The 52,353-nt window shown below is 67.3% G+C and carries 50 protein-coding genes and 1 pseudogene; 34 read left to right on the forward strand and 17 right to left on the reverse strand.

Going from position 1 to position 52,353, the window contains the following annotated elements; all coding sequences use genetic code 11:
- Positions 1-293 precede the first annotated feature (293 nt).
- Genes VFP86_11220 through VFP86_11235 form a run of 4 tightly spaced genes read right to left on the reverse strand, consistent with a single transcriptional unit; the run spans position 294 to position 3,839 of the window.
- Positions 294-1,133, reverse strand: a complete 840-nt coding sequence (locus tag VFP86_11220) for a mechanosensitive ion channel family protein (GenBank protein HET9000209.1) — start codon at positions 1,131-1,133, stop codon at positions 294-296.
- A gap of 2 nt (positions 1,134-1,135) precedes the next feature.
- Positions 1,136-2,173 (reverse strand): glucosyl-3-phosphoglycerate synthase, encoded by a 1,038-nt coding sequence (locus tag VFP86_11225; GenBank protein HET9000210.1) that lies wholly within the window; start codon positions 2,171-2,173, stop codon positions 1,136-1,138.
- Complete coding sequence (locus VFP86_11230; protein HET9000211.1) at positions 2,170-3,447, reverse strand: glycosyltransferase family 4 protein; 1,278 nt, start codon at positions 3,445-3,447, stop codon at positions 2,170-2,172. Before VFP86_11230 ends, VFP86_11225 begins: the two co-directional genes overlap by 4 nt.
- Positions 3,444-3,839 carry a hypothetical protein gene (locus tag VFP86_11235; protein ID HET9000212.1) on the reverse strand — a complete coding sequence of 132 codons (396 nt, stop codon included), beginning with the start codon at positions 3,837-3,839 and terminating at the stop codon, positions 3,444-3,446. Before VFP86_11235 ends, VFP86_11230 begins: the two co-directional genes overlap by 4 nt.
- A 120-nt stretch (positions 3,840-3,959) precedes the next feature.
- Here VFP86_11235 and VFP86_11240 point away from each other — a divergent pair, with 120 nt between their 5' ends.
- From VFP86_11240 to ugpC, 4 genes are all read left to right on the forward strand, one after another.
- The gene (locus VFP86_11240) at positions 3,960-5,018 is read left to right on the forward strand and encodes a bifunctional phosphoglucose/phosphomannose isomerase (GenBank protein ID HET9000213.1); all 1,059 of its coding nucleotides are present in this window, start codon (positions 3,960-3,962) and stop codon (positions 5,016-5,018) included.
- Between the two features lie 323 nt (positions 5,019-5,341).
- Positions 5,342-7,030, forward strand: coding sequence for an HD domain-containing phosphohydrolase (locus VFP86_11245; protein ID HET9000214.1), 1,689 nt, complete (start codon positions 5,342-5,344; stop codon positions 7,028-7,030).
- Positions 7,027-8,142 (forward strand): sensor domain-containing diguanylate cyclase, encoded by a 1,116-nt coding sequence (locus VFP86_11250; GenBank protein ID HET9000215.1) that lies wholly within the window; start codon positions 7,027-7,029, stop codon positions 8,140-8,142. The genes VFP86_11245 and VFP86_11250 overlap by 4 nt, the downstream gene beginning before the upstream one ends.
- A 142-nt stretch (positions 8,143-8,284) precedes the next feature.
- Positions 8,285-9,385 carry a sn-glycerol-3-phosphate ABC transporter ATP-binding protein UgpC gene (gene ugpC / locus VFP86_11255; GenBank protein ID HET9000216.1) on the forward strand — a complete coding sequence of 367 codons (1,101 nt, stop codon included), beginning with the start codon at positions 8,285-8,287 and terminating at the stop codon, positions 9,383-9,385.
- Between the two features lie 990 nt (positions 9,386-10,375).
- Here ugpC and VFP86_11260 read toward each other — a convergent pair.
- Positions 10,376-11,239: an SPFH domain-containing protein gene (locus VFP86_11260; protein HET9000217.1), complete on the reverse strand. Its 864-nt coding sequence runs from the start codon at positions 11,237-11,239 to the stop codon at positions 10,376-10,378.
- A 171-nt stretch (positions 11,240-11,410) separates the two neighbouring features.
- Between VFP86_11260 and VFP86_11265 the strand changes: the two genes are divergently transcribed.
- Both VFP86_11265 and VFP86_11270 read left to right on the forward strand, forming a co-directional pair.
- Complete coding sequence (locus VFP86_11265; protein ID HET9000218.1) at positions 11,411-12,604, forward strand: Xaa-Pro peptidase family protein; 1,194 nt, start codon at positions 11,411-11,413, stop codon at positions 12,602-12,604.
- Positions 12,605-12,614: 10 nt separating this feature from the next.
- Complete coding sequence (locus VFP86_11270; GenBank protein ID HET9000219.1) at positions 12,615-13,625, forward strand: ROK family protein; 1,011 nt, start codon at positions 12,615-12,617, stop codon at positions 13,623-13,625.
- A gap of 2 nt (positions 13,626-13,627) precedes the next feature.
- Here VFP86_11270 and VFP86_11275 read toward each other — a convergent pair whose 3' ends face one another.
- The 7 genes from VFP86_11275 to VFP86_11305 form a co-directional block, all read right to left on the reverse strand.
- Positions 13,628-14,515, reverse strand: a complete 888-nt coding sequence (locus VFP86_11275) for an ABC transporter permease (GenBank protein HET9000220.1) — start codon at positions 14,513-14,515, stop codon at positions 13,628-13,630.
- Positions 14,512-15,438, reverse strand: a complete 927-nt coding sequence (locus tag VFP86_11280) for an ABC transporter permease (protein HET9000221.1) — start codon at positions 15,436-15,438, stop codon at positions 14,512-14,514. The genes VFP86_11275 and VFP86_11280 overlap by 4 nt, the downstream gene beginning before the upstream one ends.
- A 6-nt stretch (positions 15,439-15,444) precedes the next feature.
- On the reverse strand, positions 15,445-17,001 hold the full coding sequence (locus VFP86_11285) for an ABC transporter substrate-binding protein (protein HET9000222.1): 1,557 nt from the start codon (positions 16,999-17,001) through the stop codon (positions 15,445-15,447).
- Positions 17,002-17,074: 73 nt separating this feature from the next.
- On the reverse strand, positions 17,075-17,758 hold the full coding sequence (pcp, locus tag VFP86_11290; GenBank protein ID HET9000223.1) for a pyroglutamyl-peptidase I: 684 nt from the start codon (positions 17,756-17,758) through the stop codon (positions 17,075-17,077).
- Between the two features lie 64 nt (positions 17,759-17,822).
- Positions 17,823-18,746 (reverse strand): DNA-3-methyladenine glycosylase, encoded by a 924-nt coding sequence (locus VFP86_11295; GenBank protein ID HET9000224.1) that lies wholly within the window; start codon positions 18,744-18,746, stop codon positions 17,823-17,825.
- Between the two features lie 9 nt (positions 18,747-18,755).
- Entirely contained in the window at positions 18,756-19,457 is a 702-nt protein-coding gene (locus VFP86_11300; GenBank protein HET9000225.1) for a metalloregulator ArsR/SmtB family transcription factor, read from the reverse strand.
- A 71-nt stretch (positions 19,458-19,528) separates the two neighbouring features.
- Entirely contained in the window at positions 19,529-20,026 is a 498-nt protein-coding gene (locus VFP86_11305) for an Lrp/AsnC family transcriptional regulator (GenBank protein ID HET9000226.1), read from the reverse strand.
- A gap of 63 nt (positions 20,027-20,089) precedes the next feature.
- Here VFP86_11305 and VFP86_11310 point away from each other — a divergent pair, with 63 nt between their 5' ends.
- Positions 20,090-20,989 carry an EamA family transporter gene (locus VFP86_11310; protein HET9000227.1) on the forward strand — a complete coding sequence of 300 codons (900 nt, stop codon included), beginning with the start codon at positions 20,090-20,092 and terminating at the stop codon, positions 20,987-20,989.
- Between the two features lie 64 nt (positions 20,990-21,053).
- Here VFP86_11310 and accC read toward each other — a convergent pair whose 3' ends face one another.
- The gene (gene accC, locus VFP86_11315) at positions 21,054-22,409 is read right to left on the reverse strand and encodes an acetyl-CoA carboxylase biotin carboxylase subunit (protein ID HET9000228.1); all 1,356 of its coding nucleotides are present in this window, start codon (positions 22,407-22,409) and stop codon (positions 21,054-21,056) included.
- A 197-nt stretch (positions 22,410-22,606) separates the two neighbouring features.
- Between accC and VFP86_11320 the strand changes: the two genes are divergently transcribed.
- Entirely contained in the window at positions 22,607-23,185 is a 579-nt protein-coding gene (locus tag VFP86_11320) for a hypothetical protein (GenBank protein ID HET9000229.1), read from the forward strand.
- Positions 23,186-23,191: 6 nt separating this feature from the next.
- On the opposite strand, the gene accB is transcribed toward VFP86_11320, so the two are convergent.
- Genes accB through accD form a run of 3 tightly spaced genes read right to left on the reverse strand, consistent with a single transcriptional unit; the run spans position 23,192 to position 25,710 of the window.
- The gene (gene accB / locus VFP86_11325) at positions 23,192-23,629 is read right to left on the reverse strand and encodes an acetyl-CoA carboxylase biotin carboxyl carrier protein (GenBank protein ID HET9000230.1); all 438 of its coding nucleotides are present in this window, start codon (positions 23,627-23,629) and stop codon (positions 23,192-23,194) included.
- A 55-nt stretch (positions 23,630-23,684) separates the two neighbouring features.
- Positions 23,685-24,731: an acetyl-CoA carboxylase carboxyltransferase subunit alpha gene (locus VFP86_11330; protein HET9000231.1), complete on the reverse strand. Its 1,047-nt coding sequence runs from the start codon at positions 24,729-24,731 to the stop codon at positions 23,685-23,687.
- Positions 24,715-25,710 (reverse strand): acetyl-CoA carboxylase, carboxyltransferase subunit beta, encoded by a 996-nt coding sequence (gene accD, locus VFP86_11335; protein ID HET9000232.1) that lies wholly within the window; start codon positions 25,708-25,710, stop codon positions 24,715-24,717. The genes VFP86_11330 and accD overlap by 17 nt, the downstream gene beginning before the upstream one ends.
- A 143-nt stretch (positions 25,711-25,853) precedes the next feature.
- Here accD and VFP86_11340 point away from each other — a divergent pair, with 143 nt between their 5' ends.
- The 25 genes and pseudogenes from VFP86_11340 to tatC all read left to right on the forward strand — a co-directional run bounded on the left by VFP86_11340 (position 25,854) and on the right by tatC (position 50,098).
- Positions 25,854-27,029 (forward strand): trypsin-like peptidase domain-containing protein, encoded by a 1,176-nt coding sequence (locus VFP86_11340; GenBank protein ID HET9000233.1) that lies wholly within the window; start codon positions 25,854-25,856, stop codon positions 27,027-27,029.
- 14 nt (positions 27,030-27,043) lie between these two features.
- Complete coding sequence (gene glpX / locus VFP86_11345) at positions 27,044-28,012, forward strand: class II fructose-bisphosphatase (GenBank protein ID HET9000234.1); 969 nt, start codon at positions 27,044-27,046, stop codon at positions 28,010-28,012.
- A 2-nt stretch (positions 28,013-28,014) separates the two neighbouring features.
- A complete protein-coding gene (argS, locus tag VFP86_11350) occupies positions 28,015-29,688 on the forward strand; it encodes an arginine--tRNA ligase (GenBank protein ID HET9000235.1) in 1,674 nt (557 codons plus the stop codon).
- A gap of 429 nt (positions 29,689-30,117) precedes the next feature.
- Positions 30,118-31,365: an S-layer homology domain-containing protein gene (locus VFP86_11355; GenBank protein HET9000236.1), complete on the forward strand. Its 1,248-nt coding sequence runs from the start codon at positions 30,118-30,120 to the stop codon at positions 31,363-31,365.
- A gap of 24 nt (positions 31,366-31,389) precedes the next feature.
- Positions 31,390-32,649: a transcription termination factor Rho gene (gene rho, locus VFP86_11360; protein ID HET9000237.1), complete on the forward strand. Its 1,260-nt coding sequence runs from the start codon at positions 31,390-31,392 to the stop codon at positions 32,647-32,649.
- A 250-nt stretch (positions 32,650-32,899) separates the two neighbouring features.
- A complete protein-coding gene (locus VFP86_11365; GenBank protein ID HET9000238.1) occupies positions 32,900-34,198 on the forward strand; it encodes a M23 family metallopeptidase in 1,299 nt (432 codons plus the stop codon).
- Between the two features lie 146 nt (positions 34,199-34,344).
- A complete protein-coding gene (gene rpmE, locus VFP86_11370; protein ID HET9000239.1) occupies positions 34,345-34,548 on the forward strand; it encodes a 50S ribosomal protein L31 in 204 nt (67 codons plus the stop codon).
- A gap of 143 nt (positions 34,549-34,691) precedes the next feature.
- Positions 34,692-35,771 carry a peptide chain release factor 1 gene (gene prfA / locus VFP86_11375; protein HET9000240.1) on the forward strand — a complete coding sequence of 360 codons (1,080 nt, stop codon included), beginning with the start codon at positions 34,692-34,694 and terminating at the stop codon, positions 35,769-35,771.
- On the forward strand, positions 35,768-36,703 hold the full coding sequence (prmC, locus tag VFP86_11380) for a peptide chain release factor N(5)-glutamine methyltransferase (protein HET9000241.1): 936 nt from the start codon (positions 35,768-35,770) through the stop codon (positions 36,701-36,703). The genes prfA and prmC overlap by 4 nt, the downstream gene beginning before the upstream one ends.
- Positions 36,700-37,341, forward strand: a complete 642-nt coding sequence (locus VFP86_11385) for an L-threonylcarbamoyladenylate synthase (protein HET9000242.1) — start codon at positions 36,700-36,702, stop codon at positions 37,339-37,341. The genes prmC and VFP86_11385 overlap by 4 nt, the downstream gene beginning before the upstream one ends.
- A 58-nt stretch (positions 37,342-37,399) precedes the next feature.
- Positions 37,400-38,656, forward strand: a complete 1,257-nt coding sequence (gene glyA / locus VFP86_11390) for a serine hydroxymethyltransferase (protein ID HET9000243.1) — start codon at positions 37,400-37,402, stop codon at positions 38,654-38,656.
- Positions 38,657-39,286 (forward strand): uracil phosphoribosyltransferase, encoded by a 630-nt coding sequence (gene upp, locus VFP86_11395; GenBank protein ID HET9000244.1) that lies wholly within the window; start codon positions 38,657-38,659, stop codon positions 39,284-39,286.
- A gap of 6 nt (positions 39,287-39,292) precedes the next feature.
- Entirely contained in the window at positions 39,293-39,760 is a 468-nt protein-coding gene (locus VFP86_11400; protein ID HET9000245.1) for a cytidine/deoxycytidylate deaminase family protein, read from the forward strand.
- A gap of 134 nt (positions 39,761-39,894) precedes the next feature.
- Positions 39,895-40,644, forward strand: a complete 750-nt coding sequence (locus VFP86_11405) for a 50S ribosomal protein L25 (GenBank protein HET9000246.1) — start codon at positions 39,895-39,897, stop codon at positions 40,642-40,644.
- Between the two features lie 80 nt (positions 40,645-40,724).
- A complete protein-coding gene (gene pth / locus VFP86_11410) occupies positions 40,725-41,315 on the forward strand; it encodes an aminoacyl-tRNA hydrolase (GenBank protein ID HET9000247.1) in 591 nt (196 codons plus the stop codon).
- Positions 41,312-42,010 carry an SAM-dependent methyltransferase gene (locus VFP86_11415; GenBank protein HET9000248.1) on the forward strand — a complete coding sequence of 233 codons (699 nt, stop codon included), beginning with the start codon at positions 41,312-41,314 and terminating at the stop codon, positions 42,008-42,010. Before pth ends, VFP86_11415 begins: the two co-directional genes overlap by 4 nt.
- Positions 42,003-43,592, forward strand: coding sequence for an APC family permease (locus tag VFP86_11420; protein ID HET9000249.1), 1,590 nt, complete (start codon positions 42,003-42,005; stop codon positions 43,590-43,592). Before VFP86_11415 ends, VFP86_11420 begins: the two co-directional genes overlap by 8 nt.
- The gene (locus tag VFP86_11425) at positions 43,585-43,791 is read left to right on the forward strand and encodes a hypothetical protein (GenBank protein ID HET9000250.1); all 207 of its coding nucleotides are present in this window, start codon (positions 43,585-43,587) and stop codon (positions 43,789-43,791) included. Before VFP86_11420 ends, VFP86_11425 begins: the two co-directional genes overlap by 8 nt.
- Complete coding sequence (locus tag VFP86_11430; protein ID HET9000251.1) at positions 43,788-44,462, forward strand: universal stress protein; 675 nt, start codon at positions 43,788-43,790, stop codon at positions 44,460-44,462. Before VFP86_11425 ends, VFP86_11430 begins: the two co-directional genes overlap by 4 nt.
- Before the next feature lie 66 nt (positions 44,463-44,528).
- Positions 44,529-44,879: pseudogene (locus tag VFP86_11435) on the forward strand (TrkA family potassium uptake protein).
- A gap of 126 nt (positions 44,880-45,005) precedes the next feature.
- Positions 45,006-45,680 carry a TrkA family potassium uptake protein gene (locus VFP86_11440; protein HET9000252.1) on the forward strand — a complete coding sequence of 225 codons (675 nt, stop codon included), beginning with the start codon at positions 45,006-45,008 and terminating at the stop codon, positions 45,678-45,680.
- Positions 45,681-45,774: 94 nt separating this feature from the next.
- Positions 45,775-46,434, forward strand: coding sequence for a sigma-70 family RNA polymerase sigma factor (locus VFP86_11445; GenBank protein HET9000253.1), 660 nt, complete (start codon positions 45,775-45,777; stop codon positions 46,432-46,434).
- A complete protein-coding gene (locus tag VFP86_11450) occupies positions 46,431-46,925 on the forward strand; it encodes a zf-HC2 domain-containing protein (GenBank protein ID HET9000254.1) in 495 nt (164 codons plus the stop codon). The genes VFP86_11445 and VFP86_11450 overlap by 4 nt, the downstream gene beginning before the upstream one ends.
- Before the next feature lies 1 nt (position 46,926).
- The gene (locus VFP86_11455) at positions 46,927-49,359 is read left to right on the forward strand and encodes a MucB/RseB C-terminal domain-containing protein (GenBank protein ID HET9000255.1); all 2,433 of its coding nucleotides are present in this window, start codon (positions 46,927-46,929) and stop codon (positions 49,357-49,359) included.
- 1 nt (position 49,360) lies between these two features.
- On the forward strand, positions 49,361-50,098 hold the full coding sequence (tatC, locus tag VFP86_11460) for a twin-arginine translocase subunit TatC (GenBank protein ID HET9000256.1): 738 nt from the start codon (positions 49,361-49,363) through the stop codon (positions 50,096-50,098).
- A gap of 16 nt (positions 50,099-50,114) precedes the next feature.
- Here tatC and VFP86_11465 read toward each other — a convergent pair whose 3' ends face one another.
- Positions 50,115-51,605, reverse strand: coding sequence for an APC family permease (locus tag VFP86_11465; GenBank protein HET9000257.1), 1,491 nt, complete (start codon positions 51,603-51,605; stop codon positions 50,115-50,117).
- Positions 51,606-51,999: 394 nt separating this feature from the next.
- On the opposite strand from VFP86_11465, the gene VFP86_11470 reads away from it, so the two are divergent.
- A partial coding sequence (locus VFP86_11470) for an FAD-dependent oxidoreductase (GenBank protein HET9000258.1) occupies positions 52,000-52,353 on the forward strand: 354 nt, incomplete at its 3' end.

Below are 52,353 nucleotides of genomic sequence, written 5' to 3' on the forward strand. Positions count from 1 at the left end.
GCGAGCTGTCCCAGGATCCGCAACAGCGGCAGGTAGGACTGGACCGACGCTTCCGCCAGCCAGTCGCTGCCAAACGGCCATCGGCCGTGGTTCAAGACAAACGGAAGGTGCGAGTGTAGGGTGAAGATCAAATTCCCAACAGGTTGAGCCATGGCATCCCTGGGTGCTCGACACGGGTCGGCGGGAGGACTGTGCGGGCGCCGCCTGAATTGATTCTACACCTAATTGTACCGTAAAATGCTACCCGCTTTTCACACATTCCGGCCGGCGTGCCGCGCGGTCGGCGAACGGCGCTACGCTGTCGGCGGGACGGTCGTGGGGATCGCCACGCCGGGGGTGATGTCGCGGTGCGCCAACGCCTCCAGTACGCGCTGCCGGAGCTCGGACGATACCGTCCACTGATCGCCGGGGAGCACCAGCACCGAGCACTGCACGACGGCGCCGGCATCGCGAAGCTCAATGATGCCGTCGACCTTCGCTTCGGCCTGCCGGTCCGCCAGATGGGCGCTGGACCAGGTGCGCGCTGCGTCGCCGACGGCCTCGAGCGCCGCCCCCACGCTTGCGTCGTAGGGGATCAAGACCTGGACGATCGCACGCGCGTAATCCCGGCTCAGGTTGCCGATCTTCACGATCGAGCCGTTCGGGACGCTGACCAGTTCCCCGGAGAACTTGCGGATCTGCATGACCCGCAGCGTGATGCGCTCGACGACGCCCGCGTCGCTGTCGACCCGGACGAAATCCCCGATTTGGACGATGCCTTCGGTCAGGAGGAAGATGCCCGCCAGGAGATCCCGGATGATCTGCTGGGCGCCGAAGCCGAGCGCGACCCCCAGCACCGTAGCGCTGGCCAGCACCGGTGTGACGTTGATGTGCACCGCGCTGAGCATGAGGATGATGGCCGTGAAGACGATCGTGTAGCGGAGCAGGCTCTCCACGATGGGGGTCATGCGTCCGGCGGGATGTCCGGTACGCCAGGCCGCCGTTCGCCGGACAAGGCTCAGCGAGACCCGGAGCGCCACCCAGGCGCCGAGCGCGATGAGCACGATCCAGAGGCCTGCCTCGATCGCGCGGGCGATCCGGTCGGGATCGTTCAGGTCCTGAACGACCCGGCGGAGGGGTTCGAGCGGATCCATCCCTAGCCGTCTCCCGCCGCCGCGCCGGCCACAGCAGCGAGGCCCCGCCCCCGGCGATATGCCGGGATCGTGATCATCGGCGGCCGCTCGTACTCCTGTACCTCGCGAGCTTCGAGGGACACGCCGTCATCTGCGCTGATCAGCGTCATCGCCCGGTTCATCTGCTCGGCGATCGGCGCCCGGGCGGCTTCCCCCACCCGGGTCATCACCACCTGGGCGATCGCGAATGCCATGACCGAGAGCGAGGGGAGGTCCCGGTTCCGGTGCACCCGGGAGCCCAGGTTGACCTGGCCGATCCGGTCGAGCCCGAACCGCGATAGGACATCGATGAGGAGTCCGATCTCGACCCCGTAGCCCGTGAAGAACGGCAGCCGCTCGAGGACCTCGCGGCGTCCCGCATATTCGCCCGACAGCGGCTGGATCAGTCCGGACAGTTCCGGGAAGAACAGGTTGAGGAGCGGCCGCGCCGTCAGTTCCGTGACGCGGCCGCCTCCGGACTCGGACTGCCGGTCGCCCACCTGGATCGGCCGCCGGTAGTATCCCTTGACGTACGCCAGGTGCGGCTGGCGCAGCAGCGGCCCCAGGAGACCGTAGACGAACTTGGGGTGGATGTTGCGGATGTCGGTGTCCACCCAGGCGATCAGGTCGCCGCGGAGGACGTGCAGGCTCTTCCACAGCGCCTCGCCTTTCCCCACGTAGCTGCCCTGGTCCGGGAGGATCTCGGCGTGGTGGTACGTAGGGATCCCGAGGCGCCGGGCCAGCGCGGCGGTCGCGTCCTCGGACCCGCCGTCGACTACGACGATCTCGTCGAGGAGCGGCACCTCCTCCATGAGGGTCCGCCGGAGGATCTCGATCTCCCGTCCGATCGTCGCTTCTTCGTTGAGGGCGGGCAGGCCGAGGCTGATCGTTACCCCCTGGGCGCGTTTGAGGGCGAGAAGCGCATCCCGATCGCTGAACTCCTGGGCGTCAAACGTATTGCGGGCGAACCAGCGGTCCACCACGACGGACGACCACATCCGGCCCGGCACCGGATCGCTCACGATCCGACGGCGGCGGCCGCGCGGGAGAGGAGCGGAACGATCTGCTCGCGCATGATGACGCTCCACCGGTAGGACGCGAGCACGCGCCGGCGGAGGCGATACCCGCGCTCTTCCATTAAGGTATCAATGATCGCGGCGGCGACGCGCGCCGGGGGATCCCCGAGGTCGAATGTGTGGATCGCATCGTCCCCTACGGCCCGCAGCGCCGCCAGGTCGGTCGTAAACGCCGGCAGGCGCGCGAGGCCCGCCTCCAGGAGCGGGAGCCCGAAGCCTTCGTCTCGGCTGGGGAGGAGGAGGGCATCGGCCAGCATGTAGAGATCCGCCATCGTCCGATCGGAGAGCACAAGCGGCCGTCCCCGGGGGCCGCGGAGGTCTGTGCAGAACACGACGTGTTCTTCGAGTCCCAGCCGGCGGCGCAGGGCGCGCAGTTCCTGGAGGTAGCTCCGGTTTCGAGGGTTGTGGGCGCCGAGAGGACCGGTCACCAGCAGCCGCACCGTTAGTTCGCGCCGCACTATCTCGGATGCGACGGCGAGCGCGTATTCGATCTGTTTGCGCCGCGTGATCCGGGCGGGGAGGAGCAGGACGATTTGATGGTCCCACAACCGGAGGGTGTCGGCGAGCCATCGTCCGACCCCGGTGAGGCGGAGAAACACCGCGGGGTCGATGCCGTTCGGGATGACTGCGACCGCGGGCCCCGCGAGCCCGAGAGCGGCGCAGAGCGCCTGCTGGCGCGCGCGTGAGACGGCGACGTAGGTCCCGCCGCGCACTCTGGTCCGGAGCAGGTCCCACGGGGCCCCCGGATGGAGATGCGGGCCATATAGGGGATTCGTCCAGGCGAGATCGTGGCACCACACCACGATCCGCGGGGAGCTCTTCCGCGCGGCGATCTGGTGCAGCGCCGCCGTCAGGGCGAGGTTCTTGTGCAGCGTCAAGACGTTGTGCGCGACGCACACGTCGATCCCGGCCAGCGCGCGTTCCAGATCCTCTCCGATCCGCGCGGTGAGGGCGGGGAAGGCGGCGGTGATCCTTCCCGCCTCGAGATCGCGGGCCACCGCCAAGACCCGCGGGTGGCGGGAGTCAAGGAGGGGAAGTCGATGGAGGCGCACGCCTGCCCCGAGAGATTCTCCGCGACCGGTCAGGACGCTCACGTCGAACCCCTCGAGCGCGAGCTGGCGGGCGTGTCGGGCGAGCACGGTCTCGACCCCTCCGACGACGGGCGGGGTGGTGTAATGGAGCAGCGCGACACGGGGGCGGCGCGATTCAGACTCGGTCATCGGCGGATCCTCCGCACCGGGGGCGCGGCCGGAGCGCCACTACTCCTGCGACCCCTGCGGGCTGACTGCCATCGGGTCAGACGGCGGATGTACCGGGCCACGGCTTCGGCGTCATAAGGCGGCAACGTCCCCACCCGCCAGTTGATTTCTCGCACCAGCTCAGTGCCGGTCATCTCGGGAAGCGGTCCTGAGGGGTCTTCCATAGGGATCCTGCGGTCTCGGCGCTCGCTGCGGAGACGCTCCATCATCTCAAGCACCTGGATCTTCGCCGGGCGCGGCAGCAGATACGCGGCGGTCTTGATATACTCCCGGTGCGTCAGCAGGGCTCGGATGTTGATCGCCGACTTCCGTCCTGGCCGGTGTTGCTCGGCCGGCGGCCGCTCTCCGCTCATCCCTGCTTCTCCCGGATGGGTGTGAAACGCGTGTGGTCCTTCGGGCCCGCGGAGAGCTCTCCCTGCGCACATCCACCGTCCCGGGCGGGGGGAACGCGCCCCTCCGGCGAATCCTCAGGTATGTCCGTCCTGGACGATCCGAAACGGGCGCGCACCTGCGATCCGTCCGGAATGCTCGGCGTCGCGCTCGGCCTGCCCCGGCAGGTCCGTGAAGGTTGGGCCCTGGGCCGGGCAGCGCAGGTGCTCCCCCTGTCCGCGGCCCCCGAGCATCTCGTCATCTGCGGCATGGGCGGGTCCGCGATCGGCGGAGACCTTCTGTCGGGGTACCTCGCGTCCGCGTGTCCCATCCCGATCGCCGTGGTGCGGGGGTACGAGGTCCCCAAGTTTGTCGGCCCTCGCTCCGTCGTGATCGCGGCGTCTTATTCGGGGGCCACCGAAGAGACGCTGTCGGCCGTGGCCCAGGCCGAGCGCGCAGGTGCGACGGTGTTCGCGGTCACGTCGGGGGGACAGTTGGCCCAGACCGCCAAGCACGCGGCGGTCATGGTACCGGCCGGCCTGGCCCCGCGTGCCGCACTCGGTTACCTGATGTTCTCGGCGCTGGCCGTCCTCGAACGGTGGGAGTTGACCGGGCCGTGCGCGAAGGGCGTGGAGGAGGCGGCGGGTGTGCTCGAAGGGATCGCGGCGGAGTGCGGCCCCGAGGTCCCCGCCGTCCGCAATCCGGCCAAGCGTCTCGCGGAGGAACTGGCCGGTCGCGTGCCGGCGGTCTATGCCGCATCTCCGGGGATCGAGGCCGCCGCCCGCCGCTGGAAGTGCCAGTTCAATGAGAACAGCAAAACGCTCGCCACTTGGAATGTGTTCCCGGAGCTCAATCATAATGAGACGGTCGGTTGGGGCGCCCCCGCTGCGCTCGCGGCCCACTTCGCCGTGGTCGTGCTGCTCGAGGGGACGGAGCCGGCGCACCTGATGCGGCGGATCGGTCTCACGTCCGACCTGGCGCTTGGCCCGGCCGCGGGCGTGCACGAGGTGCGTGCGCGCGGGCGCGGCCGTCTCGCCCGGCTGCTCTCGCTGGTCTTCATCGGGGACTTGGTGAGCATCTATCTGGCCTACCTCCGCGGAGTCGATCCGACGCCTGTCGAGGTGATCGACGCCATCAAGCAGGGTCTGCGCGAGCCCCACTGATTCCCTAAACTCTCGGGCTATCCCGCCTTCGCTGCGGCGAGGCCTCGTTGAACGGCCGCGATGTCTCCCCACCTCGTGAAATGGGGCATTTAATGGCTATTTGGGGGGAAACGCCGCCCGCACGGGGGTTCGAGAGCCACGCCACAGACTCTGACCAAGCGCAAACGGCCAAAAGCCGGAGGCCCGCGGAAGCACTTCCTCGCGCTCATCGAGCACAGTTCCGACGCGATCGCGGAGATCCGGCGGTGCGCGCGCGCGCAGTTCGACCCCGACGTCGTCGAGGTCTTCTGCCACATCGTGGAGCAGACGGGACCCCCGGTCCCATGACGGCGTCCACGCGCGTCGAGGCGGATCCCTCGCTCCTCGCGCCCCCGCCTCCGGTCCTGTTGGGCGTGCGCAGTGCGGAGGGGTGGATCAGCCTCATTCGGGTCCTGGTGCTCCTCTCGCTGATCCCGGCGCTGTGGTTCGGGATCATCGGGGTCACCCATCCCGGTGTCACGAGCCTCGTCGTGCTTCTGGGGATCTACGTTATCGCGCTGGCGCTCGGCCCGCGGCGGTTCCGGCTGCTGCAGAAGACCGACCTCATCGTCGCGCTCGATATCCTCGTGGTCACCCTCGTCGTCAGCATCTCAGGCGGAATCAACAGCCCGTTCGTCTTCCTGTTCTATTTGACGATCGTGGAGGCCGCGGCACGGCTCAACGTCCGCCAGGCGATCACCGCCTCGCTCGCGATGGCCGGAATGCTGGTGCTCTTGGGGGTGCGCGCGGGGTGGGACGAGACGGCGGTCACGGCCGGGTTCAAGCTCGGCGCGCTCATGGCCGGCGGTTTTTTCCTCGCCCTGTTCCTCGGTATGCTCGTTCAAGAGTACCGGACCGGCCACGAGCGCACCTGGTGGGGCGCGCAACTGGATCACGCGCGGGCGCAGCGGACGGCCGAACTGGAAGCGTTCTACGATCTGTCCATGCGGTTACGGGCGGCGCATGACGCCGGTGAGATGTATCCCATCATCGTCGATCACGCGGTCGAGCTCCTTCGGGCCGACCACGGAACCCTGGCGCTACTCTCTTCCGACCACCAGATGCTGGCCCGGCTCTATACCGCCGGGGTGTCCGCGGGGCCTGCGGGAGAGACCTTTCCCGTGGCCGGCAGTCCGTCGGAGTATGCGATCAAGACGGGGACGGCCTTTGTGACCGAAGATTTCGCGGGCGTGTCCGTTCCGGGATTTGACCCCGCTCCCTATCGCGCCTTCGGCCCCGTGGTCATCGTCCCGGTGCGCTCCGAGCAGGAGATCATCGGGGCCTTGGAGCTGGGGCGCAGCCGGGGCGGCGGGGCACGCGTGTTCACGGACGCCGACATCCGTCTGCTCGAGGGGATCGCGGAGATCGGGGGCACTGCCGTTCGCCGGGCCCGCCTGTTCCAAAACCTGGAGCAGTCGTACATGCAGATGGTCCTGGCCCTCGCGCGGACGATGGACGCGCGCGACACCTACACCGCCGGGCACAGCGAGCGGATCGCCGCGCTCGCGGAGACCGTGGCCAGGGCTTTGGGGAGCGCAGAGGAGGAGATTCAGGACGTCCGGTGGGGCGCGCTGCTCCACGACATCGGCAAGATCGGCGTGCCGGATGAGATCTTGAGGAAGCCCGGACCGCTCACCGAGGCGGAGCAGATCGTGATGCGGCAGCACCCGATCGTGGGGGAGGGAATCCTGGCCCCCACCGAGCGCATGCGCGGAGTGGCCAAGATCGTCCGCTACCACCAAGAGCGGTGGGACGGGTCCGGGTATCCCGACGGCCTCCGAGGGGAAGCGATCCCCCTCGGCGCCCGCATCCTGGCGGCGGTCGACGCCTACAGCGCGATCACGGACGATCGGCCGTACAAGAAGGCGCGGTCTCACGCGGAGGCGATGCTGGAGCTCCGCCGGGGCGCCGGTACGCGGTACGACCCCCACATCGTCGAGGTGTTTTGTCAGGTGGTGGGCTGGGCCAAGGACGGCAAGGAGCGCGTGTCGTGACGAAGGGGCCGTCGCACGGGCGGTCCCGCAAGACGCACGCGGGCGGCAGCGGGGAGCCTCGCGGCCCGCACGCGCCTGCGGCCGGTGGCGGGGTCGCGACGGAATCGGGGCAAGCCCTCGCCTTTCTGGCCCGCCTGGCGATGGAGTTCACGGCGGTCCTGAGCCTCCCCGATCTGCTAGAGCACGTGACCCGCGTGCTCCGCGAGGAGACGGGGTTCGACTCGTGCGCCGTCTCGCTGCTCGCCACGCAGGACACCGAGGATGTACTGATCGTGCGAGCCGCATCCGGGCTCCGCAAGATCATGAAGGGCGCCGTCCTCCCCCGCGGCCGGGGGCTCTCCTGGACGGTGATTGAATCGGGTCTCCCGCTGCTCGTGCCGGATATGGAGGCCGAGCCCCGGTGGTTTCTGAAGGACCCGCAGGTACGGTCCAGCATCTGGGCGCCGATGGTCGTGCAGCGGCGTGCGATCGGGGTGCTGAGCGCCTTTCGGAGCGCGGTCAACGCCTTCACGGAAGCCGATCTCGATCTGCTGACCGTCGTGGCGCGGTACCTCGCCGGCGCCGTCGAGGTGGCCCGCCTGCACGAGCAGCTCAAAGAGATCGCGGCGACCGATTCGTTGACCGGCCTGGCCAACCGCCGCACGTTTCTCGACCGGCTTCAATCCGAAATCTCGCGGACCCGCCGCGCGCGCTCAGAGCTCTCCATCGTGCTGCTCGACCTCAATCATTTCAAGACGGTCAACGACGTGCACGGCCACGCCGTCGGCGACCAGGTGCTCATCCGGGTCGCTGAGACGCTGAGCCAGACCGTGCGCCAGTCCGACGTCGCCGCCCGGTTCGGCGGGGACGAATTCATCCTGCTCCTCCCGGAGTCCACCCGGGCTGAGGCATCGCAGATCCTCGAGCGGCTGCGGGGGCTCTCGATCATGGTCCCGGATCGGGCGGGCAGCCGGGCGCGCGTCAACTTCTCCTGGGGGCTGGCCGTCTGGCCTCACGACGGCGAGGAGATCGAGCCGCTCCTCAAGGTCGCCGACCACAGACTCTACGCCATGAAGCGCGCCCGGGAGATTCCGGATCCCCGCCCGACGGGCCAGCCGCTGACCTCCGACTGACAGGCGATCGCGGCGCGCCGTACTTCCCACAGAACCGCAAGCAGGGGAGGGCTCTCCCGGCGTCGTAGACCAGCCTCGTGCGGCGGCAACTCGCTGGGTGCGGGGAACCGCGCAGAGACTGGGCCGCCGCCGGGGGTGGGCCATGGCGAAAGTGATCTTGGAGCAAGTGAGCAAACAGTTCGGCAACGTCCTCGCGGTCAACAACGTCACGCTCGACATCCCCGACCGGCAGTTCACGGTGCTGGTCGGGCCCTCGGGATGCGGGAAGACGACCTGCCTTCGGTTGGTTGCGGGGCTCGAAGAGGCGACGGCCGGCAACATCTATATCGGGGAGCGCCTCGTCAACGACGTCGCCCCGAAAGATCGCGACATCGCCATGGTGTTCCAGAACTACGCGCTGTACCCGCACATGACGGTGTACGACAACATGGCGTTCGGGCTGCGCCTCCGCAAGTATCCCCGCGCGGAGATCGACCGGAGGGTCAAGGAGGCCGCCGAGATGCTGGGGATCCAAGAGCTCCTGGCCCGCAAGCCCAAGCAGCTCTCAGGCGGGCAGCGGCAGCGGGTCGCCCTGGGCCGCGCCATCGTACGCGAACCGCAGGTCTTTCTCATGGATGAGCCGCTCTCCAACCTGGATGCCAAGCTCCGCGTGCAGACGCGCGCCGAGATCAAGAAGCTGCACGCGCGGCTGCAAACGACGACGATCTACGTCACCCACGACCAGGTCGAGGCCATGACGATGGGCGATCGGATCGTCGTCATGAAGGACGGGCTCGTTCAGCAGGTCGACAGCCCGCTGAACCTGTACGAGAAGCCCGCCAATCTGTTCGTCGCGGGGTTCATCGGGTCTCCCGCGATGAACTTCCTCGAGGCCAAACTGACCAAACAGGACGGCAAGGTGTTCGTCGACGGGGGCACGTTCCGGGCGGACGTCCCACAAGAGTATGTGTCTCAGCTGGCGGCCTGGGCCGGCCGGCCGATCATCTTCGGCATCCGTCCGGAGGACATCCACGACAAGGCGCTCCGCCCGGGCGCCAAGGACGAATCGGCCCTCAAGGCGGCCGTCGACGTCCACGAGCCGCTGGGGTCCGACATCATCCTCTACCTCACGGTCGGGGAGCACAGCATCGTCGCCCGGGTGGACGCCCGAAGCCAGGCGCGGATGGGGCAGAACACCGAGGTGGTCCTGGACATGAAGAAGATGCACGTCTTCAATCCCGAGACGCACGAGGCGGTGCTCTAAGTCCCGGCGCCAACACCGCGCACACGCGGGCCCCGGGACGTTGTCCCGGGGCCCGTGGTTTTCTGGGAAAGTTGCTTATCTCCCCGATGGTCACCTGCCAAACCCCGAGGGTGGGAGAGACCGAGTCGTCATCTGCGCGAGACAATCAGTAGAGCGTTCCGGCTATTTCTGCGCATCACCCGCGTCCTTCCCGCTGCCATTATTGGCGTCGGTGACCGCGGCGTCCACGAGTTCCGGTTGAGCCGGTGCCACTGATGCCGGTGCCACTGATGTTGGTCCCTGAACTGGTTGAACTGCGGCTGCGGGTGCGGGTGTGGCAACCGGGTCTGTGACCTGCTGGAGAATGCTTGGCAAAAGGCCACTGCCGTTGGTTGTCGCTCCCGTAGGGAGGACATTCGCGATCGCCGGAGACTGCGCAAGTTGCAAGAGTTGGTTGATGCCCATCGATTGGCCCAGGGGTCCCGAAGCGGCCTGCGGCCGTGGCGCGGGCGAAGCGGCGGGGTGCGTGTATGCCCGTGCGCGGGACGACGATGGTGTGGAACCCACGCGAGGGGCGAGTGTCGCGGGCGCCACCGGCGTTGCCACGACCGACTCCAAGGATGCCGGGGCCGAAGCAGATCTGTCCTGAATCACTTCTACGGGCGAGGGGGCGGCCGCTCGATGTTTCATCCCGAGCGCGCCCTGGCCGCCGAGCACCGCGCTCCCGGCCAAGGCGAGCATCGTGACTGCACCGAATCCCACCGCGACTGACCGTACCATGAGTGTCCCCCTTTCCTGATCACTGTCCGGTCCGTGTCTGCCGTCGATTTCGAGGACCTTCCATATCTGTCTTTGACGCAGAATACGCGCTCGAAACTATTTTGCGATGAAGATCTCACGAATGTGTTGTGAAGAGCCTGTGAAGCTACCCTGCGAAGCGGACGCGCACACGCGGGCCCCGGGACGTTGTCCCGGGGCCCGCAACGTTCTGCTGAGCCGGCGCCTCGGCGGCTACGGCGTCTTCTGCGGTGCGGGAGCGCGTCCCCCATCCACGAACGGCTGGAGCAGCTTGGTGAACTCCATCGGAAAGATGAACTTGGTCGCGGGGCCGGCCCCGAGCGCCTTGAGGGCCTCGAGGTACTGCAGGCTCATCGTGTTTGTGTCGACGGTCCTGGCGACCTCGAAGATCTTGCCCAGGGCCAGCGAGAAGCCCTCCGCTCGAAGGATCGCGGCCTGGCGGTCGCCCTCAGCCTTGAGGATCGCGGCCTGCTTCTCGCCTTCGGCGATCGTGATCGCGGCCTGCTTCTTCCCGTCGGCCTCGGTCACGAGCGCGCGCCGGCTCCGCTCGGCGGACATCTGCCGCGTCATCGCTTCCTGGACGTCCTTCGGAGGCGTGATCTCGCGGATTTCGACGGTGGTCACCTTTACGCCCCACCGTTCCGTGGCCTCATCGAGTTTGGCGCGGAGGACCTGGTTGATCTGATCGCGTTTGGCGAGGACCTCGTCGAGGCTGATATCCCCGATCACGGCCCGCAGCCCGGTGGTCGCGATGCCCTGTGCCGCCCCGGCGAAGTTGCCGACCTGAATGACACTGAGTTGCGGATCGACGACTTTGTAGTAGATGAGAAAGTCAATGGAGATGGGCGCATTGTCCTTGGTGATGCACGTCTGCGCCGGGATCTCGAGGAAGATTTCGCGGAGGTCCACCCACACGGCTTTGTCGACCATGGGGATGAGGTACACTACGCCCGGTCCCTTGGGGCCGAAGCTCCGGCCCAAGCGAAAGACGACCAGGCGCTGGTATTCTCGGACGATCTTGACGCCGTTCCACAGCAAGAGCGCCACGATGATGATCACGGCCAGGGCGAACCACATGGTGATCCCTCCTATTCCTTCCGAGGCTTCGCCCCGATTCCACACCCCCCCTGCCGGTCATTCGTGGTCCGAGACGTCATGGCTGCGGTGCCATCCGTTGCGGAGGAAAGGGTTGAATCCGGCGCCGAACCTGGCATGCGGGACCACGACGAACGAAAGCGAGGCGAGCGCATGGCGTGGCAGCTCAGCCAGCAGGAGTTGCACCAGCGGCAGCGCCGGGTCCGCGACGAGCTCGGCCGCCGCGGCTTGGCGGGATTGTGCCTGTTCAGCCCGACGCACGTGTATTATCTGACGGGCTTCTCGTTCATCCAGACCGAGCGGCCGATCGGTCTGGCATTCCCGCGAAACGGGCGCAGCCTGCTCTTCGTACCCCGGCTGGAAGAAGAGCATGCGCACGAGCACGCGCGCGTGGACGTGGTGGAAGCGTACGCCGAGTATCCCGGGCGGGTCCACCCGATGCAGCGGTTCGCGGAGATCTGCCGTGACGCGGGGCTCGGCGCGGGCGGGGTGGGCGCGGACAGCGACGGCTACGGCGGCGGATACGGATACCAGGGACCCAAGCTGAGCGAGTTGCTCCGCGACGCGACGATTACCCCGGCCCGTTCCCTGATGGAAGAGCTGATCATGATCAAGTCTCCCGAGGAGATCGCGTTCATCCGAGAGAGCGCGAAGTGGGGGAACCTGGCCCACACGCTGCTGCAGCAATACACGCGCCCGGGTCTGAACGAGACCGAGGTGAGCGCCCGCGCCTCAATCGAGGCGACGCAGGCAATGATCCGCACCCTGGGTCCGACCTACCGCCCGCTTTCCTGGACCCGCTCCGGCGCCCACGCAGGGTACCGCGGCCAGATCGGGAAAGATTCCGCGATCCCCCACTCGCTGACCACCAACGCCGTATTCAGCGCGGGGGATGTGCTGGTGACCGGGGCGGGGGCGTCGATGGGAGGGTACGGGAGCGAGCTTGAGCGGACGATGATTATCGGAAAGCCCGACGACCGCCAGAAGCGGTACTTCGAGCTGATGCTGGGAGCGCAGGACACCGCGTTCGCGGCGATCCGCCCGGGCGCGCGGGGCAGCGACGTGGACCAAGCAGTGATGCGATACTTCGAGTCCCACGACTTGATGACGCATTGGCGCCACCACACGGGGCATGCGCTCGGCATGGGGATTCACGAGGCACCGTTCTTCGACATCGGCGATCCGACGCCGATTCAAGCGGGCATGGTGTTCAGCGTCGAACCTGGGATCTATATCCCCGGGTACGCCGGGTTCCGCCATTCGGACACCGTCGTGGTGACCGACGACGGCATCGAATTCTTGACCTACTACCCGCGGGCGCTCCAGGACCTCATCATCCCGGCCTGACGGGTGACGGGTGAGCGGCGGCGCTCCGGGCGATCGCGTTGGGGCGATGCGTCTCCCCGCGCTCGCGGTCGACCTCGGCGGGACCAAGCTCCTCGTCGGCCTGGTGGATCATCACGGACGTGTATTGGCCCGACAGCGCATCGCGACGCCGCCTGGGGGACCGGCGGCGGTGGCTCGCGCGATCCGGGCCCTCGCCCGCTCGCTTCGGGCGGACGCGGGTCCGGTGGGTGGGACTATCGCCGGTGCGGGCGTGGCGGTGGCCGGACCCACCGACCACGAGCGCGGCGTGATCTACGATCCGCCGAACCTCGCAGGGTGGGGACGGGAGACGTCCTTTGGGCCGCTCCTTGCGCGCGAACTCGAGGGGACGGTTCAGATCGAGAACGACGCCAACGCGGCGGCGCTCGGAGAGGCGTGGGTCGGGGCGGGGCGCGGCGTGCCCGACCTCGTGTACATCACCGTCTCGACCGGCATCGGAGGCGGGCTCATCCTTGGCGGGCGGCTGCACCGGGGAGCCAACGGGACGGCGGGAGAGATCGGGCATGTCGTCGTCGATCCGGATGGGCCGTTGTGTCACTGCGGAAATCGCGGGTGTCTGGAGGCGCTCGCATCGGGGACCGCGCTCGCGAGACAGGCCCGAGACGCGGTCGGACGTGGGGCGCCGACATCGTTACAGGCGCTCGCCGCGCATCCCGGCGAGCTCACGGCCGCGACCATCGCCGCCGCCGCGCGCGCGGGGGATGCACTCGCCGTGCGCCTCTACCGCGAGGCCGGCACGCGCATCGGGGTTGCGCTGGGTAACCTGGTCGCGCTCCTCAACCCGAAGATGATCATTGTGGGCGGCGGGGTCAGCAACGCCGGCGACCTGCTGTTCCGCCCCCTTCGCGACGCGATTCGCACGCGCGTCTACCCGCGGCCGGCGCTAGAGGTCGTGGTGGTGGCCCCCGCGGCCCTGGGAGACGACGTCGGCATCATCGGTGCGGCTGCGCTCGTCTACTCGAGAGCCGCGGACCGGGCGTAGGGTCAGCGGAGGTCCGGGCTCAACCGGTCCCGCAGCCAGTCGCCGACGAGGTTGAAGCCCATGACGGTGAGCATGATCGCCACTCCGGGGAACGTGGAATCCCACCAGGCCGTCTGGATGTAGTTCCGGCTGTCGGCGAGCATGCCGCCCCATGAGGGGATGGTCGGATCGACCCCGAGCCCGAGGAACGTCAGCGACGCCTCGAGGAGGATGTTGTTGGCGATGCTCAACGTAGCGAGCACCATCACCGCGCCGAGGGCGTTCGGGAGGACGTGCCGCCAGATGATGCGCCGGTCCGCCACCCCGATCGCCCTGGCCGCCAGGATATAATCGGTTTCGCGGACCGCGAGGGTCTCGCTGCGGACAACCCTTGCATACTGAGCCCACTGTGTGGCCGCCAGGACAAAGATGATCCGGTTGAGCCCCGGGCCCAGGACGACGATCACGACGATCGCGAAGAGGATGAAAGGGAAACTGAGCTGCAGGTCCGCGACCCGCATCACCACCTCATCGAACCACCCGCCGTAAAATCCGCTCAGCAGACCGAGCGCGGTGCCGGCGAGCGACGACAGCAGCACCGAGAGGAGGCCAACCTCGAGAGAAATCCGCGCCCCGTAGATGATCCGGCTGAGCATGTCGCGGCCGATCGCGTCGGTCCCGAGGAGGTAGGGGGAACCCGGCGTGAGCCAGGCGGGCGGGGTGAGACGGGCTCGAAGGTCTGCAGCAAGCGGGCTGTGGGGAGCCAGAAGAGGCGCCCCGATCGCAGCCGCGGTGGCCAGCACCACGAGGACGAGGCCGACCCCCAATCCCCACCTCCGGCCGGCGATGCCGCGCCGCCACGCCAACAACCCCGCCGTGGCTCCCGCTGGGGCGGCAAGTTGCATGCTCATACGCCCACGCGGACCCGCGGGTTCAGCAGCCCGTAGCTGATGTCCACAAGCAGGTTGATAAGAATCACCCCACAGGCGAGGACAACGACGATCCCCTGAACCACCGGGTAGTCGCGCGTGACGACCGCTGACACCGCCAGCTGGCCGATCCCCGGCCAGGCGTAGACGGTTTCGAGGATGACGATCCCCCCGAGCAGCGCGCCGAACTGCAGCCCGACGAAAGTGACGACCGGGAGGAGAGCGTTCCGCAGCGCGTGCCGGCCGATCACGACGCGCTCGCGGAGGCCCTTCGCCCGCGCCGTGCGGACGTACGGCTGCCCCAGCGTGTCCAGGAGGCTGGCACGAACCAGGCGTACGAGCGTGCTGGCGAGGACGATGCCGAGCGTGACACTGGGGAGGATCAGAGACTCCGGTCCGCTGTAGCCGGAAGGCGGGAGCCAGCGAAGGCGCACCGCGACGATGAGGATCAACATGATCCCGAGCCAGAAGTTCGGAAACGACAATCCGAGCAGGCTCCCGACCCGGATCAGGACGTCGGCGAGCGCGTTGCGGTGCGTCGCGGCGTACGTGCCCAGCGGGAACGCGGCGAGCAGCGCGACCACCATCCCCCCGGTGGCCAGCGCCAGGGTGGCCGGGGTCCGTTCTGCGATCAACGCGACCACGGGCTGCCCGCTGCGAAACGAGGTCCCGAGATTGCCCCGCAGGGCGTCGGCGACAAACGCCCCGTACTGCGTAAGGAACGGTCGGTTGGTCCCAAGCGCCCGCTGAATGCGGGCGATATCCTCGGCGCTCGGCGGGGTCCCTCCCTCGAACTGAGCGACCGCGGGGTCACCCGTCAGCCGCACCCCAAAGGCAACGAAGAGGGTGATCGCCGCAAGGACGGCGAGCGCGCCCCCCGTTCTGGCGGCGATGTACCGAAGCACGAAGGGCTACTGGACGTCGATCGAGAGCAGCCGAACCCGGTCGTCCGGCGGCGCCACAAACCCCCGGACCCGCTTGTTGATGCCCCAGAGGTTCACCGTCTGCCACAGCGGGAAGTCAATCGCCAGGTCGTACAAACGGTGGTCGAGCGCGAAGAACGCCTTCCGGCGGGCTCCCTGGTCGTTGGTCGTCCGCTCCTGCGTCAAGTAGCGCTCCACCTCGGAATCGCTGAAAACCGGGTTCCAGTATTCCCCCTTGTGATAGAGCAGGTAGGCGGTGTTGTCGAAGTCGAGCGTCCATCCGCCCCAACCGAACTCGTAGATGGGCCCCGTCTTGGCGTGCGGGAGGATGTCGCTGAAATAGGTGACCTGCTCGAACGGCTGGAGCACGAGCTTGAGCCCGACGGCCTGCAGGTAGCTGCCCATCGCCTGCGCCGCTTCGCGAAAATCCGCATTGTTGCTGGGGAAGCTCAACGTGACTTCCGTGCCCGGTTTGATCCCGGCCTCCGCCAGAAGCTGCTTCGCCTGGTTGGGATCGTAGGGATAGGGTTTCATCGACGCATCGTTGCCGAACGAGAGCGGGCTCTGGAACGTTGAGACGCGGTGACCGTAGCCCTGCAGGATCGTGCTGATGATCGTCTGCACGTCGATCGAGGCGATCACGGCCTTCCGGAAGCGGACGTCGCCCGCGGGCGGCTTCGACGGGTCGAAGCGGATCTCGATAACCGTAGGGCTGCCGACCGGCATGAGCGTGAGATTCGCATCCTTCTTCACCACCTCGGCCTGACTCACCGGGATCCCTTGGGCGATGTCCGCGCGCCCGGCCTGGAGCTCCGCCACCCGGGTCGCGGCCTCCGGCACGAACCGGTAGGTGACCGCGGAGACATGAGGCGCCCCGTTCCAGTAGTCCCGGTTGACCGCCAGAGTGAGGTGATCGTCCTTCCGGTATTCGACAAACTTGAAGGGGCCTGTGCCGACAGGGTTGCTTCCGAAGTAGGCGCTTCCGTGCTCCTGGATGTACTTGGGCGGGACGATCATCGCCCCGTATCCGGCGAGCTTCGTGACGATCACGGGATCCTCGGTCTTCATGACGAAGTTGACCGTGAAGGGGTCGACAACCTGGACGTGATCGATCGACTTGTAGTTGCCCTGCTGGGGCCCCTTGGCGCCCTCCGGCCCGAGGAGGCGATCGAAGGTGAACTTCACGGCGTCGGCGTCGACCGGCTCGCCGTTGTGAAACTTCACGCCCTTGCGGAGCTTGAACTGCAAGACGTCGGGGCGGATCCACATCCAACTCGTCGCCAGTCCCGGCCGCAGGACGAGGTCCGGGCCCCGGTCCAGCAGGCCATCAAAGAGGTTCGACCCCACCATTCCCCACGAGAGCAGGAACGTCGCGATCGGGTCCCAGGTCTGCGGATCCTGGGCCTGCACGATCACGAGCGATCGGCCCCGGGAGTGGGCGGGTGACTGCGCCCCCGCCGGCCCGCCGCCCAGCATTGCTGTCATCACCGCGCAGAGCGCGACCGCAAGCCCGACTCTCACGGCGCCGTGTGCTCTAGACGTCATCGCACTCCCCCCTCTACGAGCTGATCTGGATAATGGCAACGCCATACTGCGTGGCGCGCTGTTCGGTGTGCGCCTACTCTGTGGGAAGGCCGACCCGCTGTCGGGAGGGCGCTGCTCGCCCATCGCTAAGGGATGCCACGACCTCGACGATCACCTCGAGGATTGCGCGGACTCCGCGGAGCATGGTGTCTAGTCCCATCGACGGGCCGGGCCGGTCCTCGCGCGCCACCTGCTCCGGCAGCAGCGGGACGTGCACGAACCCTACGGGGGTCGAGGGGACGGTCGCGGAGAGATAATGAAGCGCCGTGAAGAAGACTTCGTTGCAGAGGAACGTCCCCGCGGAGTTTGAGAGCCGGCACGGCACTCCCGCCGTCCGAACCCGATCGCGAATCGCCGTCACCGGGAGGGTCGCGAAGTAGGCGGCCGGTGCGCCTGGGATGACCGGTTCCCCGGTCGCACGGTAGCCTGCGTTGTCCGGGATAGGGTAGTCGCGGATGTTGGCGGCCAACCGCTCGATCCTGAGCGCGGTCTGCCGGGGGCCGCCCTGGCCGAAACACACCACCGCCGCCGGGTGACAACGTTCGATCAACTGGGTGACGCGCTCGCCGGCAAGGGCGCGGACGACCGGGAGGATGCCGGTCCGGACCATGATGCCCGCGATCTCCCGATCCGTCAAGGCAGCGGCGATCTGCGCGCTTGGGTTCACCGGGTGTCCCCCGAACGGGTCAAATCCCGTCACGAGGACTGACTGTGCCACGATCTAATGGACTTCGTGTTACCGTCTGGGGATCCTCCCGTTGGCGCGGGAGGGGCGTGCCCGACTACGCGGTGATCCCCAACGATCGCCACAGATACAGCGCTCCGTAGCTCCGCCACCCCTTCCAGTGCTCGGCCAGCGCGCGCATCTCGTCTTCCCTTGGACGGTCTTTCCGCCCCAGGACCCGCTGAACCGCCACGGCGAGTCCGAGGTCACCGGCGGGAAAGACATCGGGGCGGCCCAGTCCCCGCATCAGCACGATTTCTGCGGTCCACCGGCCGACCCCGGGAATCTCCATCAACCTCGCGATCACCGCCTCATCATCGAGCGCATCAAAGAGCGCGGGGTCCAAGGCTCCAGCTGCCGCCCGCGCGGCGATCTCCAGGACATAGCGCGCCTTCTGGCGGCTCAGGCCCAGCGCGCGCAGGGCGGGGGAGCGCGTGGCCAGCAATCGCCGGGGAGACGGGTAGGCCATGTACGTGATCCCGTCGCTCGTGATTCGGTCGCCCAGGGCCGCGTTCATACGGCGGCGGATCGATTCGGCAGACGCCACGCTGACCTGCTGGTTCACGACGGCGATGAGCAGGGCCTCGTAGGGATCGGGGGTCCGGATCATGCGCAGGCCCCGGCAGGGTCCCAAGAGCGGCGCCATCACCGGATCGCTCTTGAAGACGCGATAGCAGCGCTGCAGGTCGTCACCGAGGCTCCATACGGTGGCCGCGAGCCGCCGGAGGGCGGGCGCCGCGGCCGGATCCTTCCCCCCGCGCCGTCTCCCGTCTGCCGCTGCGCCCGCAACCGCGACCCGGAGCTTCATGCCCGCGGCCTTCGGGAAGCCAAACTCCACCACCGTCGGGCACCCGTCCAGGTGGACCAGCCGGCGGACGCGGCGCGCATCCATGAAATGGTAGGGGGTTCGCAGTGAGGAGTTCTTGAGGAACGACAGCGTGCGAGTAACGTGAAACAGCCGCGGGAGCGGGAGACTGATCATCAGAGCCGTCTATACCGATGGGGTGTGGTCGGCACGGATCCCGAGATGCTTGCGGAATCCTCTCCGGCCGCTTGCCGTGACCACCACGATCCGGGTGCCGGGCTTGTGTATCGCCCATCCCTGTTCCAAGGACCGGGCCCACAGCGCCGCCCCGAGTGCGCCGCCCAGGTGCGGCCTCCGTTCAGTCCAGTCACCGCAGGCCGTCGCGAACTGGCGTCGCTCCTTGCGTACATCATCGAGCTCGATTCCCAGACGACCAAACACCTCCGCACCCGCGGGCCCGAGGTTCAGCGGGCCCCGGTACCGCTTGTCGGGCTGCGCAATCGCGCGGCGCGCCACGAGGGAATCGAAGATCGCCACGCCGAGGCGGCCCGCCAGGTGATCGTAGCAGGTGCGCGCCCTGGCCAGCGAGGGCGACTGCTCGAGTCTCGTGGGGCTGCGCCCTGCAATGACGATCAGGGATTCCACCAACTGTCCCACCGATGCATTCGAGATCTCGTAGAGCCGCTGCCGCCCCAGCCGCGTTGCGTTGACCAGCCCGCGGTCCCTCAACACGGCCAGGTGATTGGAGACCTTGGACTGAGTCCCCCCGTTGAGCAGCACAAGCTCCGAGACCGCCGCCGGGCCCGCCATCAGCCGCTCCAAGATGGCGAGCCGGACCGGATCGGCGAGCGCCTGCGCCATCGTCACCACGGTGCTTCCTGCCGGCATAGATCTCCACGTCATATATCAGACTTACATGTTATATTAGTGTACCGCGTCCATCCGCGTCAAGGTCGCCCTCAGCCCGTCGGCAGCGGGAGCGGTCGAAGCGGCACGGGTGAGGACTGGACAATCGACGTCGTGGTCTGCCCGAGGATGAGGAAGCGATCGAGAATCTCCTCGATCTGGTCCACCTCGGCGACGTGGAGTTTGAGCAAGAAGCAGTCCTCGCCGGTGATCCTGTGGCATTCAACGACCTCCGGCGTTCGCCGCGCCAGTTCAACGACGTTCGCCAGCTGTCCGGGCGTGGGTCGGATGCGGACGTACGCGGCCAGCGGGAGTCCCAGCGCCTTCGGATCGACGTTCACCCGGTAGCCGGTGATGACGCCGCCCTCCTCCAGGCGCCTCACCCGCTCCGTAATCGCGGGCGCGGACATTCTGACACGCCGCGCGAGTGCGGACATGGTCAAGCGCGGATCGAGTTGTAGTTCGCGCAGCAGGCGGACGTTCACGTCGTCCAGCAATGGACTTACATGTGCAAAAGTGATCCGCCGTCGTTGCCGCTGTTTTCCAGGCATCTTCGCCATAGTACTTCAATACTACCATGGACGCCGGCCGCCTTGGCTGCAAACATAAGGATCGTGAGGGGAAACATCCGGGGCGGCGACCGGCCAACGCGGGCGCACGCAGGGCGCGCTGCCGCGGCGGGCGCCATCCCGCCCCAGGCATTCTTTCTGGTGAGCGCCTTGTTCCATTATCTGGGGCCATCGTTCGCGGTGCTGCTGTTCCGCCACATCGCCGTGTTCGGCGTCGTCTGGCTGCGGATCGCCAGCGCAGGGGCGATTTTTGTGATGTGGCGGCGGCCGTGGCGGTTCTGGCACCGGCTTCAGCCGCCACAGCGGCAGACGCTGATGGCCCTGGGTGCCGTCCTCGCCGGCATGAACACGTGTTTTTACCTGGCCATTGATCGGCTGCCGCTCGGGACGGTCGGGGCCATCGAGTTCCTCGGCCCGATCGGCCTTGCGGCCGCGGGCGCCCGGACCGGCCGCAACCTCGTCGCGCTGGCCCTTGCCGCGGGCGGTGTATACCTGCTCGCGGATATCCGCATCGCCGGTGAGCCGTTCGGTTTCGTGTTTGCCTTCGCCAACTGCGCCTTGTTCGTCATGTATGTCATCCTCGGTCACCGGCTGGCCCAGGACGGCGGCACTGCTGGGATCGACCGGCTTGGCGCGGCGATGCTCATCGCCCTGGTGGCCAGCACGCCCTTCGGCCTCGTCGACGCTGTGCCCGCATTCCTGCACCCCCCGCTGCTCCTGGCCGGCATCGGGGTTGGGGTTAGCTCCTCCGTAATTCCCTACGTGTGTGACCAGCTGGCGATGTCTCGGCTGCCGCGCGCGACGTTCGCCCTCATGCTCGCACTCCTCCCGGCCACCGCGACTGCCGTTGGGGTCCTCGTGCTCCGCCAGTTCCCCACTGCGATCGAGCTTGTCGGCGTGGTGCTTGTCGTGGCCGGCGTCGCCGTACACAGAAGTCCCTCATAACCCATCCGAAGACACCGAGGGTCCGGTGGGACGTGGGTCGGCCGGGCAGACCGCTCGAGACCGGCTAGGCCCGGAGCGCGCTCAGGTCTATGCGGCGCTGCACGAAGTTGACGTACACTTCGCCGCGCCTGAAGAACGCGTTGTCGAGCGCTTCTTGATGGAACGGGATCGTTGTCTGGATCCCGGCGATTTCAAACTCGCCGAGCGCCCGCTGCATCCGGACGATCGCTTCGTCGCGATGCTGCCCCCAGGCGATGACCTTAGCGATGAGGGAATCGTAATGCGGAGGGACGGCGTAGCCGGCGAAGGCGTGGGTGTCCACGCGGATCCCGGGTCCGCCGGGCGGGACGAATGCCGTGATCAGCCCCGGGCTGGGCAAAAATCCCCGCGCCGGATCCTCGGCGTTTACGCGGCACTCGATGGCATGCCCCCGCGCCTCGACCTCGCGGGGGATCGTGAGGCGCTCCCCCGCGGCGATCCGGATCTGCTCTTTCACCAGGTCGACCCCGGTGACCATTTCGGTGACGCCGTGCTCAACCTGGATCCGCGTGTTCATCTCAACGAAATAGAACCGCTCGCTCTGGTCCACGAGGAACTCGACCGTTCCCGCGTTCGTGTACGCGACCGCCTCTGCGACACGGGCGGCCGCCCGGGCCAGCGCCCGGCGCAGTTTGGACGTGACGCCCGGGGACGGCGACTCCTCGATGAGTTTCTGATGCCGGCGCTGCACGGAGCAGTCGCGCTCGCCCAGCGTCGAGATGGTGCCGCGGTGGTCGGCGAGGATCTGCACTTCGATGTGGCGCGGCTCTTCGAGATACTTCTCGATGTAGACCTCGCCGTTCCCGAACGCCGCCTCGGCTTCCGCGTGGGCTTCGTTAAGTCCCCGGCGCAAGTCGTCGCGGTTGTGCACCACCCGCATTCCCCTGCCGCCACCGCCGCCCGCCGCCTTGATGATGAGCGGATAACCGAGGTGTCTGGCGGCGACGGTCGCCTCCCCCTCGTCGCGGACGGGGCCGTCGCTGCCCGGCACGATCTCCACACCGGCTTTGCGGACCATCGCCCGCGCGGCCGATTTATCGCCCATTTTCCCGATCGCCTCGGGTGACGGCCCGATGAACGTAATCCCGATGTCGCGGCAGACTTCTGCGAAGTGAGGGTTCTCCGCGAGGAAACCGTACCCGGGATGGATCGCGTCGACGCCCAGCAGTTCGGCCGTGCTCATGATGCTGGGGATGTTGAGGTAGCTGTCCCGGGCGGGCGCGGGCCCGATGCAGAAGGCTTCATCGGCGAGCCGGACGTGCAGCGATCCGCGGTCGGCGTCCGAGTATACGGCCGCGGTTCGCACGCCTAATTCGCGGCAGGCGCGGATGACCCTGACCGCGATCTCCCCTCGGTTCGCGATGAGTACTTTGGAAAACATCAGCCCGATATCCTAAGGGTTGTTGGAATCCTTGGCCGCTCCACGAAGACGGGACACATGTTCGCTGCCCATACGGCGGCTACCCTGCAGCGACTCCCGACACGTTCTGGCACAGCGGGGCGTGCGGGTGGGTGGGGAAACGAAAGGCGCGATGCGGACGTTTGGAATGACAAACGGGTCCTCCGGGGAGGGCGTCGATGAAGCTGCAACGCGTCGTGGTACTCCTGTCCGTGACGATGGCCGTGAGCCTGTGTGGACATGCGGTCGCCGCCGCTCCCGCCGCAGGGATGGTGGGGGTTGTCGATTTCTATGCCCCGACCCCGCTTGGTGCATTCGGCTTCGCGCCCGAGCAGTTCGCGGCCGACGACCTCACCGCGTTGCTCAGCGGAGCGGGGGCCGGTCGGCTCACCATCGTGTCGCGCGAATCGATCGAACGCGCCGAGGCGTCCTTGGGCTGGCAAGGCGCAGACATTCTTCGTTTCGACAGGCTGGGGGCTCTGGCCCGGGCCGTGGGCGCGAACGCGCTGATCGTGGGACGGATTCCCCTCCTCGACAATCTCGAAGGCGGAAGGACCCCACCCGAGGCGAGCGTCTATACCACCCTATGGCTTCAGGTCTTCGATGTGGCGCGGGGGCGGTTCGTGGCGGAGACCCGACAGTCGGCGTTTGTGGTCGCCGGGATCCAGCGCGACCTGCGCACGAAACAGGTCCTGCACGACGCCCTGGTACGTGCCGTTCCACCCCTGGTCGACGCCCTGAATACGGGATCTCCCTAACGGCTGTTAGGCGGGTTCGACAAGGAACAAGGGTTGCCCGTACTCAACGGGCGCGCCGTTGTCGACGAGCACCTGGGCGATGCGACCGTCGACCTCGCTCGTGATCTCATTGAACAACTTCATCGCCTCGAGGACGCATACGGTCTGTCCGACGCGGACCTGGTCGCCCTCGTTGACGAAGGCGGGGGCATCGGGTTTAGGGGACCGGTAGAACGTCCCGACCATCGGCGCGATGATCGGCACGAGGCGGCCGTGGGGCTCGGCGCGCGCGCCGTCCGGATGGGGGATCTCAACCGCCGTCCGGTCCGCCGAGTTTCGGGTGGCCTTCTTGATCCGCACCTTGACGTGTGGGGCGTCGACGTCGAGCTCGGTGATGTCGGCTTCCGTCGCGAGTCGGATCAACGCCCGGATCTCCTCGAGGTCCAGCCTCCGCTCTTGGCTCATCCCGTTGGCCCCCTCTCGCCTGTGCGCGATCCCCGCACCGCCGGCCGCGGCGCGCCTACCCGGGCGTGTGGTGCTCGCGTGGGGACTGGTCCGAAACCTGGCTGAGGTCGCGGAGACGGCCGATCCGACGGTACTTCTCGTACCGCGTGCGGAGCAGCGTCTCCACCGGCCGGGCGGCCAGCGTGATCAGATGCCGGCGGATCGCGGACGCGACGGCGGCCACTGCCTGGTCGGGGTGCCGGTGGGCGCCTCCATCGGGTTCCGGGACGATCTCGTCGACGATGCCGAACCCGACGAGGTCGCGCGCGGTCAGGCGGAGGGCTCGGGCGGCTTCCCGGCTTCGCGAGCCGTCCCGCCACAGGATCGCCGCGCAGCCCTCCGGGGAGATCACAGAGTACACGGCTCGCTCCAGCATGAGGACGATATCCCCCACGCCAATGGCGAGCGCCCCGCCGCTGCCGCCTTCGCCGGTGATCACCGCGATGGTCGGGGTACGAAGCCGCGCCATCTCGATGAGTGCAGTAGCGATCGCCTCGCTTTGCCCCCGTTCCTCGGCTTCTCTCCCAGGGAACGCGCCTGGGGTGTCGATCAGCGTGACGACCGGCGCGCGGAGTTTCGCGGCCAGGTGCATGATGCGCACGGCCTTCCGGTACCCTTCCGGGTTCGGCATCCCGAAGTTCCGGGCGATGTTTTCCCGCGTGTCGCGGCCCTTGGCGTGACCGATCACCGCCGTGGTGCGTCCGTCGACGTCGCCCAGCCCGCCCACGATCGCCGGGTCGTCGCGGAAGACCCGGTCGCCGTGGAGCTCGACAAAGTCGGTCGTGAGCCCGGCCATGTAGTCGCCGATCTTCGGCCGCTCCGGGTGGCGGGCGATCTGGACGGTCTGCCAGGGTGTGGGGTCGCGGGCGATGGCGTCCCCCAGCGCCTCCGCACGCTGCTCAAGGACGCCGATCTGGCGGGTGAGGTCGAGCCCCTGGTTGCTCTGCGTGATGCGTTTGAGTTCAGCGATCTCGCGCTCGACGCCCTCGAGCTCGCGCTCGAGGCGCTCGCCGGCCGCCTCGCTCGTGAACGCCGGGCCGGCCAGGTCAGAGGGGACGGCCATTATCGGTGGCGACGGCGCTCGGAGATTGGGGCAGGACGGCCTCCGGTGCGGGGGCCTCCGGGGCTCCGAACAACCGGAGGAACCGTCCGAGCGAGGGGCGGAGGTCGCCCCTCAGCACGATCGCATCGATCAAGCCGTGCTCGAGCAGGAACTCCGCGGTTTGGAACCCCTCCGGCAGTTTCTGCTTGATGGTCTGTGCGATCACGCGGCGCCCGGCGAAACCGATCAGCGCTCCCGGCTCGGCCAGGATGACATCGCCCTGGAAGGCGAAGCTCGCCGCCACCCCGCCCGTTGTGGGGTCACACAGGACGGAGATGAACGGCACCCCGGCGTCCGACAGCCGGCCGAGCGCGACGCTCGTCTTGGCCATCTGCAGCAACGAGAGCGCGCCTTCCTGCATCCGTGCGCCCCCGGACGCTGAGAAGATGATGAGCGGGTTTCCGAGCGACGCCGCCCGTTCGGCGCTGCGGGCCACCTTCTCTCCCACGACCGCGCCCATGCTGCCCCCGAGGAATCCGAACTCCATCGCTCCCACCACCGCCCGCCGGCCCTCGATCGCGCCGGTTCCGGTGATGATGGCTTCGGGCAACCCGGTTCGGCGCTGGGCGTCGTCGATCCGGGCAGGGTAGGGCCTCTCGTCGATGAACTCCAGTGGATCCTCCGGGACGAGCCCTTCGTCGTGCTCCACGAAGGTCCCCTCATCGAGGACCATCGCCAGACGGTCGGCGGCAGAGAGCCGGTGGTGGTAGCTGCAGCGGGGACACACCCGGAAGTTGCGTTCGAGTTCCTTGCGGTAGACGAGGGCGGCGCACCGGGGACACTTGGTCCACAGCCCGGCCGGGACGTCCCGGCGTTCCACGGAAGCATACTTCGGCCGTCGGATCCAGTTCAGCACCGAAGGGACGCTCCATTCTCGCAGCCGCGGAGACTCAATCGCACCGATTATACCGTAGGCGTCCTCGTGCGGCAAACGATCCATGATCGGCCGCCGCGTCGTGGTCGCGCGGAGTCGAGGGGAGGCGGGCGTGGGTGGCCGAAGCGGGTGGGAATTGGGGACAAGGATGACAAAAGGTGGATGCTATAATAGGTAAGGCCAGACGAAAGACAAGGAGGGATCGTGTCATGGCTATGCAGACACCGAGCGCGCCGCCGCGCCGCCGCGGTCCAGGGTACCTCGCCGGGACACTCGCGATTTTGGTGGTCGTGGCGGTCGGAGCCCTGCTCGGCACCCTCGTGCTGCCTCAATATCTGGGGCTGCATCCGGTCTTTTCGGCGCAGCCGGTCCGGTCCGCACCGGCGCCCGCCGCGCCGTTGACCCCCGCGCCGCCCGTGTCCGTGAGCGGGACGGTGCGCGTCGCGCCCGAGGAGTCGGTGATCATCAACGTGGTCAAGCAAGTCCGCCCGGCCGTCGTCAACATCGATACGGAGTCGCAGGTCCAGACGATGTACGGGGTGTTCCCTCAGCAGGGCGCGGGATCCGGCGTGATCGTCCGCCCGGATGGCTACATCGTCACAAACAACCACGTCGTGCAGGGCGCGACGACGATCAAGGTGACGCTGATCGGGGGCAAGACGCTGACCGGCCGGATCGTCGGGCGCGACCCGCTGGCCGACCTGGCCGTCATCAAGGTGGACTCCAAAGATCCGCTCCCGGCGGCGCGGTTGGACAGCAGTAGCGGCCTGCAGGTCGGGCAACTGGCCATCGCCATCGGCAACCCGTTTGCGCTGGGGAGCACGGTGACCACGGGGGTGGTCAGCGCGCTCGACCGGAACATCCAGCTTCCGAACATCGCCGTGGAGAACTTGATCCAGACCTCCGCGGCGATCAACCCGGGCAACAGCGGCGGCGCCCTCGTCGACAGTTCGGGAGGGGTGATCGGGATCAACACGGCGATCATTCCGAGCGCACAGGGCATCGGGTTTGCGATTCCCAGCGACGTGGTCCGAGTCGAGATGGAGCAACTCATCGCCAACGGCCGTGTCATTCGGCCCAGGGTCGGGGTCGTCTATGGCGGTGAGGTGGATCCGCAGTCCGCGCGCGCGTACAATCTCGGGACCGACCACGGGGTCATCGTGCGGGAGGTCGAGCCCGGGGGACCGGCCGCGCGCGCCGGGATTCAGCCGGGTGACATCGTCACCGCGGTCAACGGGACGAGGATCGAAAGCTGGAACGATTTCGTCCGAGACGCCGTCGTCACGAAGAAGGTGGGGGAGACGATCAAACTGACCGTCGTGCGAGACCGCACGGCGCGCACGATGTCCGTGGTGCTGACCGAACGTCCGGCAGAGTCCCGCTAGTCATGGCGGGCACGATGGAACGCACCCTCGCGCTCGAGATCGTGAAGGTGACTGAGGCCGCGGCGATCGCCGCGGCCCGTCATATGGGAGAGGGGAATACCGAGCAGACGGATAAGGCGGCTGTCGCGGCGATGCGCGCCTCCCTGGCCGAGTTGCCGATCCACGGCCGGATCGTGATCGGCGAGGGGGAGCGCGACGAGGCTCCCCTGCTCTTCATCGGCGAGGAGGTCGGCTCCGGCGCCGGGTTGGCCGTCGATGTCGCCGTCGATTCGCTCGAGGGGACGAACCTCGTGGCCAAAGGCCTCCCCAACGCGATCGCGATTCTCGCGGTGACGGAGAAGGGCGGTATCCTGCACGCGCCCGATATTTATATGGAGAAGCTTGTGGTGCCCCCGCAGGCGGCCGGGAAAGTCGATCTCCGGTGGCCGCCCGAGCGCAACCTCGAGGTGCTGGCGGCCTCGCTAGCGCGCCAGATCTCCGACATCACCGTCGTCATCCTGGACCGGCCGCGGCACGCCGATCTCATCGCGGCGGTCCGCAAGGCGGGCGCGCGCATCAAGCTGATTTCCGACGGGGACGTCGCCCCGGCCATCTCCGCGGCGGTCTCGGGGCCCGGCGTGAACGCCGTGATGGGGATCGGCGGGGCCCCGGAAGGCGTACTCACGGCCGCGGCGCTCCGCTGCCTCGGGGGCGAGATCCAGGGTCGATTCTGGTATCGCAACGATGGGGAGCGCCTGCGCGCGAAGGAGATGGGCATCAGCGATCCCGATCGTGTCTACCGGACGGAGGATCTCGTCCGCGGCAAAGACCTCGTCTTCGCCGCCACGGGCATCACCGATGGCGACTTGTTCCGCGGCGTGCGGCTCTTCGGCGGCGGGGTCCGGACGCACTCCATCGTCATGACGGCGTCTGCGCACCAGATCCGGTTCGTGGATGCGATCCACATCCACGACATGCCGCGGGTCGGCGTCGTCAGACTCTAAGCGTGCTCACCCAGGAACTCGGAGCGGCGATCGCCCAGGCCGCGGAACGCGCCGTCGCCTCGGGAGCGTTGCCGTCCTCGGTGTGGCCGCTGCCGTCCTTTGAGGTCGAGCCTCCGCGCGATCCTCGTCACGGTGATTTCGCCGCCAACCTCGCGCTCGTCGTCTCCCGGGCCGCGGGCCGCCCGCCCCGCGAAGTCGGCGAAGTGATCCTCCGTCACCTCCAGGTCCCCTCAGCGCTCATCGCCAAAGCCGATCTGGCCGGACCCGGGTTTCTCAACCTGACGCTGACGCCGGCCTACCTTCATGGGTGGCTCCGGCGGGTCCAGGTCGAAGACCGGCGGTTCGGGCACGCCGACGTGGGCGCGGGCCGCCGCGTGCTCGTCGAGTACGTGAGCGCGAACCCTTCCGGGCCGCTGCACGTCGGATCGGGGCGGAACGGCGCGGTCGGGGAGACAATTGCCCGCCTGCTCGAAGCCTTGGGCTACGGCGTGTCCCGCGAGTACTACATCAACGATTACGGAAACCAGATGGAGACGCTCGCCCGGTCGGTCGAGGCCAGGTACCTCGAGGCGCTCGACCGCGCCGCCGCGTTTCCCGAGGATGGATATCGCGGCGAATACGTGGGCGAGATCGCGCGGCGGATCGCGGCCGAGCACGGGTCCGCGCTGGCCGATGCGGACGAGGGGACACGCCTCTCGCAGATTCAAGAGATCGCGCTCCGGGCGATGCTGGACGACATCCGGGTCACGCTCGAGGCGTTCGGCATCACCTTCGATACCTGGTTCAGCGAGCGCACGCTGCACGAGAGCGGCGCGGTCCGGCGAACGCTGGAGGAGCTACGCCAGCGCGATCTCGTCTACGAGCAGGACGGCGCGCTGTGGTTTCGGGCCACCCGGTTTGGGGACGACAAAGACCGCGTGCTCGTGCGGAGCGACGGCCGGCCGACGTACTTCGCGTCCGACATTCCCTACCATCTCGACAAGTACGCTCGCGGGTTCGATCATCTCATCGACGTGTTGGGCGTGGACCACATCGGGGACTTGGCGCGCGTGCGCGGGGGGCTGCAGGCGCTCGGCAAAGACCCGGCCACAATCGAGTTCGTGATCCATCAGCACGTCCGCCTGCGAAACGAGGGCGAGGTCGTGCGGATGAGCAAGCGCAGCGGGGACTTTGTGACGCTGCGGAATCTGCTCGAGGCGGTAGGGCGCGACGCCGCCCGATTCTTCTTTATCATGACCAGCCCCGGCGCGCCGATGGATTTCGACCTCGCGCTCGCCCAGCGCAAGTCGGTCGACAACCCCGTCTACTACGTGCAGTATGCGCACGCCCGCATCTGCAGCATATTGCGCGAGGCCGAGCGGGCCGGCATCGCCCTGCCTCGTGCGGAGGAGACCGATTTGACCCCGCTGGCATCGGCGGAAGAGTGGGTGCTGGCCAAGCGCGTCGTGACCTTCCCGGAGGTCGTCTACGCGGCCGGCACCAAACGCGAGCCGCAACGTCTCTGCGCGTATGCACGCGAGCTGGCCGAGGCGTTGCATGTCTTCTACACGCAATGCCGGGTGCTCACGGACGACCCGCGGCTCTCGGCCGCCCGGCTGGTGCTGGTGGATGCGACGGGGAGAGTGCTGCGGAGCGCGCTGGACCTCGCCGGGGTGACGGCGGTGGAGCGCATGTGACGGCGGGACGGGTTGCCTCCGACGGCCGGGTAGTGTACTATATGTTGGGTGTCATGCACATTCGGCTTTTCCCCCTGTTGGACCCATAGCCAGACCCACCGCCTCTCATCCCTCCTGGCGTGCCAGGGCGGAGAGGGGCCAGGTGAGGGATAGGAAGGAGAATCGGGTTCAGCGACGAATACGCCGCACCAAAGTTTTTATGGTTCGTCCTGCCGTACACGAGAGGCCGGTTCCACCACGCTCATGCGCCTGCGGGTCGTGTGGTAGGTCTCCCTCCCGCCGATGACGTTCTCCAAATCTTCCTATTGACAGGCCGGTTCGGGGAGGAGCTCAAGCGGGCGTGACCCGCGTGCCCGCTCGCGGCGGGGTAGAGGGGGCCTGCGGAACCTGCCATTGGGGCATGTAACTATGAAGCCGAGGAGGACTGTGATGAGGGGACGCACTTTGGCTGCTCTGGCGTGGATCCTGGCGGCGGCGTTAGCCGTGGTCGCTGTACCGGTCCAGGCCGCGGTGTTCTCGGACATCCAAGGCGATCCGAACCAGCGGGGGATCGAAAAGCTGGCGATCACCGGGATCGTCTCCGGGTTTCCCGACGGCACGTTCAAGCCCAGCCAGCCCATCACGCGGCTCGGAGCCGTGGCGGCTCTGGCCAGGGGGCTGGACGTCAAGGGCACGGGGTCCATCCCCCAGTACAAGGACATCTCGGAGATTCCTGACGATGTCAGGCCCGCCATCGCAGCGCTGCTGAACACCGGCGCCGTCTCGCAGCAAAAGGCCGAGCTGAAGAAGGGCAGCATCGTCTACCAGCTGGCGACGGACAAAGCGGTCTACGGCACGGAGGATCCTGTGGACCTCACGCTGACCGTCACCAACACGGGGGCGGACGACGCCAAGTTCTTGTTTCCGACGACCCAGCAGTACGATTTCATCGTCAGGCGGGGCGACGCGTTGATCGCGAAGTGGTCGCTCGGGCAGACATTCATTCAGGGGGGTCTCGATCTGATCCTGGCGGCGGGGAAATCCTTCACCTTCAACACCCGGTGGCTGCAGAAGGACCAGGACAACCACTTTGTGGGACCCGGCCCCTACGAGATCGTCGGGATGTTTACTGCGAAGGACAATCCCGTGACGGTGGCGCTGCAGTTCCAGAAGGGGCTGCTGTCGACGTTCCCCGACAATACGTTTCGCCCCAACGGGCAGGTGAGCCGCGCCGAGTTCTCGGCGCTGCTCGTGCGGGCGCTCGGCCGTCAGGGGGAGGCGACGCAGAAGGCGTCGGCGCCCCTTTCGGTCAAGGACGCGGCTGATGTCCCGGCGACGCTGCACGGCTATGTGGCCGTGGCGATCGATCAGAAGATCATGCTGCCCTCTGCCGACGGGTCCTTCCGTCCCAACGCCTCTACCACGCGCGCGGAGGCCGCTGGCGCGCTGGCGTCCGTGATGAACGCGCTCAACAAGTTCAACTATGTCAAGGGGAAATTTATCAGCATCACCCCAAGCGATATCACGGTGAGCATCGACAACCAGGCGGTCCAGAGCTACGCTCTCACACCCCAGGTGGCCATTTACCGCAACGACAAGTCGGTTGCGGCCGGCGAACTTAAGCCGAATGACCAGGTGCTGATGCTCCTCACCGGCCCCCGGGGACGGGCTGGCTACATCGAAGCCACCGGTCAGTGAGGGACGGCGTGGAGGAGGCACGGCGTGGCCATCGCTGAACTTGAGACGAAGAGCCTGAACGAGCTCCAGGACCTGGCCAAAGATCTCAGCATCCCCAATTTTCGCCGCTACCGAAAACAGGAGTTGATCATGAAGATTCTGCAAGTACAGACCGAGCAAAGTGGGCTGATGTTCCGCTCGGGCATCCTTGAGATCATGCAGGAGGGCTATGGCTTCCTGCGTACCAGCGGGTATCTGCCGGGGCAGGAGGACATCTACGTCTCGCCGTCCCAGATCAAACGATTCGGCCTCCGCGTCGGGGACGAGGTCCTCGGCCAGGTCCGCGCCCCCAAGGACAACGAAAAGTATTACGCGTTGCTGCGGGTCGAGGCGGTCAACGGGCTTGACCCGGAGCAGGCGCGGTCGCGGCCCGACTTCGAGAAGCTCACCCCCGTGTTCCCGCACGAACGCTTCAAGCTGGAACTGCCGCAGAGCGACCTCACGGTGCGGATCGTGGACCTGTTCTCCCCTATCGGGAAGGGCCAGCGCGCGATGCTCGTTTCGCCGCCGAAGGCCGGGAAGACGACGCTGCTCAAGAAGATCGGCCAGAGCATCGTGCAGAACCACCAAGAGGTCTATCTGATGGTGCTCCTCCTCGACGAGCGGCCGGAGGAAGTGACCGACATGCGCCGCTCGGTCGAAGCCGAAGTGATCGCCTCCACCTTCGACCGACCCCCGGAAGAGCACGTCCAGGTCGCCGACCTCGTGCTCGAACGCGCCAAGCGGCTCGTCGAAGGCAATCGGGACGTCGTCGTCCTTCTGGACAGCCTCACCCGCTTCTCCCGGGCCAATAACCTGGTGATCCCCCCGAGCGGCCGCACGCTCTCCGGCGGCCTCGACCCCGCCGCGCTGCACCGGCCCAAGCGGTTCTTCGGGGCAGCCCGGAAGATCGAAGAGGGGGGCAGCATCACCATCGTCGCCACGGCGCTGATCGACACGGGCAGCCGGATGGACGACGTGATTTACGAGGAATTCAAGGGGACCGGGAACATGGAATTGCACCTCAACCGCAAGCTCCAGGAGCGGCGGACGTTCCCCGCGATCGACATCAAGCTCTCGGGGACCCGGCGTGAGGAGTTGCTCCTGAACGAGGAAGAGCTCCGAAAGGTCTGGGTGCTCCGGAAGAGCCTGGAGACCCTCGATACGGTCGCGATGACGGAGTTGATCCTCGACCGGCTCCGGAAGACGTCGAACAACCAAGCGTTCCTCCGCTCGATCATCAAGAACAGCGAGGACGGCGCCTAAACGAGTTTCCTGTATTCTTCCACCAAGGTTCCACGGAAGTAGGAGAAATCAGGCGAGAACCCGAAGGGGGACCACCTACACGGGGGTGGTACTCGTCCCAAGACTCCAGTGAGACGAAGCGATCGAGCGTGGCAGGAATTCTCTCCTGCCTGACGAATAACATAGACCAGTCCGGTCCAGGGATCTCAGTTTCGGATCCTCAGCGCGCAAAAACACATCACCCACCCCACTAAAAGTTATAGGAGGCGTGATGGCCGACCACGCTCGGCTTGCGGCTGCGGGTTTGTTTCTCGCGTTGACGCTTGCTGCCGTCCCAGCGCTCCTTCCGATCAACCTCGCGGGGAATGATGCCAGCCCGCGTGCCGAAGCGGCGGCGCCGGTGGGGCCCCTTGTTCGCCTGCGGGCGGGGAACCTGACCCCCGCGCAGACCGCGATTGCCGCGGAAGATCCCACGGTCGCTCCGGACGGTGTGCTGCATTTTGCGATCGCCGAGGCGGCGCCACTCTCTCACACCGTCGAGGCGGGTGAGACGCTGTGGAGGATCTCGCAAGATGCGGGGATCGGAGTCGAGGCGCTGGCTGCCGCCAACCATCTGACGCTCGGCTCGCTGCTGCATCGCGGCCAGGTGCTCATCATCCCTCCCGTCGATCCATCGTCCGCCAACGCGGCCTCGCCCGTTCTGACGCATGAAGTCGCCTCGGGCGAGACGCTCTGGGGGATCGCGCGGGCATCGGGATTGCGCGTAGAGACGCTGGCAACCGCCAACCACCTGTCATTGGACTCGGTGTTGCATCCCGGACAGGCGCTGGTCATCCCGTCACAGGACGGTCCCGTCCAGAGCGCGGGGGCGCGACAGGCGCGGTTCCGCGGTCCGGCTGTCTCCGTGGGGGCCCAAAAGCTCACGTTCCAAAACGCACCGCTCCTCGGAGATTCCTGGCCCTTGGCCCGACCATCGGAAGGGATGATCACATCCCCGTTCGGCTGGCGAATCCATCCGATCTTCGGCACGCGGGAGTTCCACACCGGGCTCGACATCGCGAACCGTGCCGGCACGCCGGTTCGGGCCGCGGAAGGCGGCATCGTGCGGTTCGTTGGATGGATGGGAGGCTACGGCCGGCTCATCATCGTGACCCACGCCAACGGTTTGGAGACGAGTTACTCGCACCTGTCCGCGATGCTGGTCGCTCTCGGCCAACGCGTGGGCCGGGGGCAAGTGCTGGGCCGGATGGGCAGTACCGGCTGGAGCACCGGTCCGCATCTCTTCTTCGAGGTCCGTCGTAACGGTGTGGCGGTTGATCCGACTCCGTTCCTGCAAGGGATGCGGGGAGCGGCCCCAGCGCCGCCGGTCCCAGCGCCGCCGGCCCCAGCGTCCTCGGCTCCGTCTCCCCGGCCCGCCCGGCCCGACGCCGCGGGTGCAGTCTCGACTCCGGCCTCTGCGGTCGCTCCGGCGGTCTCCGCGCCCCCGTCCGCTCCGGCAGCGGCAGAGCCCTCCGAGGAGCACCGGATCGCGACCGAGCCCCTCCAGAGTCCACCGCCGCCGATCCCCTAGGGCGTGGGCCCCGGCCGCGGGGCGACCGCAGGCCTGCGCAGCGCCTGTAATTGCGGGAGGAGCAGCGCCTGTGGTATACTACCGCCTGCTGTCGTGCCGCCCGGTGCCATGAGGTCTCCCCGGCGCCGGGCCGAGGAGAGACTCCAATGCGGAAGGGCATCCATCCGAACTACAAGCAGACCACGGTGACGTGCGCCTGCGGAGAGACGTTCGTCACCGGATCCACTCGAGAAAACATTAGGGTCGAGATCTGCTCGAAGTGCCACCCGTTCTACACGGGCCAGCGCAAGTTCGTTGACTCCGAGGGGCGCGTCCAGAAGTTCGCCAAGAAGTACGGCATCCAGATCTAGCGGGCCTCCGTTCCCCAAGGCCGCGGTCTGGGACATCGGGACTCCATCGAGCCGGTCGGCCGCGCGGCCGGCCGGCTCGCGCATCGGGAGACCCGAATGCCGATGGTATAATCCTCTTCGAGAAGGGTTCGGAGGAGACACGTGTGCGTCCTGAAGCGGTGAACAAGTTGGCGGCGATGGAGGCGCGTCACGAGGAGCTGACGCGCGCGCTCGCAGACCCGGCGATTTTCAGCGACCAGGGCCGGTACCAGCGGGTGGCCCGCGAGCACGCCAGCCTCTCCGGGGTGGTGGCCGCGTACCAAGCGTACCGGAAGATCGCGCAGGAGATCGAGGGCGCCGACGCGCTTTCACGCGAGGCGGATCCGGAGATTCGTCAGCTTGCCGCGTCCGAAAAAGCCGCGCTGGTTGAGCGGCAGGCGCGCCTCGGGCGCGAGATCGAGGAGCAGCTTATCCCGAAAGATCCCCGGGACGAGCGCAACGTCATCGTCGAGGTGCGGGCGGGGACCGGGGGGGACGAGGCGGCGCTGTTCGCCGGAGACCTGCTCCGCATGTACGTCCGGTACGCGGAGCGCCACGGATGGAGGTCCGAGGTGCTCTCGAGCAGCCCCACCGGCCTCGGGGGGTTCAAGGAGGCGGTGGTGGCCATTCAGGGTCGGGGCGCGTACAGCCGGTTGAAGTACGAGAGCGGCGTCCACCGCGTCCAGCGGGTCCCCGCCACGGAGGCCAGCGGCCGTATCCATACATCGACCGCCACGGTGGCCGTCTTGCCTGAGGCCGAGGAGGTCGACGTCGTGATCCGGCCGGACGAGATCAAGATCGATACGTACCGCGCGGGCGGCGCGGGCGGCCAAAACGTCAACAAGGTGGAGACCGCGGTACGGATCACCCACATACCCACGGGGATCGTCATCGCCTGCCAGGACGAGCGGTCGCAGCATCAGAACCGCGAAAAGGCCATGCGGATCTTGCGCGCGCACCTGCTCGAACGCGCGGTGCAGCAGCAGGAGGCCGAGATCACCCAAGCGCGGCGCCTGCAGGTCGGGACGGGCGAACGCAGCGAGAAGATCCGCACCTACAACTTCCCGCAGGACCGCGTGACCGACCACCGGATCGGCAAGACCCTGCACGATCTCCCGACCGTGCTTGACGGCGATCTCGATGCGTTGATCGAAGCGCTCGTGTCCGCCGATCACACGGAGAGCCTGACGGCCGCCGGCTCGTGACGCACCCGACGGTGCTGTCCCAATCGGTCCGGAGCCGCCGGGAGGCGTGGGCGTGGGGGGCGGACCGGCTGCAGCGCGCGGGGACGCCCGCCTCGGCCGCACTGCTCGAAGCCGAAGTGCTCCTCCGCTGCGCCGCCGGGCTGACCCGCGAGGAGCTCCTCGCTCGTCCATCGTGTGAGCTCGAAGAGACAGCGTTGGTGGGTTACGCGGGCGTGATCGCCCGGCGCGTCGGAGGCGTGCCCACCGCCTACATCGTCGGGCGCCGCGAGTTCTTTGGCCTCGAACTCCTCGTGGACGGCCGCGCGCTGATCCCTCGTCCGGAGACAGAGCACCTCGTGGACGTCGTGACCGCCGCGCTCGGGGGACGGGCCGCACCGGTCGTCGTCGACATCGGCACGGGATGCGGCGCCGTCGCGATCGCGATCGCTCGAGCGCTTCCGTTCGCGCGCGTGCTGGCGACCGATGTATCCGCCGCCGCGCTCGATCTCGCCCGCATCAACGCCGCGGGCTTCCGTGTGGAGGATCGGATCACGTGGGCGCTGGGCTCCGCGCTCGATCCCCTCGATCGCCTGACCGGCGGGCGGTGCGTTGACGCCATCGTCTCGAATCCACCCTACATCCCGACGTCGGAAGTCGCCCGGCTCCCCAAGGAAGTCCGCGAGCACGAACCGGCGGCGGCGCTGGACGGCGGGCCCGACGGGCTCAACGTGCATCGGGCGATTGTCGGCGGGGCGGCCCGCTACCTCGTCCCGGGGGGCATGCTGGCGCTCGAGGTCGCGGCGCTGTGGGACCAGGCCGCCACGGTGGCCGGTCTGATTGCCGCCACGCGGGCGTTCGACGCGCCGGGAATTGTCCGAGACTACGCCGGGGCGGATCGTATCGTCGTCGCGCTCAAGAGAAGGGATGAGAGCTTTGGGCATGCGAGGCGATGATCATCATCGGCGTTGATCCTGCCAGCCTCGATGTTCCACGGCGCGCGCTCGAGGTCTTCGAGGAGGGTGGGTTGGTGGCGTTTCCCACCGACACCTTCTACGCGCTTGGAGCGGCAGCGCGGGACGCGGATGCGGTGGCGCGCGTCTTTGCCGTCAAGCGGCGCCCGCGCGAGGAGCCGCTTCCGGTGTTGGTCGCGGATCGGGATCAGTGGAGGTCGCTGGTGGCGAACCTGCCCGAGGCGGCCCTGCGGCTGGCCGATCGGTTCTGGCCCGGGGCTTTGACGATCGTGTGCCGGCGCGGGCCGGGTGTTCCCCTCGCCCTCGCGGGCGGCGGAGACACGATCGGGGTCCGGCAGCCGGCCCTGCCCATCGCCGCGGGGTTGTGTGGAGCCCTCGGGGGTCCGATCGTCGGCACGAGCGCGAACACGCATGGCGCGGCCGCTCCCGTGACGGCGGGCCTCGTCGCGCTCGATCTGGGGGCCAAGGTCGACTTGATCCTCGACGGAGGCCGGTGCCCGCTCGCCCTGGCGTCGACCGTGATCGATGTGACGCGGACGCCGGCCGCGGTCGTGCGTCCCGGCGCGGTCTCGATGGACGCGCTGCGGGAGGTCCTGGGCGAGGTAGCGGGCCCCCGCTAAGGGAAAACTGAGAGGGTCGCCGGCGGAGACGCGCGGGCGGCCGAGGGAGGCGAGCGTCGTGGACGAGCTCCGCCGGACGGATCCGGAGATCGCGCGGGCGATCGAGCAGGACACCGATCGCCAGCGGTATCATATCAACCTCATCGCATCGGAGAACTACGCCAGCCTCGCGGTCATCGAAGCGCTCGGGACCGCGATGACCAACAAGTACGCGGAGGGCTATCCCGGCAAGCGCTATTATGGAGGCTGTGAGTTCGTGGACGTCTCCGAGCGGCTGGCGATCGACCGCGCCAAAGCGCTGTTCGGGGCCGACCACGCGAACGTCCAGCCGCACGCGGGCGCGCAGGCCAACATGGCAGCGTACTTCGCTTTCCTCCGGCCGGGCGATCCTATCCTCGCGATGAACCTGGCGCATGGCGGTCACCTGACGCATGGGAGCCCGGTGAACTTCTCCGGGCAACTCTACCGGATCATCCCGTACGGTGTCGATGAACGAACCGAGCAGATCGACTACGACGTGGTGGCCCAGCTTGCCCGTGAGCACCGCCCCCGCATCGTGGTCTCGGGCGCCACGGCGTACGCCCGCACGTTCGATTTCCCCCGGCTGCGCGCGATCTGCGACGAGGTCGGCGCGATCATGCTGGTGGACATGGCCCACTTCGCGGGGCTCGTGGCGGGCAAGGCGCACCCCGACCCGGTGCCGTACGCCGATGTCGTCACGTCGACGACGCACAAGACGCTCAGGGGACCGCGCGGCGGGCTCATTCTGTGCAAAGCCCCGCACGCCTCCCCGATCGATAAGGCGGTGTTCCCGGGGATCCAGGGCGGCCCGCTCGAACACAGCATCGCCGCCAAGGCCGTGTGTTTTCTCGAGGCCTCGCGGCCGGCGTTCCGCACCTACGCCGCCCGGATCGTCGAGAACGCCCGGGCCATGGCCGACGAGTTCCTGCGCCGCGGGTATCACGTCGTGTCCGGCGGAACGGACAACCACCTGATCCTCCTCGATGTGCGAACGAGACGGCTCACCGGGCGCAAGGCCGAGAAGGCGCTTGACGGCGCCCACATCATCGTCAACAAGAACATGATCCCGTTCGACCCGGAGAAGCCGATGACGACGAGCGGGATCCGGGTCGGGACGCCGGCGATGACCACGCGGGGGATGGGGCCCGACGAGATCCGCCGGATCGCCGGATGGATCGATGAGGTCCTCCTTGCTCCCGAGGACCTGCAGACCGCAGCGCGGATCAGAGGTCAGGTGAGGGAGTTGTGCGCGTCGTTCCCGGTCTACCCCCAGCCGGTGGAGGTGACGGGCTAAGTGGGCCAGGTCCGGGTCTTCGACCACCCCCTCATCCAGCACAAGCTCACCATCCTGAGGGACCGGTCCACGGGACACAAGGAGTTCCGCGAGCTGGTCGAGGAGATCGCGATGCTGATGGCGTTCACAGCCACAAGCGATCTCCCGACGCGGACGGTCGAGGTCGAGACCCCGCTCGCGACGGCCAGGGGGACAACGATCGCGGGTCAGGAGGTCGCCGTCGTGCCGATTCTCCGAGCGGGGCTGGCGATGGAGGCGGGGATCCTCCGCCTGATGCCGACCGCGCGCGTCGGCCACATCGGGATCTACCGCGATCCCGCATCCCTCGACCCGCACACCTACTACTGCAAGTTGCCGCCCGACATCGCCAACCGGCAGGTGCTGGTGGTGGACCCGATGCTGGCGACCGGCGGATCGGCCGTCGCTTCCATCGACCTGCTGAAAGAGCGTGGAGCCCGCGTGATCCGCCTGTTGGTCCTGATCGCCGCTCCCGAGGGCGTCCGGCGCGTCCAGGAGGCGCACCCGGACGTCGCCATCTACACGGCGGCGGTGGACGAGCGGCTCGACGACCACGGGTACATTCTCCCCGGTCTCGGCGATGCCGGGGACCGGTTGTACGGGACCCGCTGACGGCCTATGGCGAGACCGTCCTGGGACGAGTACTTCATGAGCCTCGCACGTCTGGCTGCGACGCGGTCGACCTGCCTGCGCCGCCAGGTCGGCGCAATCATCGTCAAGGACCGGATGGTCCTCAGCACCGGCTACAATGACACGCCGCGCGGGCTCCCGAACTGCGGTGACGGGGGATGCCCGCGATGCCGGTCGGATGCGCCCGCGGGCTCGGGGCTGGACACATGTCTCTGCCTGCACGCTGAACAAAACGCGATCATCCAGGCGGCGTATCATGGCGTGGGCATCGCCGGTGCGGTGATCTACTGCACGCATCAACCCTGCCTGACCTGCGCAAAGATGATCATCAACGCCGGGCTTTCGCGGGTCGTGTATGGGTCGTCGTACCCGGACCCGGTGGCGGAGCAACTGCTGCGGGACGCCGCGGTCGAGCTCGCGCGTGTCCCGGGGGGAGCGGCGGTGCCCGGGGCCTGAGGCTCCCGCCACGCAACACGAAGGGCACCCGGCGGCCGAGGTTGTGTGCCACTGGGGTGCGTGCTATAATCACCGGTCGTGGGTGCGGCGCGTCACGCGCGGCGCCGGTCCGGTAATGAAGGAGGGTCAGGCAGATGGAGCGTGTCAACCTGGTCGCGCAGCCGCGGCCGGAGGTCGGGAAGAACGCGGTGAAGCGTGTCAGGCAGGCGGGCTTGGTCCCGGCCGTCCTGTATGGCCGGAGCCGCGCATCGGTGCCGCTGGCCATCGACCGGAAGGCGCTGTTGAACGCGCTCAGCACGGAGGCCGGACGCAACGTCCTGATCGACCTGCAGGTCACGCACAACGGAGAAGAGACGAGCGATACCGTGATGATCGCCGAGATCCAGCACGACCACCTCAGGCGTGAGGTCGTGCATGTCGATCTGCACCAGATCAGCCTCACGGAGCAGGTCGAAGCGCGGGTGCCGATCATCCTGGCGGGCGTGCCCGAGGGCGTCAGCGCGGGCGGCGGCATTCTCGAGCAGCATCTGCGAGAACTCCTCGTGCGCTGCCTGCCCACCGCCATTCCGGAGCACATCACGGTCGGCGTGCAGGACCTGCGCCTCGGCGCCTCCCTCCATGTCCGGGATCTCCCCCCTGCCGAGGGCGTCGAGGTGGTGACCGCTCCTGAAGAGGTGATCGCGGCGGTCGTCGCTCCGAAGGAAGAGCCGGTGGCGGCGGAGGCCGCGGCGGCGCCTGCCGAACCGGAAGTGGTTGGGAAGGAGACGGCGGCGGCTGAAGGAGAGGCCAAGAGCGAGCCCGGGGCCAAGGCCGAGGCCAAGTCCCCGAGCGGCTCCGCTTCTTCCAGCGGGGACAAGCCCGCCAAAGCGGAGAAGAAAGAATAACCTGTGCCGTGGCCGGCTAAGGCCAGGGGAGACAATGTGCAGAAGGGCGTGGAAGCAGGCGCGCCCTTTCTGCTTTCCCCATGATCATCGTGGTGGGGCTCGGGAACCCCGGCCGGCGCTACAAGGGCACCCGCCACAACGTGGGCCGGGAGGTCATCCATGTCCTGGCGGAGCGATTCAAGATCCGGTTTGCGGATGACGGCTGGGCGAAGGTGGGCCGGGGCCGGATCGAAGGTACCACGCTGCTCCTGGCGGTGCCGGAGACGTACATGAACGTGAGCGGACAGGCGGTGAAGGATCTATTGCACCGCCGCCGCCGGCACCCGGAAGATCTGCTCATCGTCCATGACGAGATGGACCTGTCGTTGGGACAACTCCGGCTGCGGCCGGGCAACGGGCCGGGCGGACACAACGGGGTGCGGTCGATCATCGAGGAGATCGGGACGGGCATGTTTCCACGCCTCCGGATCGGGATCGGCCGGCCGCCGGCGGGAGTGGATCCCGTCGAGTTCGTGTTGGACCGATTCACGGTGGACGAGCGCCCCCGCATGGACGAGGCGGTGGCGCGGGCCGCCGACGCCGTGAGGGTCGTCGCCGCAGAGGGATTGCCCGCGGCGATGAACCGGTACAATCGCCGGGCCACCCCCGGAAGCCTGGTGGAGACGCCGTGAACGGCTCGGCTTCGCCGCCCGCGCTCGCGGCCCTCCGGCGGTGGGTCGCCGACGAGACCTGGCTCAAGCGGGCGCTCACGGCGCGCCGCTGGATGAGCCGGGTCTACTTCGAGGCCCGGTACATTATTCCGGATCCGTGGCGCCTGGCCACCTCGCCGTACGAACGAGCGCGCGCGCAGGCGTCTCTGCGAATCCTCGGGGGCCGCCATTATGCGTCCGCCGTCGAAGTCGGGTGCGGAGAGGGGATCTTCACGGCACGCCTGGTGAATCAGTGCACGCATCTTGTGGCCGTTGACTTCTCCACCCTGGCGATTCGTCGAGCCCGGCGGCGGTTTGCCGGCGATCCCCGCGTGGACGTCCGGCGGCTCGACGTCCGCATAGAGGACCTTGATCGGACGTTCGACCTGGTGTTCTGCGCCGAACTCTTCTATTACTTGAACCATGCCGAATGCGAGGCCGTGGGGGCCCGGTTGCTCCGATGGCTGGCCCCCGGGGGCGACCTCTGCCTGGAACACGGGACCTCGGTCCACGATGTCGAACCTGCTGACGCAGAGTCGGCACGGCCCGGCTCCATGGGGGCGAGCATGATCCACGAATGGTTCCGCCGGGTGTCAGGTCTCGTGGTCGTTCGTGATCTGGCCCTACCCCGCTTCCGGGTCACGCTGCTCCGGCGGATCGAGAACGCCCGTGACTGAACGGACGGCATCCGTCTCGGTGCCCGCGGAGAGCCTCCGCCGGGACGTCTCGGTGTGGGGTTCCTTCATGTGGGGGTTCGCGGATGTCGGCGCGGACATCTATGCGGCCCTGGGCATCGTCATCGCGGCCACGATGGGTGCCGCGCCGCTGGCATTCGCGGCGGCGGGCCTCGTCTATGTCATGATCGGCCTGGCGTATACGGAGCTGGCCTCCGCGTATCCCATGGCCGGCGGCGGGCAATATTTCGTCAGCCGCGGCCTGGGGGACATTGCCGGGTTCATCGCCGGGTCCGCGCTGCTGCTGGACTACACCATCGATATTGCCCTGTTTGCGGTGTTCTCCGCCGGCTACTTGAATTTCTTCTTCCCGGCGGTCCGGGACTATAAGGTCAGCCTGGGACCGTTCCCGATCATCGGGACGCTGTCGAACATCACGCCGCTGTGGGCGGCGGAAACGGTCGTGTTCATCGTCTTCCTGACGTGGCTCAACGTCCGAGGCGTTCGCGAATCATCGCTCCTCAATGAATTTATCGGAGCGTTTGGCCTGATCGTCGAAGCCGGACTCATCATCATCGGACTGGTCTTCGCTTGGAAGCCCGAACTCCTGGTGAGCCAGTGGGTCCACCAATTCCCGACCCTCAACCAGTTCATGTACGGGTCCTCGCTCGCGATCATCTCGTACGTCGGGCTCGAGTCGATCTCGCAGGCCGCGCAAGAGACCCGCCGCCCCGCGACCGTGATCCCCCGGACCTCCATCGGGCTGATCGGCAGCGTGTTCCTTTTCGCTGTGTTCTTTTCCATCACGGGGCTCGGGTTGCTGCCCTGGCAGGCCTACGCGAAGGATGTCGATCACTCGGTGGCATTGTTCGCCGACCGCCTCCCGTTCGTTGGGCCGATCGCCGGGCCCCTGGCGGCCATCCTGGGAGCCGTGATCTTGCTGATCTCCTCAAACACCGGCGTCATGGGGGCGAGCCGCCTCGTCTACTCGATGAGCCAGCTCAAGCTCATGACGCCGTGGTTCCGCGAGGTCCACCCGCGTTACCGCACTCCGGCTCGAGCGATCCTGATCTTTTCGGGCATCGGCCTCCTCGAGGCGATGCTCGCGTTCCTCACCCCGAGCGCCGTCGACGCGCTCGCCAACATGTACGCGTTCGGCGCCACCCTGGGCTACACGTTGGTCTTCATCGCGCTGATCTCCCTGCGCATCAACGATCCGTACTCTCCCCGGCCCTATCGGGTGCCCTGGAACGTCCGGTGGACGCGCCGGGACGGGCAGGTGATCGCGATCCCGTTGATCGGGGTGCTCGGCTTGGTTGGCGTCCTCATCACGCTGACCGAGGTCGTGCTCACGCACGCGATCGGCCGGGTCGCCGGCCCGGTCTGGGTCATCGCCTGCCTGACGTACTACGTTCTGTACCGGCGCAAGCAAGGGCTTCCCGTGTGGCACAGCGCCAACCATCACTGGGAGGAGCAGCAGCGGGCGATTCTGAAAGACGCTGAGGAGTACGATCTCCTGGAGACCTATGAGTTCGCGCTTGCCCAGCGGGACCGCCAATTCGCGAGGGGGCAGGGGCATGCCTGAGCCCCAGTTCACGCGCGCCGATCTTTACCGGACGGCGACCAGCGCCCTGATGGTCGCACTGGGGCTGGTGATCCTTGCCCGGACGGTGGGATTCGGCCTCCACCCGATGTCGCTCCTGGTGGGGTTCGGGTTTATCGGGCTGGGTGCCTACCGGCTCTCGTTCGTCGTCGCGTACCTGCGGCGGAGGGGGTCGGCGTGACCGGTCCGTTGCACGTCAGTTTCCTCGGCGCGGTCCTGGCCGCCGCGTTCGCGATTCCCATGGCCGCGCTGCTCCTGTGGATGCTCCGGGTTCCTCGGCCGGTACCCCAGGAGGTCGCCCGCGCGGTGCGGTCGGTTGGTGCGGTCCAAACGATTCTCGTGCCGATACTCGAGCACTACTACTCGGAGCGCGCGGTCGAGCTGGCAAGCCGCTTGGGGCAGATGCAGAAGGCCAGGATCTTGCTTGGCTACGTTGTGGAGGTCCCCCGGACGCTGTCCTTGGGCGTCCCGCTGCCAACGGTAGAGGAGCAGGCCACTCGCGCGCTCGCGCAGGCGAAGACGATCGTCAAGATGCACGCGCTCGAGGCCAAGGCGGAGATCATCCGAGCCCGAGAGGCCGGGGAAGGGATCGCGCGCGTCGCTCGGGACCGGGGCGTCGATCTCATCGTCCTCGGGATTTCCCCGGAAGCAGGCCTCACCGAGGGGTCCGCGGCGAGATGCGCGGAGGGACTCTTCCGGCACGCTCCGTGCGAGGTCATCATCGACCGCCTGGCGGAGACCAGCATCGGAGCTGCGGCCGAAGAGGAACACCGGGGCGTGCCCCCCGAGCCATCAACGAGCGCGGTCGGGACAACAGCTCCTCGGAAGGAAGCACCCAGGCGCCCGGTGTAAGGGAGGGCGAGGCCCCCGCCGTTCCGGCGTGGGGTGAATGATTCGCTTGGAGGGAGGAGTCAAGCCATGCATGTCGTGATTCTTGGTTGCGGTCGTGTGGGTGCGACCCTCGCGCTGATGCTTGAGTCCGAGGGCCACTCGGTCGCGATCGTGGACCGCGATCGGGAAGCGTTCCGGCGTTTGGGCCGGAACTTTAGGGGGAAAACGATCCTCGGCATCGGCATCGACGAAGACGTTCTCCGCAAGGCCGGCATCGAGCGGGCGGGCGCGTTCGCGGCGACGACCAGCGGGGACAACTCGAACATCATGTCGGCCCAGATCGCCAAGATCAAGTACAAGGTCGCCCGGGTCATCGCCCGCATCTACGACCCCTTGCGGGCCGAGGCGTACCAAGAACTGGGAATCGACACGATCAGCCCGACGCTCCTGGGCGCGGGGATGTGCCGGGATTTCATCGTCGGGGCTGCCTGGCGGACCATCGGGGAGTACCAGGCGCTCCCCGAGTTCTTGGCCCACGCGTAGCCTCGAAAGGAGCGACCCGCGATGTATGTGATCGTCGTTGGGGGCGGCAAGGTCGGATATTACCTGACCAAGGCCCTGATCGCTGCCCGTCAGGAGGTCACCGTGCTCGAAAAGCTCCGGCGGCGGTTCGATCTGCTGCAGGAGGAGTTCGGGGACGCCGCGTTTCTCGGCGACGGGTGCGAGGTTCGGACGCTTGAGCAGGCCGGCGCGCCTCGGGCCGATCTCGTCGCGGCCGTCACCGGGGACGACGAGGACAACCTCGTGATCTGTCAGATGGCCAAGCGGAAGTTCAATGTGAAGCGAGTCATCGCGCGGATCAACAACCCAAAGAACGAAGTCACGTTTCAGATGCTGGGGATCGACGAGACGGTCTCTTCGACCAAGCTGATTTACAGCCTGATCGAGCAGGAGGTCGAGATCGCCGACGTGATTCCGCTCACCGCCCTCCGGAAGGGGCAGCTCGAACTCGTGGAGGTGGCGCTGCCTGAGGGCGCTCCGAGCGTCAACCGGCGAGTGCGGGATCTGGCCCTCCCGGCCAAGAGCAGCCTGGCGATCCTGGTGCGGGGGAATGATGCGGAGATCATCAACGGCGACACGGTTCTCCGCGGCGGCGATATCATCGTGGCCATCACGCCCTCGGCCATCGTCCAGGAGTTTCGCAAGGCCATGCTGGGCAGGGCTGTTCCTACGCCCTGACCCCTCGACCCGTCCGGCTCCTCCGGCCCCCCATGGAACTTTTCCCCCGCCCCCGGCGCTTCATAACATACGTGTCGATCCGGGGGGCCGGGCGATGGCGGACGCGGTATCGGTTGTCGGAGGCCTGGGAAGCATGACGTCCCCGTTCCCCGTGGGGGAAGGGGACAGGGAGGCGGTGTCCGGCGCCGAGGTGCCCGGAACGGTCCACCGGCTGGCGGCCTTTGAGGAGCTCGTCCTGCAGCACCAGAAACAGATCTACCGGGTCGCCTATCGGCTCACGGGGAACCACAACGACGCCGAGGACCTCGCCCAGGAGGCCATCGTCGAGGCGTTTCGAGCGTTCGACCGGTATCAGCCCGGCACCTATTTCGACCGGTGGCTGTACCGGATCATGAGCCGGACATACATCGACACCGTCCGCCGCCGCAACCGCAGGCCGGTCGTCTCGCTGGATGCGCCGATGGGCGGTAAAGGCGATCCACTCGTCACCGTGATGGGAGATTCGAGCCAGGATCCGCAGCAGATGACCGAGACGTTCGATTTGGACGGGGTCGTTCAGCTGGCGCTGGACGGCCTCCCGCAAGAGTTTCGGACGGCGGTCGTTCTTGCGGACATCGAGGGCCTGTCGTATGATGAAGTGGCGCAAGCCCTGCGGTGTCCGGTCGGGACGGTGCGGTCGAGGCTGCACCGGGCCCGGCAGATGCTCCGCGAGGCGCTTGGGCCGCACCTGGGCGCAAGGAGGGATGACCGATGAGCCGGCATGTTGCTGACCAGCTCTCGGCCTACATCGACGGCGCCCTCGGCGTGCGGGACGTCGAGCGGGTGAAGGCCCACCTGGATGTGTGCCCGATGTGTCTCCAGGAGTATCACGAACTCCATGGCGTGCAGCGTCTGCTCCGGGGATTGCCCGATCCGGGTCCCCAGCCGGGGTTCCTGGACCGAGTCCACTGGCGGCTGCAGCGCGAGGCCGCGCAGCACCATCGGCCCAGCCTGGTCCCCAGGTTCGTGAGCACATTGCAGATCAGGCCCTTCCGGCTGGCGGTTGCGGCGAGCGCCCTGGCGTTGATGCTGGCGATCCCCTGGGCGTGGATGACCGGGCAGTTCGGATGGCGTGTAGCACCCCTCGATTCGGATGCCTACGTGCGCCATTATCTGGTGCTGTCCTCCGACCGATCGCTGGTCGACGAAGCGACCACCACGTTCGTGTCCAACGACCTGGGCGTCCCGGATCAGCCGACCCGGTAGGATGCGTTCACCGATCATCCGCCAGGCGGCCGTCCTGGCGGTTTTTTCATTGCTGGTGAGCGCCGTCCCCTCCCCTGGGTGGTCCCAACCCGTGCTCCCGGGGGGCGTTGACACCGCCGTGTCCTGGCTTCGGTCGGGCGCAACGGCGCCCCGGCGGGTCAGTTACGAGGGCACGAAGTCGATTACGATCTGGGGCGCCCAGGTGCAGGCGTCTCAGGTGCACATTTACCATGCCGCCCCGGATCAGACCAGGCTTGAGTACCTGGCGGCAGGCAATCAACCTGGGCGGGTCGTGGTCATCAGAGGTCGTACCATGATGGAGTACGTGCCGGCCCGCAACCAAGTCGTGGAGCGGCCGGCGCCCGAGGCCGATGAGGAGCGTCTCACCCGGGGGGTGCTCCCCCAGATCCTGACCAACTACGACGTCGGCTTCGCGGGCACAGAATCCGTGGCGGGGCGAGCCACCCGGGTGGTCAACGTGCAGAGCAAATACCCGGGCCGGCCATCGCTTCGGGTCTGGGTGGACCGCGAGCGGCGGTTGATCCTGAGGTTCGAGCGATACAAGCCGGATGGGACGCTCCAGGAGACCGCGGCATTCATCAACGTCCAGTATGATCCCGTGTTTGCCCCGGACCTGTTCACGGTGCCGGCGCCGCCGGGCACGCAGGTGCAGCAGCAGCGGCCCCCCGGCCGCATGACGATCGCGGAGATCGCACAACGCGTCGGCTTCACGCCCCAACTGCCGTCCTACCTGCCATCCGGGTTTCAACAGAGGGGATCCCGCGTGGTCAACGTGCAGGGGCAACCGGTGGCGACGTTTGTGTACTCCGACGGCCTCTCCACGATGACTTTGTTCGAGAGCCGAGGACCGCAGGGCCCGCCGCCGAAGGGCCAGCCGGTCCGCATCGGGTCCATTCAGGGGACCGTCGCGCCGCGGGGACTCGCGACGCTGCTCCACTGGAACGCCGGGGGCATCTCTTACACGCTCGTCGGAGAACTGCCGCAGGAGGAGTTGGTGCGGATCGCCGCCTCGGTGCCGCAGGTCTCGGGTATGCGCACGTCGATGCCGGAGCGGTTCTGGGGGTCTGTGGCGACGCTCGGTGCCCTCCCCGCCGCCCAAGCGGCGCAACCGAGTCCCAGCCCGGACTCACCGGATTGGCCGGGCGTCCCACCCGTGCCGATCGCACCGTACATTACGAACGATACGCACCCGATCGGCCCGGGGCTCGCCGCCGAAGAGGTCCGGATCTGGCGTGCCCTCAAGACCGCCGGGCTCACCCCGATGGTGGTCAAGGTGACGGTCGCGGGCGACGGCGTCACCCGGCTGTCGGACGGACGCCTTGGGCATCTCGCCTGGATCCGCTTCGTGTACGGGATGGACTGGACGGGAGACCGCGAGGGAATCGTCCGGGAGGTCCAGGACATCGCCCGCGCGCTGGCGGCGACGGCGTTCCGCGCCGACTCGCGAGCCGGCCAGGTCGTGCTGACGGGACAGTATCATCGGAGCGGGCCGTTCAACCCCCAGCGATGGGACGTCACCTTCACCGCACGCTTGTACCGAGATCTGCTGACGTCGGCGCCGACCGATCTGGAGGCCGGCCCGGCGCTGGCCCAGGCGGGGGATGTCTGGTACAGTCCCGACCTCGTCTCCGGCGCGCTCGTGATGCTGCCTCCGCGCGCTCATGAGCCCCTCAGGAGCCCGCGATCCGCGAGGGTCGCCGCCGCGCTACCTGGAGATCGGTCTGCCGAGGCGGCGGTACACTTCAAGGGGAATGTTCTCCAGGTCATCGTGGAGACCAAGCGCCGGCTCGACGGCATCCTGTTCGGCATCGAGAGCGACGGCCGTCTGTGGCGCGGGAATCCGCGCCGGCAGGAGGTCGCGCTGACGTTTGACGACGGACCGGATCCCGTCGCCACGCCCCTGCTGCTCGGTGTGCTTCGGCGGTTCGGGGTCCACGCGACGTTTTTCGTGATCGGCGAGCACGCGACCACCTACCCGTACCTGATCAAGCAAATGGCGGCGGAAGGGCACGAAGTGGAGGATCACACGTTTCACCATCCGCGGCTGACGACGGTGGATGCCTCGGTCGTACGCGAGGAGATCGCGGCGGGGTCGGAGGTGCTCGCGCCCCTCGCGGGACGGGCGCGATGGTTCCGGCCTCCCGGCGGCGACTACAGCGCCGACATCGCCGGCGCAGCCCGGGAATCGGGGATGCGGCTCGCGATGTGGACGGTGAACTCGGGGGATTGGACCTCGCCCCCGTCGAAACGCCTGGTTGAGCGGGTGCTGGCCCGCGCGGAGCGTGGGGCGATCATCCTGTTGCACAACGGCACGCTCGTGACCGTCCGGGCGCTTCCCGAGATCATCGGCGAACTCCAGCGCCGGGGATATGACCTCGTGACGCTCGCAGAGCTGGCGCACGGGTCGGAGTAGGATGGCGGACCGGGACAAGCACATGACGCTGGTGGAGCACCTCGAGGAGCTCCGCCAGCGCCTCCAATACGCGATCCTCGGGCTGCTCGTTGCGACGGGAGTCGGACTCTTCTTTGTCGACGTCCTCCTCGGTATTCTGCTCCGGCCGGCAGGGAGCGTGAAGCTCACCACCCTGACCGTGCTCGAGCCGTTTCTCGTCAAGATCAAGGTCGCGTTTCTGTTCGGGTTCGCCGTGAGCATGCCCTGGATCGTTTACCAGCTGTACGCGTTCGTCGATCCCGCGCTCACGGAGACCGAACGCCGCAGAACGATCCCCTTGTCGCTCCTCGCGGGGTTTCTGTTTGCGGTCGGCATCGTGTTCGGGTACCTCGTGATTCTGCCCGTCAGCCTGCATTGGTTGCTCGCGCAGGCAGGGACCCAGTTCAACGCGTTGATCACCGCGAACGCCTATATCTCGTTCGTCCTCTTCTTTCTCTTGATCGTCGGCGCGACGTTCGAGACGCCCCTTGTCATCCTCACCCTGGCGTTTCTCGGCGTGGTCTCCGCGCAGACCCTCCGCCGGGAGTGGCGGATCGCCTACATGATCATCGCGGGGATCGCCGTCTTCGGCACGCCCGACTGGAGCCCGGTGACGATGCTCCTCGTCGCGATCCCGATGGTCCTGCTCTACGAGTTCAGCATCGTCCTCTGCCGGATCTTCATTAAGCCCCCGGCCCCGGAGCCGATCCGGGGTACGTAGGTGTGATCCGTCCGACTCACCGCCGGTCTCGTTGGATTCGCGCTTTGTCCCTGGCAGCAAGCGCAAACCGATACTCCTCCAACAGCGAATATTCTTCCGCCGATTCTAGGATCGCCATCTGTTCCTCGGGCCAGTTCCGTGGGATGGACCCCAAGATAGGGTACCCTCGCTTCCGCCGGTACGTCACGTAATAGGCGATGCAAAGGATGACCCACGCGGGCCCAGCGATCCGTCCAATGGTGTGTGTGGCGATGACCTCAAAGAGGATGAGGCTCACGCCTGCGATGCCAAGGAACCCAAGCACCGGGATTCGAACCGACTCCCCTCCGCGACGCCACGTAATGTTGAGGGGCACGTGATAGGGACGAGGCGTGACCGGATCGGTGAACCGAAGCCGGACCAACGATACGAAGACCAAGAGGTAGGCTAAGGTCGCGCCGAACGCGTACATGTTCCCCAAGGTATCGAGGGCCTGGGGTGTAAGGAATGAAAGCAGGGCCTCGATGATCGCCAGGGCAGAGAATACAACGATTGTGCGGTAGGGAGTGCGATATTGGGGGTGCACCGCGTTCATCCACCGGGTGGCCAGTCCCAGCTCGCTCATGGAGAACGTCAGCCGGGACGAGCCCATCACTCCCGTGTTGGCGGAGATGAGCAGGATGGTCGCCCCCAGCACGGCCGCGAACGGGCCGGCAATCACCCCGACAATTGGAATGTTTTGAGCCAACAGCGCCACAGGATCGTCCTGGTGCTGCGCGATCTGCTGCCAGGGCAGCATCCCGATTCCCAACGTGGAGAATGCCATCGCGAACAGCAGGACGCTGAAAATCAGTCCGAGCGATGTTCGCGGGATGACCGTGGCCGGACGACGGGTCTCCTGGGCGGCCTGGGAGATCGATTCCAACCCGACGTACGAAATGATCGCCAGTGAAGACCCGTACATGAACTGGGAGAACGTAGGTTGTTGCGTCTGAAACTGGTGCACGAGCAACTCGGGTTTCCACGCGAATAGGAACCCCAGGATGATGACCGATGACTCTGTGACCATGTCGATGCTGCCGATGACCTCGTTGAAGAGTGACGACTCACGTATCCCCCGGATATTGAGCCAGATGAGGAAGAGAATCAACACGACCGTCTCCGCCGCCCAAAATGGGTTGATGTGCCGAAACGGGCCCAGCGTTACCGAGTAATTCCGAATGGCGGGAACGAAGAAGTTGATGTATCCTGCCGAGGCCGCCGCAAACAAGGCGATATCAATGGTGTAGTCAAGGAGGAGCGCCGACCCCGCTATGAACCCCCAGAAATCCCCCAACCCCCGCGCCGTATAGTACTGCCCGCCTCCCGCCACCGGAAAGGAACTCGCGAGTTCGGTGTAGGCGAGACCGATGAGAACGTAGACTGCGCCCGCGACCGCGAACGCAAGAGGAGCAAGCCCCATAGACGCGGCCACGACAATCCCGAGGGCTGCGTAGATGTCGGCACCGACGTCGGCGTATCCCCACATGAACGAGCCCCAAATGGAGATATCTCTGCGAAGGCCCCGGGAAGACCCGGAGTGGGTTTCTTGCGTTTGGGTCATCGGTTGTGATCCCATGTCCCCGAGAAGTGTACCAGGGCCGAGGATCAAGAAACCCTCAAGAACATGCGCAGAATCATCAAGATCTGCTCAAGAATCACAGGTTGCAACGCAAGGACAGTTGAGCAGGTGAAGGAGGGGTGATCCGACGATATTCGATCGGGGCCCCCTGGGAACCCGGTCGCCCGGCCATCCGTACTATTGGGGAGAGGGGGCCAGATACCCGGACGGATGACGGGCCGTCATCCGAGAGCGTCCGAGATCCCCCGAACGATGGGCGCCATCGACTTGACGGGTCTGGTAAAATAGATTGGTATTATTCATGAGTTATCGCGCCCGGTCAGCCGGGTTACTGATCGTCGGTTTCATGGTCGTGGCCGTCGCGGGGCTCGCTCCTGTCGGGGTGACCGTCGCGTCGCCGGGAACTGTTTCTTCACCGCAGAACTGCCCCGTCTCCGTTCCCATCTTGGTCGTGGGGGGAACCCCCAGCGGCGTCGCGGCCGCGGTCGCAGCGGCTCGGTTGGGGACCCGGGTCGTGCTGACGGAGGCCCGGCCGTACCTCGGCGGCGATCTCACCGGCTCGATGCTCAACATGTTCGACATGGACTTTGGTCCCAACGGGATCCACCTCGCCCGCGGCATCTTCATGGACATCTACTCGCAGCTCGGCATGACC

This window comes from bacterium (assembly GCA_035703895.1).
GTDB lineage: Bacteria > Sysuimicrobiota > Sysuimicrobiia > Sysuimicrobiales > Segetimicrobiaceae > Segetimicrobium.

Coding starts and splice junctions, on each gene's coding strand:
- VFP86_11220 (HET9000209.1), bottom strand. CDS start 1,133: ATGGATCCGCTCGAACCCCTCCGCCGGGTCGTTCAGGACCTGAACGAT.
- VFP86_11230 (HET9000211.1), bottom strand. CDS start 3,447: ATGACCGAGTCTGAATCGCGCCGCCCCCGTGTCGCGCTGCTCCATTAC.
- VFP86_11235 (HET9000212.1), bottom strand. CDS start 3,839: ATGAGCGGAGAGCGGCCGCCGGCCGAGCAACACCGGCCAGGACGGAAG.
- VFP86_11240 (HET9000213.1), top strand. CDS start 3,960: ATGTCCGTCCTGGACGATCCGAAACGGGCGCGCACCTGCGATCCGTCC.
- VFP86_11245 (HET9000214.1), top strand. CDS start 5,342: ATGACGGCGTCCACGCGCGTCGAGGCGGATCCCTCGCTCCTCGCGCCC.
- ugpC (HET9000216.1), top strand. CDS start 8,285: ATGGCGAAAGTGATCTTGGAGCAAGTGAGCAAACAGTTCGGCAACGTC.
- VFP86_11260 (HET9000217.1), bottom strand. CDS start 11,239: ATGTGGTTCGCCCTGGCCGTGATCATCATCGTGGCGCTCTTGCTGTGG.
- VFP86_11265 (HET9000218.1), top strand. CDS start 11,411: ATGGCGTGGCAGCTCAGCCAGCAGGAGTTGCACCAGCGGCAGCGCCGG.
- VFP86_11275 (HET9000220.1), bottom strand. CDS start 14,515: ATGAGCATGCAACTTGCCGCCCCAGCGGGAGCCACGGCGGGGTTGTTG.
- VFP86_11285 (HET9000222.1), bottom strand. CDS start 17,001: ATGACGTCTAGAGCACACGGCGCCGTGAGAGTCGGGCTTGCGGTCGCG.
- VFP86_11295 (HET9000224.1), bottom strand. CDS start 18,746: ATGATCAGTCTCCCGCTCCCGCGGCTGTTTCACGTTACTCGCACGCTG.
- VFP86_11300 (HET9000225.1), bottom strand. CDS start 19,457: ATGCCGGCAGGAAGCACCGTGGTGACGATGGCGCAGGCGCTCGCCGAT.
- VFP86_11305 (HET9000226.1), bottom strand. CDS start 20,026: ATGCCTGGAAAACAGCGGCAACGACGGCGGATCACTTTTGCACATGTA.
- accC (HET9000228.1), bottom strand. CDS start 22,409: ATGTTTTCCAAAGTACTCATCGCGAACCGAGGGGAGATCGCGGTCAGG.
- VFP86_11320 (HET9000229.1), top strand. CDS start 22,607: ATGAAGCTGCAACGCGTCGTGGTACTCCTGTCCGTGACGATGGCCGTG.
- accB (HET9000230.1), bottom strand. CDS start 23,629: ATGAGCCAAGAGCGGAGGCTGGACCTCGAGGAGATCCGGGCGTTGATC.
- VFP86_11330 (HET9000231.1), bottom strand. CDS start 24,731: ATGGCCGTCCCCTCTGACCTGGCCGGCCCGGCGTTCACGAGCGAGGCG.
- accD (HET9000232.1), bottom strand. CDS start 25,710: ATGGATCGTTTGCCGCACGAGGACGCCTACGGTATAATCGGTGCGATT.
- VFP86_11340 (HET9000233.1), top strand. CDS start 25,854: ATGGCTATGCAGACACCGAGCGCGCCGCCGCGCCGCCGCGGTCCAGGG.
- glpX (HET9000234.1), top strand. CDS start 27,044: ATGGAACGCACCCTCGCGCTCGAGATCGTGAAGGTGACTGAGGCCGCG.
- VFP86_11355 (HET9000236.1), top strand. CDS start 30,118: ATGAGGGGACGCACTTTGGCTGCTCTGGCGTGGATCCTGGCGGCGGCG.
- VFP86_11365 (HET9000238.1), top strand. CDS start 32,900: ATGGCCGACCACGCTCGGCTTGCGGCTGCGGGTTTGTTTCTCGCGTTG.
- rpmE (HET9000239.1), top strand. CDS start 34,345: ATGCGGAAGGGCATCCATCCGAACTACAAGCAGACCACGGTGACGTGC.
- VFP86_11385 (HET9000242.1), top strand. CDS start 36,700: ATGATCATCATCGGCGTTGATCCTGCCAGCCTCGATGTTCCACGGCGC.
- VFP86_11400 (HET9000245.1), top strand. CDS start 39,293: ATGGCGAGACCGTCCTGGGACGAGTACTTCATGAGCCTCGCACGTCTG.
- VFP86_11405 (HET9000246.1), top strand. CDS start 39,895: ATGGAGCGTGTCAACCTGGTCGCGCAGCCGCGGCCGGAGGTCGGGAAG.
- pth (HET9000247.1), top strand. CDS start 40,725: ATGATCATCGTGGTGGGGCTCGGGAACCCCGGCCGGCGCTACAAGGGC.
- VFP86_11425 (HET9000250.1), top strand. CDS start 43,585: ATGCCTGAGCCCCAGTTCACGCGCGCCGATCTTTACCGGACGGCGACC.
- VFP86_11440 (HET9000252.1), top strand. CDS start 45,006: ATGTATGTGATCGTCGTTGGGGGCGGCAAGGTCGGATATTACCTGACC.
- VFP86_11445 (HET9000253.1), top strand. CDS start 45,775: ATGGCGGACGCGGTATCGGTTGTCGGAGGCCTGGGAAGCATGACGTCC.
- VFP86_11450 (HET9000254.1), top strand. CDS start 46,431: ATGAGCCGGCATGTTGCTGACCAGCTCTCGGCCTACATCGACGGCGCC.
- VFP86_11455 (HET9000255.1), top strand. CDS start 46,927: ATGCGTTCACCGATCATCCGCCAGGCGGCCGTCCTGGCGGTTTTTTCA.
- tatC (HET9000256.1), top strand. CDS start 49,361: ATGGCGGACCGGGACAAGCACATGACGCTGGTGGAGCACCTCGAGGAG.
- VFP86_11465 (HET9000257.1), bottom strand. CDS start 51,605: ATGTGGGGATACGCCGACGTCGGTGCCGACATCTACGCAGCCCTCGGG.